Annotated in this window: 59 protein-coding genes and 1 pseudogene (1 of these 60 running past the window's edge); 28 read left to right on the forward strand and 32 right to left on the reverse strand. The window is 63.2% G+C overall.

What is annotated here, in order from left to right; translation table 11 throughout:
• Positions 1-324 precede the first annotated feature (324 nt).
• The 3 genes from AC4FWB_RS13160 (at position 325) to AC4FWB_RS13170 (ending at position 3329) form a co-directional block, all read left to right on the forward strand.
• Positions 325-1431 carry a KamA family radical SAM protein gene (locus AC4FWB_RS13160; RefSeq protein ID WP_491026505.1) on the forward strand — a complete coding sequence of 369 codons (1107 nt, stop codon included), beginning with the start codon at positions 325-327 and terminating at the stop codon, positions 1429-1431.
• Positions 1432-1670: 239 nt separating this feature from the next.
• Positions 1671-2522 (forward strand): BA14K family protein, encoded by an 852-nt coding sequence (locus AC4FWB_RS13165; protein WP_491026507.1) that lies wholly within the window; start codon positions 1671-1673, stop codon positions 2520-2522.
• A gap of 381 nt (positions 2523-2903) precedes the next feature.
• On the forward strand, positions 2904-3329 hold the full coding sequence (locus AC4FWB_RS13170) for a globin family protein (protein WP_491026508.1): 426 nt from the start codon (positions 2904-2906) through the stop codon (positions 3327-3329).
• Between the two features lie 215 nt (positions 3330-3544).
• Here AC4FWB_RS13170 and AC4FWB_RS13175 read toward each other — a convergent pair whose 3' ends face one another.
• Both AC4FWB_RS13175 and AC4FWB_RS13180 read right to left on the reverse strand, forming a co-directional pair.
• The gene (locus AC4FWB_RS13175) at positions 3545-3733 is read right to left on the reverse strand and encodes a hypothetical protein (protein WP_491026509.1); all 189 of its coding nucleotides are present in this window, start codon (positions 3731-3733) and stop codon (positions 3545-3547) included.
• Positions 3734-3845: 112 nt separating this feature from the next.
• On the reverse strand, positions 3846-4055 hold the full coding sequence (locus AC4FWB_RS13180; protein WP_491026511.1) for a cold-shock protein: 210 nt from the start codon (positions 4053-4055) through the stop codon (positions 3846-3848).
• An 882-nt stretch (positions 4056-4937) separates the two neighbouring features.
• Here AC4FWB_RS13180 and AC4FWB_RS13185 point away from each other — a divergent pair.
• Together AC4FWB_RS13185 and AC4FWB_RS13190 are read left to right on the forward strand one after the other, a co-directional pair.
• Positions 4938-5735, forward strand: coding sequence for an FRG domain-containing protein (locus tag AC4FWB_RS13185; RefSeq protein ID WP_491026512.1), 798 nt, complete (start codon positions 4938-4940; stop codon positions 5733-5735).
• Positions 5735-6844, forward strand: coding sequence for a DUF262 domain-containing protein (locus AC4FWB_RS13190; protein ID WP_491026513.1), 1110 nt, complete (start codon positions 5735-5737; stop codon positions 6842-6844). The genes AC4FWB_RS13185 and AC4FWB_RS13190 overlap by 1 nt, the downstream gene beginning before the upstream one ends.
• 308 nt (positions 6845-7152) lie before the next feature.
• Here the strand turns inward: AC4FWB_RS13190 and AC4FWB_RS13195 are convergent, their stop codons facing one another.
• On the reverse strand, positions 7153-7590 hold the full coding sequence (locus AC4FWB_RS13195; RefSeq protein WP_491026515.1) for a hypothetical protein: 438 nt from the start codon (positions 7588-7590) through the stop codon (positions 7153-7155).
• A 267-nt stretch (positions 7591-7857) separates the two neighbouring features.
• Between AC4FWB_RS13195 and minC the strand changes: the two genes are divergently transcribed.
• The 3 genes from minC (at position 7858) to minE (ending at position 9895) form a co-directional block, all read left to right on the forward strand.
• A complete protein-coding gene (minC, locus tag AC4FWB_RS13200) occupies positions 7858-8712 on the forward strand; it encodes a septum site-determining protein MinC (protein ID WP_491026517.1) in 855 nt (284 codons plus the stop codon).
• Between the two features lie 98 nt (positions 8713-8810).
• Complete coding sequence (gene minD, locus AC4FWB_RS13205; protein ID WP_126084806.1) at positions 8811-9626, forward strand: septum site-determining protein MinD; 816 nt, start codon at positions 8811-8813, stop codon at positions 9624-9626.
• Positions 9623-9895: a cell division topological specificity factor MinE gene (gene minE / locus AC4FWB_RS13210; RefSeq protein WP_040973218.1), complete on the forward strand. Its 273-nt coding sequence runs from the start codon at positions 9623-9625 to the stop codon at positions 9893-9895. The genes minD and minE overlap by 4 nt, the downstream gene beginning before the upstream one ends.
• Before the next feature lie 174 nt (positions 9896-10069).
• Here the strand turns inward: minE and AC4FWB_RS13215 are convergent, their stop codons facing one another.
• From AC4FWB_RS13215 to AC4FWB_RS13230, 4 genes are all read right to left on the reverse strand, one after another.
• Positions 10070-11842, reverse strand: a complete 1773-nt coding sequence (locus AC4FWB_RS13215) for an ABC transporter ATP-binding protein (protein ID WP_491026518.1) — start codon at positions 11840-11842, stop codon at positions 10070-10072.
• The gene (locus AC4FWB_RS13220; protein WP_491026519.1) at positions 11839-12867 is read right to left on the reverse strand and encodes a glycosyltransferase family 2 protein; all 1029 of its coding nucleotides are present in this window, start codon (positions 12865-12867) and stop codon (positions 11839-11841) included. The genes AC4FWB_RS13215 and AC4FWB_RS13220 overlap by 4 nt, the downstream gene beginning before the upstream one ends.
• A gap of 226 nt (positions 12868-13093) precedes the next feature.
• On the reverse strand, positions 13094-14203 hold the full coding sequence (locus AC4FWB_RS13225) for a glycosyltransferase family 2 protein (protein WP_491026521.1): 1110 nt from the start codon (positions 14201-14203) through the stop codon (positions 13094-13096).
• Entirely contained in the window at positions 14203-15354 is a 1152-nt protein-coding gene (locus AC4FWB_RS13230) for an acyltransferase family protein (protein ID WP_491026522.1), read from the reverse strand. The genes AC4FWB_RS13225 and AC4FWB_RS13230 overlap by 1 nt, the downstream gene beginning before the upstream one ends.
• 656 nt (positions 15355-16010) lie before the next feature.
• Here AC4FWB_RS13230 and AC4FWB_RS13235 point away from each other — a divergent pair.
• The 3 genes from AC4FWB_RS13235 (at position 16011) to AC4FWB_RS13245 (ending at position 18884) form a co-directional block, all read left to right on the forward strand.
• Positions 16011-16895: an EamA family transporter gene (locus AC4FWB_RS13235; RefSeq protein ID WP_491026523.1), complete on the forward strand. Its 885-nt coding sequence runs from the start codon at positions 16011-16013 to the stop codon at positions 16893-16895.
• A 328-nt stretch (positions 16896-17223) separates the two neighbouring features.
• Positions 17224-17796: a hypothetical protein gene (locus AC4FWB_RS13240; protein ID WP_491026524.1), complete on the forward strand. Its 573-nt coding sequence runs from the start codon at positions 17224-17226 to the stop codon at positions 17794-17796.
• A gap of 599 nt (positions 17797-18395) precedes the next feature.
• A complete protein-coding gene (locus tag AC4FWB_RS13245) occupies positions 18396-18884 on the forward strand; it encodes a hypothetical protein (RefSeq protein WP_491026525.1) in 489 nt (162 codons plus the stop codon).
• Between the two features lie 187 nt (positions 18885-19071).
• Here the strand turns inward: AC4FWB_RS13245 and AC4FWB_RS13250 are convergent, their stop codons facing one another.
• The 4 genes from AC4FWB_RS13250 to AC4FWB_RS13265 all read right to left on the reverse strand — a co-directional run bounded on the left by AC4FWB_RS13250 (position 19072) and on the right by AC4FWB_RS13265 (position 22765).
• Complete coding sequence (locus AC4FWB_RS13250) at positions 19072-19716, reverse strand: LuxR C-terminal-related transcriptional regulator (RefSeq protein WP_491026526.1); 645 nt, start codon at positions 19714-19716, stop codon at positions 19072-19074.
• Positions 19713-21113, reverse strand: coding sequence for a sensor histidine kinase (locus AC4FWB_RS13255; RefSeq protein ID WP_491026781.1), 1401 nt, complete (start codon positions 21111-21113; stop codon positions 19713-19715). The genes AC4FWB_RS13250 and AC4FWB_RS13255 overlap by 4 nt, the downstream gene beginning before the upstream one ends.
• A 145-nt stretch (positions 21114-21258) precedes the next feature.
• The gene (locus AC4FWB_RS13260; RefSeq protein WP_491026527.1) at positions 21259-21549 is read right to left on the reverse strand and encodes a hypothetical protein; all 291 of its coding nucleotides are present in this window, start codon (positions 21547-21549) and stop codon (positions 21259-21261) included.
• Positions 21550-22228: 679 nt separating this feature from the next.
• Positions 22229-22765 (reverse strand): DUF6428 family protein, encoded by a 537-nt coding sequence (locus AC4FWB_RS13265; protein ID WP_491026528.1) that lies wholly within the window; start codon positions 22763-22765, stop codon positions 22229-22231.
• Between the two features lie 42 nt (positions 22766-22807).
• Here AC4FWB_RS13265 and AC4FWB_RS13270 point away from each other — a divergent pair, with 42 nt between their 5' ends.
• Genes AC4FWB_RS13270 through arsC form a run of 3 tightly spaced genes read left to right on the forward strand, consistent with a single transcriptional unit; the run spans position 22808 to position 24278 of the window.
• A complete protein-coding gene (locus tag AC4FWB_RS13270) occupies positions 22808-23158 on the forward strand; it encodes an ArsR/SmtB family transcription factor (protein WP_491026529.1) in 351 nt (116 codons plus the stop codon).
• Entirely contained in the window at positions 23155-23868 is a 714-nt protein-coding gene (locus AC4FWB_RS13275; protein ID WP_491026530.1) for an aquaporin, read from the forward strand. The genes AC4FWB_RS13270 and AC4FWB_RS13275 overlap by 4 nt, the downstream gene beginning before the upstream one ends.
• Positions 23865-24278 carry an arsenate reductase (glutaredoxin) gene (arsC, locus tag AC4FWB_RS13280; protein WP_491026531.1) on the forward strand — a complete coding sequence of 138 codons (414 nt, stop codon included), beginning with the start codon at positions 23865-23867 and terminating at the stop codon, positions 24276-24278. The genes AC4FWB_RS13275 and arsC overlap by 4 nt, the downstream gene beginning before the upstream one ends.
• A gap of 54 nt (positions 24279-24332) precedes the next feature.
• Here the strand turns inward: arsC and AC4FWB_RS13285 are convergent.
• A pseudogene (locus AC4FWB_RS13285) lies at positions 24333-24518 on the reverse strand (outer membrane protein); the annotation flags it as partial.
• A gap of 159 nt (positions 24519-24677) precedes the next feature.
• A complete protein-coding gene (locus AC4FWB_RS13290) occupies positions 24678-24860 on the reverse strand; it encodes a hypothetical protein (RefSeq protein WP_210324999.1) in 183 nt (60 codons plus the stop codon).
• A gap of 206 nt (positions 24861-25066) precedes the next feature.
• Here AC4FWB_RS13290 and AC4FWB_RS13295 point away from each other — a divergent pair, with 206 nt between their 5' ends.
• The 3 genes from AC4FWB_RS13295 (at position 25067) to AC4FWB_RS13305 (ending at position 26985) form a co-directional block, all read left to right on the forward strand.
• On the forward strand, positions 25067-25216 hold the full coding sequence (locus AC4FWB_RS13295) for a hypothetical protein (protein WP_095770090.1): 150 nt from the start codon (positions 25067-25069) through the stop codon (positions 25214-25216).
• A 174-nt stretch (positions 25217-25390) separates the two neighbouring features.
• A complete protein-coding gene (locus AC4FWB_RS13300) occupies positions 25391-25654 on the forward strand; it encodes a metal-sensing transcriptional repressor (RefSeq protein WP_491026532.1) in 264 nt (87 codons plus the stop codon).
• An 8-nt stretch (positions 25655-25662) separates the two neighbouring features.
• Positions 25663-26985: a cation diffusion facilitator family transporter gene (locus AC4FWB_RS13305; RefSeq protein ID WP_491026533.1), complete on the forward strand. Its 1323-nt coding sequence runs from the start codon at positions 25663-25665 to the stop codon at positions 26983-26985.
• 88 nt (positions 26986-27073) lie between these two features.
• Here the strand turns inward: AC4FWB_RS13305 and AC4FWB_RS13310 are convergent, their stop codons facing one another.
• On the reverse strand, positions 27074-28282 hold the full coding sequence (locus AC4FWB_RS13310) for an MFS transporter (RefSeq protein ID WP_491026534.1): 1209 nt from the start codon (positions 28280-28282) through the stop codon (positions 27074-27076).
• Between the two features lie 256 nt (positions 28283-28538).
• Between AC4FWB_RS13310 and AC4FWB_RS13315 the strand changes: the two genes are divergently transcribed.
• Complete coding sequence (locus AC4FWB_RS13315) at positions 28539-28811, forward strand: PilZ domain-containing protein (protein WP_491026535.1); 273 nt, start codon at positions 28539-28541, stop codon at positions 28809-28811.
• Between the two features lie 52 nt (positions 28812-28863).
• Here AC4FWB_RS13315 and AC4FWB_RS13320 read toward each other — a convergent pair whose 3' ends face one another.
• The 10 genes from AC4FWB_RS13320 to AC4FWB_RS13365 form a co-directional block, all read right to left on the reverse strand.
• Positions 28864-29331: a methyltransferase family protein gene (locus AC4FWB_RS13320; protein WP_491026536.1), complete on the reverse strand. Its 468-nt coding sequence runs from the start codon at positions 29329-29331 to the stop codon at positions 28864-28866.
• A gap of 80 nt (positions 29332-29411) precedes the next feature.
• Complete coding sequence (locus tag AC4FWB_RS13325) at positions 29412-30362, reverse strand: S1/P1 nuclease (protein WP_491026537.1); 951 nt, start codon at positions 30360-30362, stop codon at positions 29412-29414.
• Between the two features lie 83 nt (positions 30363-30445).
• Entirely contained in the window at positions 30446-30859 is a 414-nt protein-coding gene (locus tag AC4FWB_RS13330) for an MAPEG family protein (RefSeq protein WP_491026538.1), read from the reverse strand.
• A gap of 46 nt (positions 30860-30905) precedes the next feature.
• A complete protein-coding gene (locus tag AC4FWB_RS13335) occupies positions 30906-31394 on the reverse strand; it encodes an SRPBCC family protein (RefSeq protein WP_491026539.1) in 489 nt (162 codons plus the stop codon).
• A complete protein-coding gene (locus AC4FWB_RS13340) occupies positions 31391-31708 on the reverse strand; it encodes an ArsR/SmtB family transcription factor (protein ID WP_491026541.1) in 318 nt (105 codons plus the stop codon). Before AC4FWB_RS13340 ends, AC4FWB_RS13335 begins: the two co-directional genes overlap by 4 nt.
• A 78-nt stretch (positions 31709-31786) precedes the next feature.
• On the reverse strand, positions 31787-32170 hold the full coding sequence (locus AC4FWB_RS13345; protein ID WP_491026542.1) for a VOC family protein: 384 nt from the start codon (positions 32168-32170) through the stop codon (positions 31787-31789).
• A 211-nt stretch (positions 32171-32381) separates the two neighbouring features.
• Positions 32382-32705, reverse strand: a complete 324-nt coding sequence (locus AC4FWB_RS13350) for a DUF2934 domain-containing protein (RefSeq protein ID WP_491026543.1) — start codon at positions 32703-32705, stop codon at positions 32382-32384.
• Positions 32706-32800: 95 nt separating this feature from the next.
• Entirely contained in the window at positions 32801-35239 is a 2439-nt protein-coding gene (locus AC4FWB_RS13355; RefSeq protein WP_491026545.1) for a GcvT family protein, read from the reverse strand.
• 135 nt (positions 35240-35374) lie between these two features.
• On the reverse strand, positions 35375-36373 hold the full coding sequence (locus AC4FWB_RS13360; protein WP_491026546.1) for a L,D-transpeptidase: 999 nt from the start codon (positions 36371-36373) through the stop codon (positions 35375-35377).
• 509 nt (positions 36374-36882) lie between these two features.
• Positions 36883-37452, reverse strand: coding sequence for a TetR/AcrR family transcriptional regulator (locus AC4FWB_RS13365; RefSeq protein ID WP_491026547.1), 570 nt, complete (start codon positions 37450-37452; stop codon positions 36883-36885).
• A 99-nt stretch (positions 37453-37551) separates the two neighbouring features.
• Between AC4FWB_RS13365 and AC4FWB_RS13370 the strand changes: the two genes are divergently transcribed.
• Both AC4FWB_RS13370 and AC4FWB_RS13375 read left to right on the forward strand, forming a co-directional pair.
• A complete protein-coding gene (locus AC4FWB_RS13370; RefSeq protein ID WP_491026549.1) occupies positions 37552-38367 on the forward strand; it encodes an oxidoreductase in 816 nt (271 codons plus the stop codon).
• Between the two features lie 81 nt (positions 38368-38448).
• Positions 38449-39450, forward strand: a complete 1002-nt coding sequence (locus AC4FWB_RS13375; protein ID WP_491026782.1) for an NADP-dependent oxidoreductase — start codon at positions 38449-38451, stop codon at positions 39448-39450.
• Between the two features lie 43 nt (positions 39451-39493).
• On the opposite strand, the gene AC4FWB_RS13380 is transcribed toward AC4FWB_RS13375, so the two are convergent.
• Positions 39494-40381 carry a transcriptional regulator GcvA gene (locus tag AC4FWB_RS13380; protein WP_491026551.1) on the reverse strand — a complete coding sequence of 296 codons (888 nt, stop codon included), beginning with the start codon at positions 40379-40381 and terminating at the stop codon, positions 39494-39496.
• 119 nt (positions 40382-40500) lie between these two features.
• Here AC4FWB_RS13380 and AC4FWB_RS13385 point away from each other — a divergent pair, with 119 nt between their 5' ends.
• From AC4FWB_RS13385 to AC4FWB_RS13395, 3 genes are all read left to right on the forward strand, one after another.
• On the forward strand, positions 40501-40986 hold the full coding sequence (locus AC4FWB_RS13385; RefSeq protein ID WP_491026553.1) for a VOC family protein: 486 nt from the start codon (positions 40501-40503) through the stop codon (positions 40984-40986).
• A gap of 34 nt (positions 40987-41020) precedes the next feature.
• Positions 41021-41752 carry an SDR family oxidoreductase gene (locus AC4FWB_RS13390; RefSeq protein ID WP_491026554.1) on the forward strand — a complete coding sequence of 244 codons (732 nt, stop codon included), beginning with the start codon at positions 41021-41023 and terminating at the stop codon, positions 41750-41752.
• A gap of 241 nt (positions 41753-41993) precedes the next feature.
• Entirely contained in the window at positions 41994-43199 is a 1206-nt protein-coding gene (locus AC4FWB_RS13395) for an integrase core domain-containing protein (RefSeq protein WP_491026555.1), read from the forward strand.
• A 58-nt stretch (positions 43200-43257) separates the two neighbouring features.
• On the opposite strand, the gene AC4FWB_RS13400 is transcribed toward AC4FWB_RS13395, so the two are convergent.
• Positions 43258-43443, reverse strand: coding sequence for a hypothetical protein (locus AC4FWB_RS13400; protein ID WP_491026556.1), 186 nt, complete (start codon positions 43441-43443; stop codon positions 43258-43260).
• 191 nt (positions 43444-43634) lie between these two features.
• Between AC4FWB_RS13400 and AC4FWB_RS13405 the strand changes: the two genes are divergently transcribed.
• On the forward strand, positions 43635-45080 hold the full coding sequence (locus tag AC4FWB_RS13405) for a CYTH and CHAD domain-containing protein (protein WP_491026557.1): 1446 nt from the start codon (positions 43635-43637) through the stop codon (positions 45078-45080).
• A 225-nt stretch (positions 45081-45305) separates the two neighbouring features.
• On the opposite strand, the gene AC4FWB_RS13410 is transcribed toward AC4FWB_RS13405, so the two are convergent.
• Positions 45306-45767: a phasin gene (locus AC4FWB_RS13410; protein WP_491026559.1), complete on the reverse strand. Its 462-nt coding sequence runs from the start codon at positions 45765-45767 to the stop codon at positions 45306-45308.
• 143 nt (positions 45768-45910) lie between these two features.
• Between AC4FWB_RS13410 and AC4FWB_RS13415 the strand changes: the two genes are divergently transcribed.
• A complete protein-coding gene (locus tag AC4FWB_RS13415) occupies positions 45911-46057 on the forward strand; it encodes a hypothetical protein (RefSeq protein ID WP_491026560.1) in 147 nt (48 codons plus the stop codon).
• A gap of 242 nt (positions 46058-46299) precedes the next feature.
• Complete coding sequence (locus AC4FWB_RS13420; RefSeq protein ID WP_491026561.1) at positions 46300-48135, forward strand: phospholipase D-like domain-containing protein; 1836 nt, start codon at positions 46300-46302, stop codon at positions 48133-48135.
• 68 nt (positions 48136-48203) lie between these two features.
• Here the strand turns inward: AC4FWB_RS13420 and AC4FWB_RS13425 are convergent, their stop codons facing one another.
• Positions 48204-49079 (reverse strand): DMT family transporter, encoded by an 876-nt coding sequence (locus AC4FWB_RS13425; RefSeq protein WP_491026783.1) that lies wholly within the window; start codon positions 49077-49079, stop codon positions 48204-48206.
• A 207-nt stretch (positions 49080-49286) separates the two neighbouring features.
• Here AC4FWB_RS13425 and gcvA (AC4FWB_RS13430) point away from each other — a divergent pair, with 207 nt between their 5' ends.
• Positions 49287-50198, forward strand: a complete 912-nt coding sequence (gene gcvA, locus AC4FWB_RS13430; RefSeq protein WP_491026562.1) for a transcriptional regulator GcvA — start codon at positions 49287-49289, stop codon at positions 50196-50198.
• A gap of 128 nt (positions 50199-50326) precedes the next feature.
• Here the strand turns inward: gcvA (AC4FWB_RS13430) and AC4FWB_RS13435 are convergent, their stop codons facing one another.
• From AC4FWB_RS13435 to gcvA (AC4FWB_RS13445), 3 genes are all read right to left on the reverse strand, one after another.
• Complete coding sequence (locus tag AC4FWB_RS13435) at positions 50327-51010, reverse strand: cupin domain-containing protein (protein ID WP_491026563.1); 684 nt, start codon at positions 51008-51010, stop codon at positions 50327-50329.
• A 72-nt stretch (positions 51011-51082) separates the two neighbouring features.
• Positions 51083-52186 (reverse strand): flavin monoamine oxidase family protein, encoded by a 1104-nt coding sequence (locus AC4FWB_RS13440; protein WP_491026564.1) that lies wholly within the window; start codon positions 52184-52186, stop codon positions 51083-51085.
• A gap of 102 nt (positions 52187-52288) precedes the next feature.
• A complete protein-coding gene (gcvA, locus tag AC4FWB_RS13445) occupies positions 52289-53209 on the reverse strand; it encodes a transcriptional regulator GcvA (RefSeq protein WP_491026565.1) in 921 nt (306 codons plus the stop codon).
• Positions 53210-53378: 169 nt separating this feature from the next.
• Between gcvA (AC4FWB_RS13445) and AC4FWB_RS13450 the strand changes: the two genes are divergently transcribed.
• The gene (locus tag AC4FWB_RS13450) at positions 53379-53711 is read left to right on the forward strand and encodes a hypothetical protein (protein ID WP_491026566.1); all 333 of its coding nucleotides are present in this window, start codon (positions 53379-53381) and stop codon (positions 53709-53711) included.
• A 133-nt stretch (positions 53712-53844) separates the two neighbouring features.
• On the opposite strand, the gene AC4FWB_RS13455 is transcribed toward AC4FWB_RS13450, so the two are convergent.
• Positions 53845-54029: the 3' portion of a DUF1127 domain-containing protein gene (locus AC4FWB_RS13455; protein ID WP_491026567.1), read on the reverse strand. Its footprint extends 64 nt past the window's final position; 185 of the gene's 249 nt are visible here — the last part of the coding sequence; its start codon lies beyond the right edge, outside the window — the gene reads right to left on this strand; it ends in the stop codon at positions 53845-53847.

Below are 54029 nucleotides of genomic sequence, written 5' to 3' on the forward strand. Positions count from 1 at the left end.
CATGCCGACCTCCGATCATCCAGAGGTCCCTCAGAATCCATTTCGATAACCGCCGCAAGAGTCCAATTCTACTCATGTGCGATTCCCCTGCCCGCTTGGGGGGAGATTGGCAGTTCGCGCGCCGGCTCTCTTCCTGCGACACTGGAGATTGGCGAAAACCGGCATGACATCAATCTCCCCCCTGGTGGGGGAGATGTCCGGCAGGACAGAGGGGGGCGCGAAGGAATGAGGCGTCTCGGAGAACCTGGCGACCCGCGACCACGCCAACCATTGACCCCGCCCGCCATCCAGCCGATATCCCGCGCAAAGCCGCCCGAGCCTCCAATGACCTCAGACGCCAATCTCAAACAACCTGCTACTGCGCTCGACGCCACCTGGCAGGCCGACATCCGCGCCGGCGTGCGCCATGTGCGCGATCTTGCATCGCTCCCGCTGTCGCCCGCCGAGCAGGCGGCCGCGCAGGAAGCCGCAGCCAACCACAAGGTGCGCGTGCCAAAACCCTATCTCGACCTGATCGACTGGAACGATCCCGCCGACCCGATCCGCGCCCAGGTGATCCCGTCGCCGGAAGAGCTTATCGCCACCGAGGGCGAGCTCGACGACCCGATCGGCGACCACGCCTACAGCCCGGTGCCGCGGCTGACGCATCGCCATGCCGACCGCGTGCTTTTGTTTCCGACCTATCAATGCGCGGTGTATTGCCGCTTCTGTTTTCGCAAGGAGTCGCTGACGTCGATCGGCCGTGGCTATACGGGCGAAGCCTTGGAGCCGGCGCTGGCCTATATCGCCGGGCACGAGGAGATCCGCGAGGTGATCCTGACCGGCGGCGATCCGCTCTCGTTGCCCGACAAGGCGCTCAGCGAAATCCGCGCCCGCATCGAGGCGATCCCGCATGTGCGGCTCTTGCGCGTCCACACCCGCGTGCCGGTGGCGCTGCCGTCGCGCATCACACCTGGTCTGGTGGCGGCGCTGAAGGGCCGGCTGATGGTGACGGTGGTCACCCACTTCAACCACCCGCGGGAAATTACGCCGGCCACTGAAGCAGCCTGCCGGACGATGCGGCAGGCGGGTTTTGTCCTGCTCAACCAGAGCGTTTTGCTCAAGGGCGTCAACGACAAGGTCGAAGTGCTGGAGGAGCTCTGCCGCGAATTGATGTATCGCCTTGGCGTGAAACCCTATTACCTCCACCATGGCGACCTGGCGCCCGGTATGGCGCACCGCCGCACCACGATTGCCGAAGGCCAGGCGCTGGCCGCCGAACTGCGCCAGCGCCTCTCCGGCATCTGCAATCCGACCTATGTCATCGATTTGCCCGAAGGCGGCGGCAAGGTGCCGCTGGCGGCGAGCCACATCGAGGGCCGCGATGGCGAGACCTGGCGCATTCGCGGGCAGGACGGGCAGGTGAGGGAGTATCGCGAGGTGGTCGGGTAGATCCTTTCCTCGCCCCCACGAAGTGGGGGAGAGGTGGCCGCGAAGCGGCCGGAGCGGGGGCCTTCGTAGGGCGATGACCTTTCTCCATGCACTCTTCGCCCAGGTCCGCGTCCTCTCCGTCTCGGCTTCGCCGAGCCACCTCTACCCATTTCATAGGGGCGAGGAATTTCCATTCGCGGCGGCAAGGAACTTCCATCCTGCGCCCCGCATTCTATGAGCGGAGGCTGAAGGAGCACGGCGTGAAGGCTTTGTTGGGAATTGTCGGCGGCTTCGTGCTGACCTTGGCCGTGTTCGCCAGCGGGCTTGCCTTCGCCACCTGGCTGCTGGCCGCCAAGCCGGTGCGCCAGGCGACGCCGGCGATCGGCGTTTCCGAGCTGTGGACCAAGGACGCCCAGCCGGTCGATCCGGCGAAGCAGGATCTCGAGCGCATTCCTGCCCAGCAGGCGGCCGGCGCACCCGCCAAGGCGGGCGAGACGGCCAAGGCGAATACGGACACGCAGACCACGGCCCTTGCAACGCCGCCGCCCGCGCCGCCGCGGCAATTGCAACCATTGCCCGATGTCTCCCGGCTCAATGTTCCCCAGAGGGGCCAACCCGACGCCAATGCGGCCGGCCAGCCTTCCGAGCAGACCCCTTCCGAGCAGGCGCCGGCTGAGCAGGCGCAATTGCCCGCCGCCCATCTCGAATGGTGCGCCAACCGCTATCGCAGCTACCGTCCGGAGGAAAACAGCTACCGCTCCTACAGCGGCGAGCTGCGCCCCTGCATCTCGCCCTATTTCGATCCGGGCGCCGCCGCCTCGACCGAGGCGCGCCAAAACGGTCAGGCAGAGGATCAGGGCGCAATAACCGACCAAAGCGAGGTGACCGACGACCAGGCCGAGATGGAAGGCTACGCCACCACGCGGGACGGCTATGCGACCACCTATGGCGGCCCGCCGGAAGAGATCACGCCCGAGCAGGAACGAGCCTGGAGCGGCCGTCAGTTTTCCAGCGACCACATCGACTCCTGCTTTAGCCGCTACCGCTCCTACAATCCGCAGGACAACACCTACCAGCCCTACGACGGCGGCCCGCGCCGGCAGTGCGAGTAGGCGCTTCCTCGCCCCATTCCCGGGTGAGGTACAAGCTGGAATAACCCTCATTCCTTCGCGCCCCCTCTGGTCTGCCGGACATCTCCCCCACAAGGGGGAGATTGGCAGCTTTCACGCCCCGCTCGTCCTGCACTTTGGAGATTGGCGAAGGTCGACGCGACATCCAATCTCCCCCAAGTGGGGGAGATGCCCGGCAGGGCAGAGGGGGGCGCTGTCCCGCCGGCGTCTCAGTAGTTCCTCGCGCCAAGATCGAGGAACCCGCTTCCGCAACCTGATACCCGGCAGACACAAGCCTGAAACACACCGCTCCCACAACCGGCATGCCCGCGAAACGCCACGGCGCGATCTTGGCGCAGGCCAAAAACGCGGAGGAGCGCGCCGATGACACCCGACCAGATCAAGCTTGTGCAGGATAGTTTTCGTGAGGTCGTCCCGATCAAGGTGGCGGCCGCCGCGCTGTTTTACGACCGCCTGTTCGCCATCGACGGCAGCCTTAAGGCGCTGTTTCACGCCACCGACATGGGCAAGCAGGGTGCCAAGCTGATGGCGGCGCTGGGCTTCGTCGTGCACGGGCTTTCCCGCGCCGAGGCCATCCTGCCCACCGTCCAGGATCTCGCCAGGCGCCATGTCGGCTATGGCGTCGAGGAGCATCATTATCCGATCGTCGGCCAGGCGCTGATCGAAACGCTCGACATCGGCCTCGGCGAGGCCTTCACGCAGGAGGTCCGCGAAGCTTGGCAAGCCGCTTACGGCCTGCTCGCCGGCGTCATGATCGCGGCGGCGCGCGAGGTGCAGATGGCGGCTTGAGAGGGCTTTGGTCCCTCGCCGCTGGAGCGGGGGCCAAGCGTAGCGAGGCGGAGAGGGGCTTTCGTACCACAGTTCCCCCCTCCGCCTCGGCTTCGCCGAGCGGGCGAATAGGGAAGAACTCTATCAGCGCCGCGTTCCTTCACACCCCCTCTGTCCTGCCGGGCTGTCCGGCAGGCCAGAGGGGGGCTGTCCCGCCAGCCTCTCCGCCTCTGTCGCTATTTTTTCTTCGCCGGCTTTTTCTTTGGCGGCGCCTCAACCGACCCGCGGGCGAGCCTGGCAGCGCGAAGCCGTTCTGTCTTTGCTTGCCGGGCCGCCGCTTCTCCCTCGATTATCCTGCGCGCGGTCATCGCGGTGGCCTCGCTCTTGGCGTCGCCCTTCGGCTTGAATAAATTCGTTTCAGCCATTTTCTACCTCGCTATCTGAAACGAAGAAGGCCGGGGCAAGCCCCGACCTCCTCCATGTGCTCCAAGGCCAGATGCCAGTACATCCGTGGTCAAGGGCCATGGACGCACGGCGTCAGGCCGCCTGGATGTTCTCGGCGGAACTCTTGCCGTTGCGAGCGTCCTTCACGATGTCGAAGCTCACCTTCTGGCCCTCCGCAAGAGAACGCATTCCGGCGCGCTCGACGGCGGAAATATGGACGAACACGTCCGGCTGCCCATTGCCCTGCTCGATGAAGCCGAAGCCTTTGGTGGTGTTGAAAAACTTCACGGTTCCAGTAGTCATACGATTTTCCTTTCAAATCGACACAAATCATCGCCGCCTGGATTTACGCCAAACGCCGCAGTCTTCGAAATTGAGAGGGAAGATCGTCAGGGCGCCAAGGCGCGGAAACAACATTCGTTCAACAAGATCGATTTGAAAAACATAGCGCTTGACCGAGGCAGCGGCAAGGCGCAGACGAATAATATTATCAATGGCCTTTGTCCTAGGCGGCTTTAGATCATGGGAACGCTCGCCCTGTCGGCGGCGAGGCGATCTCATGGGCCCTGTTCATGGCACCAAGGTCGCGGTGGCCGGCCACCGTCGGCACCCGCCCGCAAGTCCGGTGCGCCCGCCCTGGGCGACGACACTCAAGCCATTCGCCGCGCAGAACCCGACCAGCGCCGAGACGCCTGCCGTATCCCGTGGCCGCGCCAGTGCCAAAGAGCCGAAATTGCGGGCATCGAAGCCGGGATCGCGGGTGGCGAGTTCGGCGGCGTCCAAGACGGTGGCGTTGGAGAGGGTGGCACGGAGGGCGGGGAGGAGGGGTTGTTGTCGCTCGCGCTTGCATCTCCGTCTCGGATTCCGCGGCGCAGAGGCGACGCCGAACACGGAAGGCGAGCAAGGCGCCACGAGGCGCAGTATAGTGACAGCTAGTAGATTCAGGAGTGGTGGAGTAGCCGTCGAAAGGTTGCGTCGCTGCAGTTTGCGGCTATTCGATATGTTACCCTAACACGATCTCGCTGTGCTTCGGCAATGCTGTTGCCTCAAACTTCGACTGCCTATCGCCATCGAGCGCCGCCTCTTTACCTCTCAGCGCTTACGGGCCATGCTTTCTAGTCACCCAGGATTGCTTGCGTTTCTGGAAATTGGCATAACTAGAGCGCGGGCGATTTGGGGGGGCGATTGACGAACATAACTGAGTATAGTCCAGATTCCTTCGGTGCGATCCTTAAGCACGTCGAATCATTTCAAAATAGCCGTGATGTGTCCTGGTATCGTGGCTCAGGCGATGCCAGCTATCCATTAATTCCAACGCTTGCTCGAAGGACGCCTACTCCGACTCCGGAGGAGCTGAGCAAAGTCGAAAAAGGGATCGCGAATAGTTTCGCTCAGCGCTCTCCTCCCTTTGTGCGCACGGATTTCGCCAGCGACTGGAGAATGCTGTTCTATATGCAGCACTACGGAATACCGACCCGGCTGTTGGATTGGAGCGAAAGTCCATTCGTGGGTCTGTATTTTGCACTCACGTCTGTCGCGCGAGATAAAGATGGTCAGCCCACGAGCGACGTGGCTCTTTGGCTGTGCGATCCCGTCGCTTGGAACAGGACGGCGCTCGCACATATTTCATTTTCAGGTGGCGTATTAGATGAAAATTGTGAGGAAATAAAGGCCTATAGCCCCTCCTCAGAGGTTGAGCAACGCGCAACAATTCCGGTCATGATTTATGGAACCCACAATAGCCCAAGGATAGTTGCTCAAAGAGGAGTCTTTGCGTTGTTTGGAAAAGGTGTAGATGGGATGGAAAAGACTTTTTCAGATGGACTTTTTCCCAACGGATCATTGAAGAAGATTATTATAAAGAAGAACATTGTTGATGCGATACTGTCGTCTCTTCACAGAAAAGGATTTGCAGAATCGACAATATATCCTGACTTATTTGGCTTATCGCTAGAAATCAAAAGAAGCTTTGGGTATTATTGATGGGAAAATTGCACATTACACCGCACCAAACCCGCACGCTTGTGTGGTGGTACAGCAGAAGGGAAAGCATTGACTTCTCCCCACCTTATCAAAGGAAAGGTCGACTCTGGTCTCCGCAGGACAAAGGGTTTCTCATCGATTCAATCATTAACGGGTTTGATATTCCAAAGCTTTATTTGGCAGATTTTCAGTATGGAAACTCGACATTGAACGAGAAGCGTCTGCCGTATGCAATAATTGACGGAAAGCAGAGGATGGAAACTGTTTTTGAATTTTTCGATAACGAACTTGTTCTCAATGCAGATTTCGTACTGAGAAGCGACCCATCTTTGAAGCTCGGCGGTTTAGGGTTACGAGACCTGCGTCGAAACTATCGGCAAGTTGCTGAAGAGTTCGAAAATTTCTCGTTCGATATAATGAGTGTCGTGGCTGATGACGAAAGAGATGTCAACGAGCTATTCGTTCGACTGAACCGGAGCAAGCCACTGACAGGCGCCGAGGTTCGAAATGCGATCGCCGGCCCTGTTACAGACGTCATCCGGAGCCTCACGGAACATTCGATGTTCCAGGAAGCGATACGCTTTAGCACCAAGCGTGCCGGCGACCAAAATGCCGCGGCCAAGGCCTTGATCTTCGAATACGAAGAACGGCCCGTAACTACAAAAAAGACGACGTTGGATGAATTTGCGCGGGGAATGCAGGTCGACAAAAGGCCAATCGATAAGAACAAGTTAGAACTTGCCGCGCGACGTGCTGTTGATACCTTCGACGCGATGGACGAGGTATTCTTGCCGCACGACGAACTGCTAGCATCGGCAGGCGTTTTTCCGGTGTATTACTGGTTTGTTAGGAGCGTGTCTCAGGAATATAGAGATGACATACGGCCATTCTTGCTTTTCTTTGAAAAAGAGAGAAAAGAGCACAGGGAAGCGCAGAAAGACCTCGGCTTGTCTGGCAACATAGATCAGCAGTACGCAAGGTACGATACACTTAACCGGAGCACAAACGACGCGATCAGCCATCGAGGTCGTTTTGATATATTGCAGATGGCTTTCGTGAATTACCTTGATGCTATATACGATAAGCCAAGTGGCGACCCTTTTTTGTGATCGTTCCGACTGGCTTTATATTGGGCCGGAGACCCAGCTGCGATAGCTTTCGTACAAAAGCGGATGGACAAAAACCGTCGGCCGATACTAGTCGGCCGGCTCTACGAAAACCGCATGCACGATCTGTCAAAGCCCGCGGTCTGAACACACAGACTTGCCGATGTTCTTGGTAGGCCAGATATGTTCGCATGAAGCCGGCCGGTGTTGTCATCTGCTCTCCACCACTGGATCGCCAGTTCTCGCGCCATTGCGCGGGCTGCGACGCCTCTACCCATCGCAGCCCCGTCCTACTCCGCCCACGCCACCCCCTAACCCGCCCAGATCGAGCACCCAACCTTCTGCCCGGTCGTCGGATTCCGCACGCCCTTCGCGAACACCCGCCGCAACCCAACCCTGTTGGCTTTGACTTCCTTGCTTGTGAGGTAGGTCGGGTCGCCGATTTCCCAATGGTAGCGCGTGTTTGCAGGTGCGCGCTTCCAGGTGAATTTCGACAGGTACGCCACTTGGCCCGGCCTGTTGTCCGCGAAGCGGCAGTCGATGGTCGCCGGCATCATTCCCTTCGCCGCCATCGCCTTGACAACCGCGTCGGCATTTTCCGTCGTCAGCCATTGGTCTATGCCGCTGGTCTGGTCCCTGCCGCTCATGCTCATGCATCCGCCAAGCAGCAACAGCGCGCCGATCGTTGCGCCTGTCCAGCCTGCCCGCCTGCTGCCTGCCCACTTGCTGCTTGCTTGATTGATGCGCATGCCCCGTCCCCTGTTCTGGAGGAAATGGAAAATTAACCGTGCCGGATGGTGCGGGCGCGGCCTCTCTTCGTATATTAGGAACTTCACATGCCCGGCTCGTCAGGGCCTGGCTCTTTGGCGGGGCCGCGGCGCGAGGGCAGGCATTGTGACCGCCCCGCCACACAAGTTAGCCGCGCTAGTTCCTTAACGGTCCCGACCTGCAAAATTAACCTTTTGTTAACCATTAGCCCGGCACCCTTTAACCATTGAGTAAGGATTCGCCTGGTCGTGACCTTCGCCGCCCCTTTGCACAACAAATCCATCCGCTTCCGCGCCCGCTCATTCGTCGCTTTCACGCTCACCCCGGAAGCTCCCATCGACGAGTGGCTGGAGGGGCTTGATCACTGGATCGGCAACTCGCCCGGCTACTTTGCTGGCCGCCCGGTGGTGCTGGATCTGAACACCTTGAAGCCGGGGCCGGAGGAGATCGCAGCACTTGTCGGCGTGCTTGGCTCGCGCGGCATCCGCGTCTACGCCATCGAGCTCGAAGGCGCCGAGCTCGGGCCCGAACTGCCGCCGCTGCTTGGCGGCGCCAAGGAAGCCACCGCCGAAGGCTTGCTGGGCAGGGCCGCGCGCAAGGCGAAGGCCGAGGAGATCACCGTTGAGACGGCCGCTGTCGAGGACGTGCAGCCGGGGCAGGTGAGGGCGCCGGAAGAAGAATTGGCAAACACCGAGCTGGTGAAGCTGGATGAGGCAAAGCCGGAAGCGAAGCAGCCGGAACCGGACAAGGTGGCCGAGAGGCACGAGCCTTCCGCCGGCACGCTGATGATCAAGGCGCCGATCCGCTCGGGGCAGTCGGTCTTCCACCCGCATGGCGACGTCATCGTGCTGGGCTCGGTCGCGTCCGGCTCGGAAATCGTCGCCGGCGGCTCGATCCATGTCTATGGCACGCTGCGCGGCCGCGCGATCGCCGGCTCGGAAGGCAATATTTCGGCGCGCATCTTCTGCCGCAAGAACGAGGCCGAGCTGCTCGCCGTCGACGGCTGGTACACCACGGCCGAGGAGATGGAAGGCGTGTCGCGCGGCAAGGCCGTACAGGCTTTCCTCGACAATGATGCGCTGTGCGTGGTGCCGCTCGGGTAAGGCGCAAGCTTCGGACCGGTTTCGCGTGCGAAGCTTTTAGAGAATCCGCCGTGCCCGGCACGGCCAGAGAATAAAGAACGCCAATGGAGGCTGGATATATGGGCAAGGTAGTCGTGGTCACCTCGGGCAAGGGGGGCGTCGGCAAGACGACCTCGACGGCCGCGCTCGGCGCCGCCGTGGCCAAGACCGGCAAAAAGGTGGCGCTGGTCGATTTCGACGTGGGCCTGAGGAATCTCGACCTCATCATGGGCGCCGAGCGCCGCGTGGTGTTCGACCTCGTCAACGTCATCCAGGGCACGGCAAAACTGTCGCAGGCGCTGATCCGCGACAAGCGGCTGGAGACGCTCTATCTGCTGCCGGCATCGCAGACGCGCGACAAGGACGCGCTGACCGAGGAGGGCGTGGCCGAAGTCATCGCTAGGCTGCGCTCGGTGTTCGACTATGTCTTCTGCGACAGCCCGGCCGGCATCGAGCGCGGCGCCCAGCTTGCCATGCGCTTCGCCGACGAGGCGGTCATCGTCACCAACCCGGAAGTGTCGTCGGTGCGCGACTCCGACCGCATCATCGGCCTGCTCGATGCCCGCACCATGAAGGCCGAGCAGGGCGAGCTGATCCAGAAGCACGTGCTGGTCACGCGCTACGACGCGGCGCGCGCCTCGCGCGGCGAGATGCTGTCGATCGACGACGTGCTGGAGATCCTGTCGACGCCGCTGCTCGGCATCATCCCGGAAAGCCAGGATGTGCTGAGGGCCTCGAACCTCGGCGCGCCGGTGACGCTGTCGGAACCGACCAATTCAGCCGCAAAAGCCTATCTCGAAGCGGCAAGACGCCTTGAAGGCGAGGACCTGCCGGTGGTCGTCCCCTTCGAACGCAAGGGCTTCCTCGACCGGCTTCTCGGAAGGAGGGCGGCATGAGCATCCTCGACCTCTTCAAGCGGCGCACCAGCGCCCCGGTGGCGCGCGAGCGGCTGCAGCTGCTGCTCGCCTACGAGCGCCAGAGCCGCGGCCAGCCCGACCTCGTCTCTATCCTGCGCGAGGAGATCATGGCGGTCATCGCCAAGCACGTGCAGATCGACCAGGACTATCTCCAGGTCTCGATGGACCGCGGCGCGACCATGTCGACGCTGGAGATCGACATCCAGATCCCCAACAAGAGCGCCGTGCCGCTGGCGATGGCGGGGTGAGCTTTACCCTCCCCCTTGAGGGGAGGGTCGATCCGCATAGCGGATCGGGGTAGGGTCGTCTCACGTAGATCGCCGACCTCATCTCCGGGCGCGCAGGGCGCTGGCGCTTCACGCGAAGCGACCCCTCTGTCGCCTTTGGCGACATCTCCCCCTCAAGGGGGTAGATTCCAGCGCTCACTCCGGCTGATACAGCTCATCCATGCTGCGCGCCGCCAATTCGGCAAACGGCGCCTGCTTCTTCACCCGGCCATGCTCCAAAATCACCAGGTCGTCGCAGAACGAGATCGTCGAGTGGTGGTGGCTGATGACGATGGTCGTGCGGCGGCCGGCGCGCGATTTCAGCGTTTCGACGATCGCCGCTTCCGAAAGCCCGTCGACCGCGTTGGTGGCCTCGTCGAGGATCAATATGTCGGGATCGCGAACCAGCGCGCGGGCGAGCGCGATGCGCTGCCGCTGCCCGGCCGACAGGTTGACGCCGCGATAGCCGACGACGGTTTCGTAACCCTGCGGCAGGCGCTCGATGAATTCATGCGCCTCGGCAAGCGTGGCCGCGCGGCGCGCCTCTTCGGCGCTCGCCGTGTCCTTGCCGTAGGTGATGTTGTCGAGGATGGTGCCGTCGACCAGCTCCAGTTCCTGGCTGGCCAAGGCGATGTGCGACCGCCATGCGGCCGGGTCGATGTCGCCGAGCTCCGTCCCGTCGACGAGGATGCGACCGCCGTCAGGCTCGACGAAGCGGCAGAGCAGATTGACGATGGTCGTCTTGCCAGCGCCGGAGCGGCCGATCAGCGCCGTCGAGCGGCCGCTCACGATATCGAAGCTTGCCGCATGCAGCACCGCCGCGCGCTGCTCCTCATTGGCGTAGCTGAAGCTCACGCCCTCGAAGGCGATTTTTTCACCCAAGCCCGTGAACGGCTGGCTGCCCTGAGGCGGCGCGGACTTGCCAGTCGGGTCGAGCAGCCAGGTCACCTCCTCCAGCGAGCCGGAAAGTCCCTGCAGTTGGCTCCAGGTCATCTGCAGCGCTCTCACATGCGGCTGCAGGCGGTAGAGCAGGATGAGGAAGGCGGCGACCAGCGGGAAGCTCAAGCCGGCAAGCCAGGCGCCGATCACCACCGCCAGGAACAGCATCGCGTGCAGCACTTCCGTCAGCGGCGCCAGCGCGCCCTGGCGGTTGGCGAGCAGGAAGGCCGCGCGGCGCACGCCGTCGGAGGCCTTGTCGAACGCCGCCTTCTCGCGCGCCTCCTGGCCGAAGATGCGGATCAGCCGGCCGGCATGCACCAGATGCAGCATCCGCGAGGCTAAAGCGCTGTTGCGCGCCGCCACGCCGCGGCTCGGCGCCCTCAGATGCGCCGACAGGGCCATATGCGCCGCTTGCACGAGCGCCAGCCCGAGCATCACCAAGAGCGTCATCTGCCAGGAGAGCAGCAGCAGGAAGGCAAGCAGGATGATAGCTGCCGAGGCGCTGACGATGGCGCCGAGCATCCCCTGGATGGCGTCCGATGCCCGCCAGGATTCGTTGGAGATGATGTTGAGCAGCCGGCCCGGGCTCTCCTTCAGGAAGAACGGATAGCCCACTCCAAGCAGCTGCCCGGCCAGCGCGCCGCGGATCGCCTGACTGGCCTTGCCGTAGATATGCGCGGTCAGCACCGAATTGGCGTAGGCGAGCAGGTTCTTGAGCAGGATCGAGCCGAGGATCGCGGCCGAAATCGCGATCAGCCGCTCGCGCTCGCCAAGCCCGGCGCCGACCTTCTGCAGTAGGGCCGAGAGGCCGGCCATGCCGGTCGCCTCGCCATGCCCCATGATGATGCCGAGCAGCGGGATGATGAGCCCGATGCCGAACCCTTCGAGCGCGGCACTTGCAAGCCCGAGCGCGACGACGGCGGGCAGCAGGGCGATCTGCCGGCGGCCGAGCGCCTGGTGCAGCATCGACAGCGTCGGAGACCCGGTCATCGCGCGCCGGCCTCCGCGCTGGCCTCAGCGGTTTCCTGGGCCGGCTGCGCCTGCCGGTCTGGCCGTCCGGCAAGCACAAGAGCCAAGAATTTCGCCGCGCCCGCGAGGTTCATCAACACGATCGGCCAGTGCGACAGCCTGAGATCCTGATCGAATCGCGGCCCACCTATCAGTTCGCGCATGGCGGCCCGCGCCGCCCAGTAGAAATGGCGCAGCAGCCAGGGCGCGCGGCGGATGTGCTTCAGGCACAGCGCGCCATTGCCGAAATGATAGTCGCGATGCAGCCGGTCGACCGCCTTGCGGCCGCGCCGCCCGTGATGGTGGAAGATCGTCATGTCGGGCACATATTCCACCGCCATGCCGGCGAGCATGGCGCGCACCAGATAGTCCGTGTCCTCGGCCGAGCGCAGCGCTCCGCCGGCGCCGAAGCGTTCGTCGAAGGGGCCGATGCGGGCGGCGACGTCGCGATGCATGGTCATGTTGCAGCCGAGCACGAAGCCGCCCGGATGAACGGCCGGCGTCAGCCGCTCGCGCTTGTCGCAGCGCTTGATGGTGAAGGGCAGATCGCGCGCGTCGCCGATCTCGACGCGGCCGCCGCGGATCAGCCATTTCTCGCCGCTCGCATAATGGCGCTGAAGGTCGTCGAGATAGTTGCGGTCGAGCCGGCAGTCGTCGTCGACGAAGACGAGCACGCGTCCGCGCGCCCGCGCCAGCCCGGCATTGCGCGCCGCCGCCAGTCCGGGCCGCGGCTCCGAGATCGCGGTCAGCGCGATGTCGGACATCGCGGCGATCCGTGAAAGATATTCGGCCGTGCCGTCGCGCGAGCCGTTGTCCACAACCACCAGCTCGGCGGCAAAGCCGGGGTGCGCTCGGCAGGCGGCGCGGATGGACTGGATGCAAGCTTTCAGCACCGCGACACGGTCGCGCGTGCAGACGATGAAGGAGACCTGTGGCCGCTGCCGGGGCCAGGGAGGCGCTGGCAGGGCAGGGCGGAAGTGCGGAAGCGGGTGGCGCGCGTCGTTCATGCGGAGGCCTCGGCGAAGCTGCCGATCTCCCCCCTTGTGGGGGAGATGGCCGGCAGGCCAGAGGGGGGCGCGAAGGAATGCGGCCTATCAGAAAACTTGCAATCGTCAAAAGCTATCGGAAAAAGTCCATTGGAACCTGTCGAGAGGCCGGCGGGACAGCGCCCCCCTCTGCCCTGCCGGGCATCTCCCCCACAAGGGGGGAGATTAGCAGCTTCGACGCCTCGCCTCATGCCGCCCCCATCCGGTAAGGCGCAAGCACCGACGCCGCCGGTGCGGATTTGAGGCGATAGGCCAGCCCGTCCGCGCGTTTGCCCGCCCACATCGAGGCCTGGCTGAGCCACGGCGCCCAGGCGCCGGGGCTGAGCGCGTATTTCTCGCGGCGGCGGATGGCGTTCCATTTCGTCGTCAGCGTCAACAATTCATGCGTCAGCGCCGGGCGCTCCTCGTCATTGACGAGCTGGTAGAGGAAATAGAAGAGGTTCAGCGCGCCGGCTTCGAAGCTCGGCCGCGTCGTGTCGGGCAGGGTGGCGATCCGCTCCTCCAGCGCGCGGATGAAGGCGGCCGCCCGGGCCACCGTGTCGAAGGAGACGCTATCGCCGATGGCGCGCAGGTCCCGGGTGTCCTCAGCTAGGCCCTCGCGCTCGAGATTCTCGCCGACGATCCTGAGATGCGTGCGCCGCATCTCCTTCACATGCCGGCTCGTCACGCTGCCCGCATGGACGCGATAGACCAGCAGGCTCTCTTCCATCATCGCCGCCGGATAGCGGCCGGCAAGCCGCCGGAAGAGGTCGAAATCCTCAGCATGCCGGTAAGCGCCGTCGTAATGGAGGTCGGCCTCGCCGATGATCCTGCGATTGTAGACCACCGTCGGGTGCATGAAGATGGTGAAGAACTGCGACAGCACGGGGAGTTCGAGGCGGAACACCGGATCGAGCCTGCTCCGGGCGATGCGGCCGTGCAGCAGGAGATCGACGACAGAGCCGCAGAAGCCGAGCTCGGGCTGTGCCGCAAACAGCGCCGCCTGGCGCGACAGCCGCCAGGGATAGGCGAAGTCGTCGGCATCCATGCGCGCGACGAGCTCGCCCCGGGCGACCGCCAGACCCTCGTTGAGGCTGGCGACGAGGCCGCGGTTGGCGCGCGAGATAATCGATACGCGGCTGTCATCCCGGCGGCAGCGCTCGAGGATCTCCAGCGACCGGTCGGTCGATCCGTCGTCGATGGCGATGACTTCGAGCCGGTCGTAATCCTGCCGCAGGATCGAGCCGAGAGCGGCCGCGATGTAAGGCTCGGCATTGTAGACCGGCAGCAGCACGGAGATGAGCGGAGCGCTCGCCATTATCGCCTCGCCTCTGTTCGCTGCAGGTCGAGCGCGGGCCCACCGCCGGTCGCGCCGCTCCAAATGGCCTCGCCCGGCGTCCGAGCAACTGGCCGCGCCACATAGGGGAAATAGCGCTTCAGCCCATTGAGCGGCTTCTCGAAAAACGCCCAGGAGAGCGAGGCGACGACCAGCGTGGCGGCGCCGGCTACCAGGAACCGGCCCGGCCCCTGTTCCGAAACGTTGAGCGGGATCCATGGCTGCGCCTTGACGGCATAGGCCAGAAGGATCGGGTGGTAGAGATAGACGCCGTAGCTGATGCGGCCGAGGGAGAGCAGGGGAGGCAATTCGGCCAGCCTGCCGAGCGTGCCGCCAAGGCCGTTCGAGCAGGCGGCGACGATCGCCGTCAACGGCACCAGCGGCAGCACCTGCACCAGCAGCCAGCGCGGCCACTCCCAAGTCGAGCTCGCCGGCCCCGGATCGGACCAGACGACGAGGAGGAAGAGCGCCGCGAGCGCCGGCCAGCCGAGCCGCATCCATCGCGGCACATCGGCGCCCCTGGCACGGCGGACGGCGAGCAGGGCGCCGCAGGCAAGCGCATCCATCGAGGCCGGCGGCAACAGGTCCCGCGCCAGCGCCGGGTCGGCGGCGATCGGCCAATAGAAGCGGTAGGCGAGCGAGAAGGCGATGACACCGATGGCGATCGCCTCGATACGCTTGCGCGGCGCCAGAAGCACGATCAGCGGCCAGGCGAGATAGAACTGCTCCTCGATGCTGAGGCTCCAGAAATGGCAGAGCAGCCAGGGGTTCCAATCGTTGCGCAGCGCATACCAGAAGTTCGAGAGGTAGAGCGCATGCCAGGCGAGAGAGGCCCTGGACTGTTCCAGGTCGGTGAGCCAGACCAGCCCCAGCACCGCGAAATAGGGCGGGAAGATCCGGATTATGCGTCTGGCATAGAAGGAACGCAGCGCCGGTCCGGCCTCGAATGCGGCGGCGTCCCGGGCGTCCAGCAAAAGCCGGGTGATCAGGAAGCCGGAGAGCACGAAGAACAGTCTGACTCCGAGATGGCCGAGGAAGGAGGTGCCGTTTGGCGCCAGGAAATGCGCGTAAAGCACCAGCGTCACGGCGACCGCCCGCAGCGCGTCCAACTGGATGTCGCGCGCCTTCGCCATCAGCGGCTTCCACAGGCCGGATGTCTCCCACGATGCGAAGGAGGGATGACACCGAGTCCTGCTGGTGAGCCTCGCTTGCCGCGCCGAACGGGCGGACTGTCGGCGGCGGTCGGCGGAATGCCCATTGTCGCGGGTATGACGGAATCCTCCACTGTGCGTACCGCGCAACGATTGTCGCCGCGATGTTGCAGCGCAACACACAATGCTTACGTGATTGAAACAAAATCGTGACTAACGCGCGGAACGATATGAATTCCCTCACTTTTTAATGAATGGAGCCTGTGGTCCTAAAAGTATGTGGGACTTTAGTCCCGTGTCCTTCAGAGAAAATTATTGATGGGCGTGTTCAAGAAATATCTGCAACTTTCGATAGTGTATTGGAAGTAACCGTCGGAAAACGTGGAAAATACATTTAACGATACTGCGATATTCCTAGGTGAAATCGCTTTAATTTCAAGATCTTGTGCACTGCAGCGGCGTTGTCGCAGTGCGTCCAGGCCCGCCGGCGCCCGCGACAGGGGCGGCCTATATGCCTGGCAACCAATCCCTTGTCCCAGCCGACCGTCTCCCGCTGCCTCACGACAGGCGGCGCGCTTCGCACTAGGCCCTGTCGATCCCGTCGCGCCGGGCGCGAGACGGGTATGGGAGAAGAATGCATGTCATCGCCGGCCGTCAGCTCAGCTCCCGCGGTGGGCGCCTTGCCCGTCCTCGGCCTGCTCGGCGCCATTCTGTCGGTGCAGGTGGGCGCCGCTTTCGCCAAGGGCCTGTTCCCGATTCTGGGCGCGGAGGGCACGACAATGCTCAGGCTCGCCATCGGCGCGCTGATGCTGGCGGCGGTGCTCAGGCCCTGGAAAATGCTGCCGACACGAAGGGGGCTGCCCTGGCTCGCCGCCTATGGCGTCACCGTTTCGGTCATGAACCTGCTCTTTTATGCCGCGCTCGAGCGCATTCCGCTGGGCATCTGCGTGGCGCTCGAGTTCACCGGCCCGCTCTTTGTTGCGACGCTGGGCTCCAGGCGCCTGCTCGACCTCGTCTGGGTGGGGCTGGCGGTCGCCGGCATCGTGCTGCTCTCGCCGTTTGCCGATATCAGCCGGGGACTCGATCCGGCGGGCGTGCTGCTTGCGCTTGCCGCAGGCGGCTGCTGGGGGCTCTACATCATCTTCGCGCAGAAGGCGGGCGCCGAGCTCGGCGCCCGCACCTCGGCCTATGGCATGGCGATCGCGGCGCTGGTTGCGCTGCCTTTCGGCTTCGCCGCGGCGGAGCCCTATCTCACCGATCCGCATGTCATGGCCGGCGCGGTCGTCGTCGGGCTGTTCTCCAGCGCGCTGCCCTTCTGGCTGGAGATGATGGTGCTGGCCAGGATGCCGGCCAAGGTCTACGGCATGATCGTCTGTCTGGAACCGGCGGGCGGCGCCTTGACAGGCTTCCTGTTCCTGCATGAGAGCCTGAGCGCCTTGCAGTCAGCCGGCATCGCCGCCGTGATCGCCGCCGCCTTCGGCGCGGCCGTGACGGCGAGAGCGCCGGTTCCGTCGCCAGGCTGACGCATGTCGCCCAAAAGTGCACAGCGGTTTTGAGAAAACGACATGCGTAAAAGTGAAACTGAGAGCGTGCCGCCTGAATCCGTTTCGGCGCGACCTGCTTTAAACCGCTGGCCGCGCTGAAAAAAACTGTGCGCGCAGCCATGCCGGACCACATCTGGTGGTTGAGATAAGACTTTGGTCCGATATCGTCACCAAAAAGGTCCGAGCAGACAAGACAAGGGTCGTGGGCCACTTCCCCACGAGGCGCTGATTGGGGATGCTGATGCTGCGACATTGCCGGTGGGGTAGTTTGGCCGAAGGGCCGGATGGCTGGCATGGGGAGAATGGGATGCGCGTATCGCGCATGGGCTGCAGGCTTGTCTTGCGAGCGCTCACTGCGCTGGCGCTTGTTGTCGCGCCTTTTCATCTCTCCGTCGAAGGGTTTGTTGTGGCCAAGGCCTATGCCGGTAAAGGCGGCAATGGCAATGGCGGCGGGAACAGTGGCGGCGGGAACGGGAACGGCAACTCGGGCGGCAATAACGGCAACAGCGGCGGAAACAGCGGCAACAGCGGCGGAAATAGTGGCGGGAACAGCGGTAATAGCGGCGGAAACAACGGTAACGGGAACAGCAATTCTGGGGGCAACAGCAACAGTGGCGGAAACAGCGGCAACAGCAAGGGCGCAACGAACAGCGCCTCCAACAGTGCCGCAAGCAGCAGCACCGCCGATGTCGATGATCACGTGAACGCGCTGACCGGCGACAAGGTCGAGGTAAGCAACAACAGCATCCAGGTCACGCACCGGAATGGAATGAAGGAGACGATCGAGAACGGCAGGTTCAGGATGGAGGACAAGTTTGGTCGCACCATCGTCGAGCGCAGGGCCACAATGGCCGATCTCAATCGCCTGAAGAGTTTGTGAGAGCGAGGTTCTATCTGGATTAGATCTTTAAGGGACCAAAGGCCAGCGCTGCAAAATCAGGTTGCCACCTTTTGCTTCGTCTCTTCGGTCCTGATCGTCTTATGACAGAACTCCCGCTGCTCACCTTGCCCCCGCCTTTTGGCGGGGGTACTTTTTTGGGCCCTAAGGACGGCTGCCGGGTAAGGCGGGCTCTTGGCGGATGGCCCCGCAGATCGGGGAAACAATCCATCCGCAAATCAAAGTGTTACGGTGCTTTTCGCGTCCAAGTAGAGACACCTGCGCCGTAGCATGCCGCGGCTCGTTGGGCGTCCGCGCGGTTCTCGCGGGCCACAGTCATAAAGAATTGCCGGACAATTTCCAAGCGATTTGGTTAACGCAGGGGCAGCAACCGCTTCGAGCCGTTTCTCCCCTTGGTTGCGACGATGGTCCCCAAGCGGCGGCAAAAAGGTCCGACCGGGCATGGCATGGGTCGTGGGCCGCTTCCGCAGCCTTACCAAACCGTGAATCTTTTCCGGGTCAAGACACCGGTTCCGCCTTGGCCGGGCTGAGAGCGGAACTTCGGCAGGGCCGAGGCGGAACCGGCATGAACCAAGGACAGCATGCTCGAACCCGCCTCCAAAAGGTTTGTCCGCCTTATGCTGCGCGCCGCGGTCGCGCTGGCGCTTGTTGTCGCGACCTATCATTTCACGCCCGATGGCGCCGCCAAGCTCCTCGTGACCACCGCTTATGCTGGCGGCAATGGCAATGGCGGCGGCGGTAATGGCGGTGGCGGCAACGGCGGCGGCGGCAACGGCGGCAACAGCGGCGGCAATTCGGGCAACAGCAATGCCGGCGGCGGCAATGCCAATGCCGGCCCTGGCAACAACAACGGCAAAGGCAACACCAGTCCGGGCAGCAAGGCCAGTCATGTCAACGCCACGACCGGCGATACGGTCGAGGTCGACGGCAACAAGATCACTGTCGTCCACCGCAACGGCATGAAGGAGGAAATCGAGAACGGCCGCTTCGAGATGACGGATGCGCAAGGCCGCACCATCGTCGAGCGAGTTGCGACACAGGCGGATCTGGCCCGCCTGCTAAGCTTGTGAGGGTTGAGAGAAGCTACCCCCTTTTCCCGCACCCTCGCATGTCACCCCCGCCTTCCGGAGGCGGGGGTGATTGCTTTTGGGGAATGGGAATTGAGGAATTGAAGAAATGAAGAACTGAAGAACTGAAGAACTGAAGAAATAAACGAGCCGAGTTCCCTGTTCCTCGTTCTCCAATTCCTCAGTTCCCCTAGTTCCTCTCCTTCGCCTCATGCATCAGCAGCGCCGCTTCCGTCCGGTTGCGCACGTTGAGCTTGGCCAGCACCCTGGTCATGTGGTGCTTGACGGTCTTTTCCTGCAGCGACAGCCGGGCGGCGACTTCCTTGTTGCTCAGGCCCTCGGCGACCAGCCTCAGGATCTCGGCCTCGCGGCTGGTGAGCTGGCTGAGCGGGTCTGGCTTGCGGCTGGTGGGCTGCAACAGGTCGGACAGCAGCCTGGCCGAGAGCGTCGGCGAGACATAGCTCTGGCCGTTGGCGACATCGCGCAGGATCTCGGCCAGCGACTTGGAGCCGACCCCCTTCAGCACATAGCCTCGTGCGCCGGCCTTCAGCGCCTGGGCCACGTCGGCATTGGTCTCGGACACGGTGAGCATGACGATCTTCTGCTCAGGCACCACCGAAAGGATGCTGGTCAGCGCATTGAGGCCGCCGCCCGGCATGCTGATGTCGAGCATCAGGATATCCGGAGCGCTGGCGCGCGCCAGCCTTTCGGCGTCCTCGGCGCTGGCGCCTTCGCCCACAAGCTCGAAGCCGCCGATCTCGCCGAGGCTGCGCGCCACGCCCTCGCGAAACAGTGGATGGTCGTCGACAATGGCGATGCGGATCGGTGCGGTCACGGCTGCTCCTCGACAGACAATGTAATTACCAGTCTCGTTCCTCCTGGACCCGAGAGCGTCTCGAACTGCCCGCCGATGCTTTCGATGCGCTCCCTGAGTCCGGCAAGTCCGAGGCCTTCGCTCCTTGCCGGGTCGAAGCCCGGACCGGCGTCCTGCACCTCGACCAACAGCTTGCCGCCCTTCATCGTGGCTCTCACCTGCTGGCCCTTGCCCTTGCCGTGCCGGTAGGCGTTGTTCAGCCCTTCCTGCACGAAACGATAGATGCTGATCTTCTCCGAGGTGCCGAGTTCCGGCAAGCGCTCCGGCAGCGTCAGCAACACCTTGGTGTCGGTGCGGCGCTCATGCTCGACCACAGCCAGCCGCAAATTGTCGGCCACAGCCTGGGTCTCGATCTGCGGCAGCACCAGGCCGTTGCAGATACCGCGTATCTCGCGCATCGCCTCGCCGAGTGTCTTGTGGATGCCGGCGATCTCGGCCTCGCGTCGCGGTTTCGGGGTGGCCGGGTCGACGAGCACCGGGCTGTCCATTCTGAGCGCGGCAAGCGCCACCAGCTGCGCAGGCCCATCATGCAGGTCGGCGCCGATGCGCCTCAGATAGCGTTCGTTGATGGCGGTGGCGCGGCGCGAGGCGCGCTGCACGCGCTGGCGCAGCGACGAGTTCTGCGCCAGCGCCGCCTGCAGCTCGGTGACCTTGGCCTCGAGCGCGGCGCGCTGTGTCTGGATGGTGCGGCTGCCGCGAAACACGATTCCCGACAGAAGCGCCAGCGAAGCCGCCGTGGCGGCGGCCACCACCAGCCAGGTCCACCTCAGCGCCGAGTTCAGCGTCTCCTGGAAATCGTCGGCGATTTCGTAGAATTCCGACACTGCCACCACCTGGCCCGACCACGGCTCGCGCACCGGATTGTAGATCTCGAACAGCGGCGCGTTCACGGCTTTCTCCTCGGCGGCTTCGGGGTCGTCGTAGAGGTCGTTGTATTCGGCCACGACATTGCCGGCAAAGGCGGAAACGAGATTGGGGTTCGGCGTAAAGGTTTTGCCGATCAGCGACGAGTCGTCGGCATAAAGCACAGTGCCGTCGCGCCGCCACAGTTTGAACGACACCAGCCTCTTGCCGAGCGCGCCCTGGCCGAGCGTCTCGTCCAACGCCCGCTTGACCGTATCGTCGAGCTCCCGGCTTTTGCGCAGGTCCGGCAGCAGCGGTGCAATCACGCTGTCGACATAGAGCGCTGTCGTGGTGGCGGAGTTGTGCATCACCCCTTCGCGGATCTGCGACGTTACCCAAAGGCCAACCACCAGCATCACGGCCAAGAGTCCGATGCCGCCGGCAATCACGAACTGCCAGGCCAACGAAAACCCGCTCCAGATTTGCACAAGTCGCTTCAAGATCCCCCTGAGCATACGCATGATTCACCCCGCCGCCTGCAAAGATTATAGGCCAGTCGTGGCAATTGCGACACCGACCTTGGTCCGGGCTCTAAGCGAAGGTTAATCGCGAGGCTGTCGAGCCGGCTGGCGGCCTGAATCCGTTCCTTCGCGACGCGCTTTAGACTGGACGGCTCGGTCTCCAAGTACCTGCGCCACCATCCGCCGTGGGTATTGTTGCCGTCGGATCGTCGCGTTTGTCGACGCTCTCCTCTTTTCGCTTTTCGATCTCGTAGGAGAGCCACCGGCAAAACATGCCGGCAACCGATATCGCGGCGCCTGCAAGAAGGCACGCTGTCAACAACAGGTCTTTCGATGCGTTCGACCAGCTGACGATCGCCAGAAGAACGACGCTGACCGTCGAGATCAGGTAACCGGTTCCTTTCAGGAGATGACGCGACGCCCTTTTCATGTTCGCACCCGATCGGGAACTGTTCCGGCCGATGGAAAGTTCCTTGTCGGCGTTCCGCTCAATCGAGAAAAAGGACGGGTTGGCCCTGATGCATCGACCGCTCCACTTGCGACGGAACGCAAGAGAGGGCGACCGCGTTTTGTGTCGCTATGTCGAAGGGCTCTCACCCTCACGGGGCCGAAAAGGCTTCCCTGGCCTCACTCGCCGAGGCGGAGCGTCAGGCGCGCACGGAAATGAACGCCAGGCTGAGGAGCCCTCCGACGCAGACGTCGTTGCTGGTGCTTGATCCCGACGCGCTTTTCCGCGACGAGATCGACTGCTTGGCGCTGTTCGGGGAAGCCCCCCGGAAGGTCCCGCGCTCAGGCTAGAAACGGATCTTCAAGCCTCTACGCGGCTTGAGGCTGAGCTGTGCCATTCGCGCGCGATATCGCTATCAGCCGCGCAATGGCCAATGGCGCCATGAGCATGAAAAACGCCGTGATGTCGAGGAAGATCGACCAAGCCAGATCGATCCCACTGTGATCATAGCAGACTGCATATCCCATGACGCCTTACCCTTTTATACCCACCCATTGCGCATCAGGTTGCCACACACTGAGCTGAGCATGATCCTCATTTGCAAGAAATACAAGGGATCGCTAATTTTCCTGCGTCGGAAAAACTCGTGCCGACAACTCGGTCAGCTGCAACAAGCCTTGCCGCTCGCGGGCGAACGACATGATGCGCTCGCCTTCTGCCCTTCCAGCCAACGGTCGCGCGGCTTGCAGCTTGCCGGTCGTGGCGACAGTTCGACTTCGACGGCGCCGCCAACCAATGCCGGTTGGCCTGCCCGGTGAAGCTCCATGGGCCGAACGCCGTCGCTGACTTCGAAGGTCAACCTGGCCGACTGATCGAGAGCCACGTGATCGGCGACCTTGCGGATGATCGCTGTGAACCTGCCGGCCGGCATGTGGACCGGTCCGCCTTCGTCGACGTCCCACAGCTGCACGAAGATTTCCGACCAGGATTCCGGGTTGGCGCCGCAATCCAGCCCCGAGAACTGCCCGGCCTTGACCTCGGTCACATGGTAGCCCGGCTTTACCGGCCGGCCGTCATAGCGGAACACCAGCGGCTTGTCCTGGTAGGCGGCCAGCGCGTCGAGCAGGTCGCCGATGGTGAGATCCGACGGGTCGATGGCGAGGGCAGGGGTGATTTTCCGGTTGTCAGGAGAAAGCATGTCGGCTATTCCTCATTTCAACATTTCAAGGATTATTGAAACGTGGATGAACGTCAAGCCCTGATCGCTTTCGGTGCGCTGTCGCAGGACACACGGCTGCGGCTGCTGCGATTGCTGGTGGTTGCCGGGCCGGACGGCATCGCCGCCGGTTCGCTTGCCGAACAGGTCGAGGTCTCGCCGTCCAATGTCAGCTTCCATCTCAAGGAGCTGGAGCGCGCCGGCCTCGTGAGCGCGCGGCGCGACGCGCGCTCGATCGTCTACAGCGCGGAGTACGATGCGCTTTCCGGCCTGATCCGGTTCCTGATGGAGGATTGCTGCTCTGGCCGTCCGGAAATCTGCGTGCCGGCGCTGGCGGTGCCGTGCTGCGCGCCGGGCGAGGGGAGCCGGCAATGACCGCTTACGATCTTCCGCGACGCGCCGTTGCCGAAGCTCTGGGCACCGGCCTTTTGGTGGCGACTGTCGTCGGCTCCGGCATCATGGCCGAGACGCTGACGCATGATGTGGCGCTGGCGCTGCTCGGCAACACGCTGGCGACCGGCGCCATGCTGGTGGTGCTGATCACCATGCTGGGGCCGATCTCCGGCGCCCATTTCAATCCGGCCGTCTCGCTGGTCTTCTGTCTCAACCGGACGCTGCCGGCCCGCGATCTGCCGGTCTATCTCGCCGCGCAGGTCGCTGGCGGCATCGCCGGCACGATTGCCGCGCATCTGATGTTCGCGCTCCCGGTGCTGGAGGTCGCGACGAAGCTACGTGCCGGACCCGCACAATGGTTCTCCGAGGTTGTCGCGACGTTCGGGCTTGTCGCCGTCATTCTCGCCGGCCTCCGCTTCGAGCGACGCGCCGTGCCCTGGCTGGTCGGCCTCTACATCACCGCCGCCTACTGGTTCACCGCCTCCACCTCTTTCGCCAATCCGGCGGTCGCGGTGGCGCGTTCGCTCACCGACACGTTTTCCGGCATCAGGCCGGTCGATCTGCCGGGCTTCATTGCCGCCGAACTGCTTGGCGCCTTGGTCGCGCTGGCGCTGATGGGCTGGCTGTTGCGGCCCGAAACCATCGAGCAATCCCAAGCATTGAAAGCCCAGCCATTCAAAGGCAAGCCATGACGGTCACGATCTATCACAACCCCGCCTGCGGCACCTCGCGCAACACGCTCGCCATGATCCGCGCCAGCGGCGAGGAGCCGGTGGTGATCGAATATCTGAAGACGCCGCCCACCCGCGACCGGCTGCTCGAGTTGATCGCGGCGATGGACATCACTCCGCGCGAGTTGCTGAGAGAGAAGGGAACGCCTTACGCCGAGCTTGGCCTCGCCGATCCGAAATGGAGCGACGGCGAGCTTGTCGATTTCATGCTCGCCCACCCGATCCTCATCAACCGGCCGATCGTCGAGACGCCGAAAGGCACCAGGCTCTGTCGGCCCTCGGAGGCGGTGCTGCCGGTACTCGACTATCCGGTGCGCGACTTCGTCAAGGAAGATGGCGAGAAAATCGTCTACGCGCCGGGGCAAGCCTGATTGGAAGTTCCGGACGGAAAACCGCCGCGCACTCTCCTGGGATTGTGCTGGCAACTAGAAACGGAAATTCACGAAGGCCTTCAGCGTGTGGAAAGCCACGTCGTCCTTGACTGTCAGCCCTTCGCCATTGTCGAGTATCTGCTTCGAGCCCAGGTCCACATAGGCATATTCGGTGCCGAAGGAGAGGCGATCGGCAATGGCGTGCTCGATGCCTGCGCCTGCGGTCCAGCCGGCTCGTGTCTGCTTCTCGTTGAAAACAGTCGCGCCGCCAACGGTGAGCGTCTGCTCCGGACGGCAACGGCTGAACTGTCGATAGGGTGGTTCGTTTCGAACATTTTCATCCGATGCCGGCGCATCGGCCTGGTTTTCAGCGGCCTGTCGGAATTTGACGTTCCATCACTATGCGCAGTCCTTCAGCTCGACCACCTCGACGCCGAGGCGGAAGGCCTGCCCATCGGCATAGGAGCGCGCATATTGCTCGGCTTCGAAGGGGAAGGTCAGCGTGGTGCCGTAGGCGGTGACGCGCACCGTCCACTTCTGGCCTTTGACGAGTTCAACACCGTGAAGCTTCGCCGTCACCATCTCACCCTCCTCCATTCCGGCATGCACGCAACGCACCCATAACGTTGCGGAAGTCATTTGAGTACAAATAATCCGACCGAATTATGTCACTGACACGTCGATTCCGACATTCGGCCCGGCGCTTCCGTGAAATGGATCACGTTCGGCCTGCCGGAACCCGGAGGGCTGCAGCGGGTTAGAGCTATGAAAGCGCACAGGAGGCCGCCATGATCCGCAAGCTGAAATCCGGCGAATACCGCCTCTATTCGCGCAAGGTCGATCCCAGGACCGGCAAGCGCCGGAACCTCGGCACCTTCAAGTCGCGCGAGGCGGCCGAGAAGCACGAACGCGAGGTGCAGTACTTCAAGCGGCATTAGAGCAATTCCAGGAAAAGTGTGAAACGGTTTTCCGTCCGGAATTGCGTAAAAAGAAAGAGATAGAGCGTTCGCCGTTTCCGTGAAACGCTCTAGCGCCGTTCTGACGGCCACGTAAGTCCGATCTGCAAGGTGGCCTGTCATTTGTTGCCAATATCCTACCCTGGAGGATAGGATATGGTCATGACGATACACAGCTCCCATCCCGACATCATCGCCCGGCTCAAGCGCGCGCACGGCCATCTGGCTGCCGTGCTCACCATGTTCGAGCAGGGCCGCTCCTGCCTCGATCTGGCGCAACAGCTCCACGCTGTCGAAAGCGCGGTTGGCAATGCCAAGCGAGAATTGATCCACGACCATATGGAGCATTGCCTGGTCGAAGGCGGCGAACCGACCAGGGACACGCTCAAGGAGCTGAAGCAGCTCACCAAGTATCTGTGAGGCCCGAGATGCGGGAAAAGATTCTGGACTGGTTCGGCTTTGGCTCGCACGATCATGGCCATGGTGGGCACGGTCATGATCATCATGGCCCGCACGGTCACACCCATGGCGTGATCGACGCCACGATCGCGACCACTGATCGCGGCATCTGGGCGATCAAGTGGTCGTTTGTGATCCTCGCGGTCACCGCCGCATTGCAGATCGTCGTCGTGATGTTTTCCGGCAGCGTGGCGCTGCTTGCCGACACCATCCACAACATCGCTGACGCGACCACCGCGATTCCGCTCTGGATCGCCTTCGCGCTGGTGCGCCGCAAACCGACCAGGACATTCACCTATGGCCTGGGTCGGGTCGAGGACCTGGCCGGCATCGCTATCGTGCTCATCATCCTGGCGAGTGCGATTGTCGCCGGCTACGAGGCGATCGACCGCCTGCTCAATCCCCAGCCGGTGCGGTTCCTCGGCTGGCTTGCGGCGGCCGGCGTCATCGGCTTCCTCGGCAACGAGGCGGTGGCGGTATTCCGCATCCGCGTCGGTCGCCAGATCAACAGCGCCGCGCTGATCGCCGACGGCTATCATGCGCGCACCGACGGTCTCACCAGCCTCGCCGTGGTTGCCGGCGCGCTCGGCGTCTGGCTCGGCTTTCCGCTCGCCGACCCGATCATCGGCCTGCTCATCACCGTCGCCATCTTCGGCATCGTCTGGCAATCGGCGCGCTCGGTGCTGACCCGCACGCTCGACGGTATCGAACCGGGCATCATCGACGAGATTCATCATTCGGCAGCGCATGTCGCCGGAATCGAGAAGGTGGTCGAGGCCAAGGCCCGCTGGCTCGGCCATAAGCTTCATGTCGATGTGGCGATCGCGGTCAATGACGGGTTGCTGCTCGCCGCCGCCAACAACATCGCAGCCTCGCTGAAAGTCGAGCTTTTCGCTCATGTTCCGGCCCTCGACGTCGCCACGATCCGCTTCGCCGAAGTGCAGGCGGACGGTGGGCATCACCACGCGCCCGATCCGTTCCTGGTGTCGGCCAGGCTCGCCAGCGGGCTCTTGGAAATCGTCGACACGCCGCAGGGCGAGCGCATGCGCCTGCGCCTGTCGCGCCATGCCGAAGGCTTGCGGGCGAATGTCGCTATCGAACGGTCGGGCGGGATGGTCGAGCAACTGCCGCTGTCGCCGGTCGGCGGCGACCACCACTATCTGCAGAGCTTGGTCGCGCCGGCCGAGCCGCACGAGTTCAGCGCCAGGCTGCACCTTGCGGCCGGCGCCGACAGCGAGGACTTGCAGTTCGCCATGGCCGGGCCGGAGGAGCATCACCACGAGCACGGATGAAGGCGGTGCTGTGTGACCACCAGCGCGAAACCTGGCAGGCGGTACTTCAAATCCACGGTTGCCGCCCTCCTTGCGAATAGATGCTGCTTCATCTTTCTTCAGGCGGCTTGATATGGCGGAAAGCCCAAAGCAAGGCCAGGTCGTAGAGGATCTTGAGGGCACCGCAGATCACGAGGGGCCACGCTTCAAAGCCCGCGGCGAACAGGGCGCCGGCGATCGCCGGGCTCGCCGCCGCAGCAAGGCTTCGTGGAACCGACGTAACGCTCGCCGCCGCGGGCCGCTCTGGTGGCGTGACGACGGCCATCACGTAAGAAGAGCGTGTCGGTACGTCCATCTGGGACAGCGCCGCGCGTATGAGCAAAAACGCGAGGGCCGCGTCACGGCTCGGTATGACAGCCGCCAGAATGAGGCACACGCTCGACGGAATGTGGGTGAACACCATCGTGTTCACGAGGCCGATGCGGTTCGACAGCCACGCGGCGATTGGAAATGAAACCGCCGACAAAACACCCGACCAGAAAAAGAACACCCCGGCAGTCGACAGCGAAAGACCGAACTTGCTGAATAGCCACAAGGCAACGAGCGACTGCACGGCAAAACCACCGGCGAACGCATCGATGCTGAACAGGGCCGCCAGCTTGTAGACAATGGCACGCGATGGCCCAAGCGCCGCGACGGGCCGGTCCTGAGGAGAGGTTTTCGGACCAGCGGGAATGCGCGCGTAGGTAAGCCCTCCGGCTACGCCCAGAACTCCGTAAAGGACAAACATTGCTTTAAGCGCGGTCAGACGCGACATGCCAGTCGTGACCAGTAAGTCTGGACTGGTTGCGGCGAGTGCGCCGACGGATGCCGCCAGTGCGCCTAGCAAACTATAGCGTGCGAACGCCTTCGTGCGGTCCGCATCGGCGACCAACCGCGACAATACGGCGTGCTCCAGTGGGACAAAGATGCTGACGCTGCCGGAAGAAGGATTGATCGTGCCGAGGAAGGCCACGAGCAGAACAAGCGCATAGGTGCTTGACTGCGTATAGGCCAGCCCAGTTGCGATCATCAGGCCGGATGCGGCCAAAAGCAGGGTGAGCCGGTCTGCTCGCACGGCAAGAAACCCGATGCCTAGCGTCAATAGCGCCGAACCCAGGAGCGCGGCGGTGGCGACAACGCCAATCTCCAGCGGGCCAAGGCCGATCGCTGCCAGGTATACCGGCAGGAGCACTGCGGCAAAGCCATCGCCAAAATCTCGAAAGGCCCGCGCCACGTAGATATCCGCGGCACGGCCGCCTTTCTTCGCGCCGGACAACTCGTTGGCATCAATTGGTCGACGCAAAGCAAGCTACCTTTGGTCAAACACCGTTTCTGAGATGCACTTTAGCGAGTTGAGAGCGCTGTCCGCTATCGAGTCCTCACGATCAGCCGGCGAATGCGTACGAAAACGGGACCGCCCGGCCGGTCGCGTTTAGCGGTCGCTAACGGAACGGAAACGCCTCGCTGCTATGGTGGAGCGTCGGGCGAGGGGAGGCTGAACCCCACCGCGGAAATTTCGGGATGAGTGCACCATGGCCACCTTTCCCCACACCGAGCGCCGTCTTCATGCGCGAGAATTCGTGCTGAAGGAGGCCACCATCGTCACTGCTGACGCCAGGATCAGATGTTTCATCCGAAACCAGCACGAGCATGGCGCCGAGCTGCGCGTCGGTGCGCAGGTTGACCTACCGGACCGCTTCACGCTGATTGTTCCCGACGACGATGCCGTCTATCGCGCCGTGATGCGCTGGCGGCGCAACGAACGCGTCGGTGTGCAGGTCTACAGCAATTCGCTGAAGGGCTGACGTCCAACCTGCCGTCGCCTGCCGATCGCATCGATCGGGGCGCGGCGCCGTCTCAAAGATAGCGGCGCACGCCCGCCTTATAGGCGCGGTAAGGCTCGCCGAACTTGCGCTCCAGATACGCTTCCTCGCGCAGCACCACGCCGGAATGCAGGATGAGGAAGACGGGGACGAGAGCGAGCACGCCCCACCAGGTGTCGAAGATGAGCCCGATGCCGAGCAGCAGGCCCATCAGGCCGACATAGAGCGGGTTGCGCGAGAAGCCGAACGGGCCGCCGGTGACGATCGCCAATGTCGGCTTCGTCGGGTCGATATTGGTGCCGCCGCGCTGCATCGTCATGCGTCCCCAGGCGATGATGGCAATCGCAACGGCCGCAAGCAGGATACCCAGCACCATAGTCAGCGGCCGGGCGCCAATCGCCAACGGCCAGACATAGCGCAAGGCCAGCATCAGGATCACCGCCACAAGGAACAACAGCGGCGGGAACACCGCGACACCGGGATTATCCTTCTCTCCGTTCATGGCCATTTCCCCGGGAGAACCAGGTGCCACCTGCCGTGCCGCCACTATGCATCCGCCGGGGCCGCGCGGCAATCCACCGCCTACTTGTCAACCGCCAGCGTCTCGTTGAGCACGGCGGCCAGATGCAGGCCGCCGAGCGCGAGCTGCTGGATGGCAGCCGGCGAGAATTGATCGAAATAGGCCTGGTCGAGGATCACCGCATGCGGGTTGTCTGCCTTGATCGACGTGCCCTTGGGCAGCGCGCGATAGGCGTCCTCCGCTATTGCGTGGCACGCGGCCAGCCATTTTCCCGGCGTCTGGTCCGCGACTGGCATCGGCGCGAGATTGGGAATGACGTCGGTCTCGAGGTCGAGCGCGACTTTGCCCCAGTCATAATATTTGAACAGGATCAGGCTGGAATCCCACACCGCGTGGAAGGTGGTGAGGTCGCGATAGGTCGAGCCGTCCGGCTTCGGCCGCGAGACGTTGAAGGTCACCGTCAGCGTGTTGCCGCCCTGGTCGCCCTGGTTGCCGTCGAGGCGCTCGACGCAGTGCAGCGGCTGCGAGAGATCCCCCACCAGATGGATGACGAAGGCGAGCGCCTTCCAGCGCTCCTCGTCGCTCTTCTTCGGATCGGCTAGGATCTTTTCCTGCGCCGGCAGCGCCTTCATCAGGCAGAAGCCGAAGGTCGCGTCGTCCTTGCAGTCGCGCGCCGGATCGTAGGCGGTGGTGGCGGTCGGCGCGTCGCCGGGCCTGGAGGCGAGGGGGATGTCGACGAAATGCCAGTTCGACGTCTCCTTGTGGTTCTCGGCGCGATAGTCGTCGGGCCAGCTCGCGACCGAGGCCAGCGACACGGTCGCCGGTGGCTCGAGCTTGAGATGCGCGCGCAGGAGCTGCTCGATCACGTCATAGGCGTTTTGGCTCAGCCTGTGCTGCGCGATCTCGGCGATCACCGCATGGCCTTCCTGGCCCCAGGCAAGCGCCTGGCCGCACATCGCCCCACCGATCAACATCGTCGCTAGACAGGAAACCGCCGCCGCTTTCCAGTTCATCGCCCTGCCTCCTCAAGGTTCGACCCTGGAAAGTACAATGCAGGCGGGTGTCACAAACAAGTGCCAGTCGAAGAGCCGCGGCGTCAGGCTGCGGCGGCCCACCCGGTCACGACGATGAGGGCAAGCGTGACCAGTGCTCCGGAGACGTAAAGGATCGTCCTGACGTTGCCTCCCTTGGCGGCGTTTCCGCCACGCAGGTAGATCGCCAAATGAACGAGGCGTATCGCCAGGTGAAGCCAGACGAGCGTCGCCAAGGTGGCCGGCCCGACGCCGACCATCATCGCCAGCATCGCCGGCACGACAAAAGGCGCCAGCGCTTCGACCGAATTCATGTGGACGCGGTCGATCCTGTAAAGCCTGTTGTCGTCGTCCGCCGGGATCACCGGCCCTGAAAGCATTCCGGCGAACCCTTTGGATGAGCCCGAATAGACCGCAAGCAGCACGGACAGGAGGCAGAGCGCGGCCACGCCGAGGATGCTGAACCAATAGGCTTCCATCTTGTCTTGGCTCCGTGATGCGATGCCTTGAATCGCTGCGCGACGGTCAGGCTGCCTTGCCGGGAAAAAGATCGTGGAAGCGCTGCAGGTACAGCGGCCAGCCCTGATCGCTGTCGACGCCGCCGCGCACGCCTTCCCAGCCTTCGCCATGCCGTTCGAGATTCCGGTGCTCGATCTCGACCCGGGTTCGGTTCTCCGTCTCGGCCGTGAACCGGACTTCCCATTCGCTGGTCTTGTTCGGGTCGGTCTCGATCTGCCATCGCGGGCTGATGTCCCAGCTCAGAACCAGCCGGTCGGGCGGGTCGTAAGCCAGCACCCGGGCCCAGCGGCATTCGCTGCCGTCCGCGCCGCGGTCGTACACGTGACCTCCGACCCGAGGCTCGAAGATCGTCTCCGCGATCGGCACGGCGAGAAGATTGTGCTCGCGGGGTTTGAAGCTGCCGAAGCCCTCGGTGAAGACCTTGAAGGCGCGCGCAATCGGTGCCTCGACAACGACGGAGTGTCTTACTGGCGCGGGTGCAGGTTGCTTGCTCATGCCTGGTCCTTCGTTGGTTGCTCGACGGCCAGTTTGTAGCCGGCCAGGGTCTTGCTCCAGAACCGGTCGATTTCCGCACGCAGGCTTGCCAGCCCGTCCGGATCGATCCGGTAGATGCGTTCCTTGCCGGAGCGTGTGTCGGCCACGAGCCCGGCGTCCTTCAGGACCTTCAAGTGCTGTGAGACCGCCGGCCGGGTTACAGGCAGCGCACGAGCGAGTCCGCTGACCGAACAAGGCTGTTCGACCAGCAGTTCGAAGATCGTGCGCCTCGTCGGATCTCCGAGCGCTGTCCAATAGTTCGCGTTAGTCGCCACTAACGCGAACTTAGGGTGATGTGCCCGCCCTGTCAACTTGGAGTGGCCAACGCTCCGCAATCTTGGCCGGTCCGGACCCTATTTGGCCGGCGGCTCGAACAGCTCGATCGGGTTGCCGGCAGGGTCGTCGAGCAGGATCTGCTTGCCGCCTATCCCGGCCACGATGTCGTTGCGAAACTTGGCGCCAAAGGTCTTCAGACGAGTGACTTCGTCCTCGATCTTCGCAACTTCGATCTGGATCCGGTTCCAGCCGCCGGGTTCCGGTTTGCGGCCATCCGGCATCGGCTGCGATGCGCCGCCCGGTCCTGTCGTTGCGTTGATGAGCAGCCGAAGGTCGCCCTTGTCCAGCATCGCGAAACTCGGCGCCGGGTGCATGGCGACGGAGAAACCGAGAGCCTGGGTGTAGAACGCGATTGCCGCGTCCACATCATCGACGATGTAGCGAACATTCACTGTTGCCATGGCATTGCTCCTTTCAAAAAAGGATCGCGCTCGCCACCGCCAGCGAAACGACCACGATCCACGGGGGTGCCTTCCAGACGGTGAGCAGGAGAAAGCCCGCAAGCGCCAGCGGATCACCTGCGCGCCGATATCCTCAAAGTGGATGAACCCCGCGGATAAATTGCCGCTTGCGTCAGGGCCGGCCCCGACCGATCGCGTCGCGGCTCCGAACCTACAGCCCCTTCCGCGCCTTAAGACTGCGCGCCGCCTGCTCGATCGCGGCGCGGTCGTTACCCAGCCTGTCGAGCAGTTCCTGCGCCTCTTCGCCCGATATGCCGGTGCGCATCGCGAGTGCCTCGACCGTCAGCACGTCCGCGCTGTCGATCTCGCGTGTTTCAGGCAGCGCATCGTTTGCCGTCAAGGGGGGAGCCGCCTCGCGGTCGATTTCCATCTCGGCCTGATGCCAGTGCCGCTCGTGGTCGCCATGGATGCTGCCCTCGCGCTGCCAGATCTCATAGGCGCGCTGCCTGATCTTCTCGATCCGATCGTCGTCCATTGCCGATTCCTCCTCGCGTGTCCTTCAACGCAGGGCAGGGCGGAACGATCCGTGACAGTGCGAAGATGATCGGGCTGACTGCGCTCGACCGCCGGCTACATCCGTGGCCTTTCGTTTCCGGGATCGTAAGGCGAGTCCGCGATGACCTCGGCGGTCTTCCATTCTCCCAGGATCGCGACGTCGAGCTTCGTGCCGGGCTTGGCCAGACGCTCCGGCAACAGCGCCAGCGCCACGTCGTGCCCGAGCGCATAGCCATAGCCGCCCGACGTTATGCGCCCGACCAGCGCGCCGTCGATGTAGAGCCCCTCGGAGGCAAGCGTGCTCGCGCCGTCGGTTTCGATCTTGAGCGTGACCGACCGACGCTGGTCGTTCCTTGCCTTATATTTCAGAACCGCGTCGCGCCCGACGAAATCGCCCTTGTCGAGGCGGATGAATCGCTCCAGCCCGCTCTCCAGCGCGTTGAGCTCCAGGTTCATGTCGCGATACATGGCGCGATAGGATTTTTCGAGCCGCAGCGACTCCAGAGCATGCAGCCCGACAAGCCGCATGCCGTGCTTTTCGCCTTCCTTGAGGACCGCATCCAGCAATTGCCGCTGGTAGGCGAGGGGATGGTAGAGCTCCCATCCGAGCTCGCCTTCGTAATTCACGCGCAGAAGCCGAACGTCGCTGGCCAAAGCGACGCCGCCGGTCTTGACGCTGAACCACGGGAATTGAGCATTCGAAAGGTTGATCTCAGTGAGGGGTTGCAGCACCTCGCGCGCGTTCGGTCCGACGATCGTGAAGCAGCCGCGCTCATTGGTGACGTTCCTCAGGCTCACGCTGCCGTCGGCGGGAAGCAGTCTCGAGAGATCGTCGAGGTTCCAGCGCTCCGCGCGCGGCGTCGAGATCAGGTAGAACAAGTCTTCCTGAAGGCGAGCCACCATATACTCCGCCTGCACGCCGCCTTGCGCCGTAAGGTGATGCGCCAGCGTCACCTTGCCGACCGCGGGCAGGCGATTGGCCAGTATCTTGTCGAGCCAGGCCACCGCGTTTGCCCCCGACACCTGGAACTTGGTCATCGGCGTCATCTCGACCAGCCCGACGGCGTTGCGCACCGCCAGCACTTCCTCGGCGACGAAGTTCCCCTTGGGAGTCCAGCGCCAGCTATACTGGTCTTTGGCCTCGACGCCCTTCGGCGCGAACCAGTTGGGCATCTCCCAGCCGTTGAGCACGCCCCAGACCGCGCCAAGTTCGGTCAGCCTGTCATAGGAGGGCGCGGTCTTTTGCGGGCGGGCAGCGGGCATGTCCTGCCCCGGATATTTCTGCTCCGCATGCGTGCCCCACGCCTCGCGGACCTTTTCGTGTGTCCAGGCCTTGTTGGCGTAGTCGCCGAAGCGGCGCGGGTCGAGGTCGGAAGTGTCGAGGCTATTGCCGCCCTCGACGATCCGCTCCGACAGATAGTAGCCGATCGTGCCGCCCCACAGGATGCCGCCCGGCACGCCCTCGGCCAGCCAGACATTGGGCAGGCCCCAGGCGGGTCCCATCAAGGGAAGCTCGTCCGCCGTCATCTGGAACGGGCCGCGCACATTGGCCTTGATGCCGACCCGTCCCAGTGCCGGGACCAGCTGCAGGGCCTGCTCCCAGTTCCACGACACCGCCTCGAAATCCTCTTCGACCAGATCGGCGCCGAACCAGGCTGGAACGCCGTCCTCGGCGAACAGTTTCAGGTTCGCGGTGCGCTCGTAGGGCCCGAACATCAGGCCGTCGCCTTCCTCGCGCAGATAGCCCTCGAAACCTTCGTCGCGCAGGATCGGCATTTCGGGCCGTCCCTGCCTTTTCCGCTCGACGATCTCCGGCACGGCTTCGGTGATCCAGTACTGGTGCAGGATCGGGATCGCCGGGATGTCGAGGCCGAGCAGCGCGCCGGTCTGGCGCGCGTAATTGCCGGTGGCTGAGATCACATGCTCGCAGGTGATGTCGCCCTTGTTCGTCTGCACCAGCCACTCGCCACTGGGCGTCCGCTTGAACCCGGTCACCTCGGTGTTGAGATAGACCTTGGCGCCCAGATCCCGCGCGCCTTTGGCCATGGCATGCGTCACGTCGGCCGGCGCGATGTGCCCGTCATCCGGATGGTAGAGGGCGCCGAGCATATGATCGTTGTCGAGCAGCGGGCAGAGCTCCCTGGCCTCCGCCGGCGTCAGCAAATGCGCCCGCATGCCCTGCACGTCGGCGACGCTCATATAGCTCTTGAACTCGTCGAGCCGGTCCCTGGAATTGGCGATGCGCAGCTGGCCGCATTTGTGCCATCCGACCGGCTGCCCGGTTTCGGCCTCGAGACCTTCATAGATCTCGATGGTCTTGTTGATCATGCGCCCGACATTGATGTTGCGGGCATAGGACGGGATCAGGCCGGCGGCATGCCAGGTCGAGCCTGCGGTCAGCTGCGTGCGCTCGAGCAGCGCCACGTCGGTCCAGCCGCGCTTGGCCAGGCCATACAGGATGCCGGCCCCGACGCAGCCTCCGCCGACGATCACCACTCTCGCATATGCTTGCATCGAACCACCAATTCCAGACCGTTTTCAAAAGCGTGCCGTCGAAAGCTACAGGCGGTAAAACGCCGTGTAACGTCTTCAAAAACTAGGGATGATAATAAATTGGGCTTATGCAGCGGTTTCGCCGGCTGCCGCCTTTCACTGAATTTGTCCGCCCTGCGCGGTCTCGTCCTTGAAGTTGACCTTCGTGCCCGGTTTGACCATGGCGGCGAGGTCTTCGGCGTCCCAGTTGGTCAGCCGGATGCAGCCATGCGAGAAGGTCGTGCCGATCTTACCGGGCTCGGGCGCCCCGTGGATGCCGTAGCTTTCGATCGAGAGGTCGATCCAGACCGATCCCACCGGATTGTTCGGCCCTTTGGCGATGGTGAAGGGCCGCTTGCTTCTGACCCCCTTGAAGGCGAATTTCGGATTGTAGTGATAGGTCGGATTGTGGACGACGCGCTTCACCTCCGCCGCGCCGCTCGGCGCCGGCTTCTCCTTGCTGCCGATCGAGGCGGGATAGACCGCGAGCGCTTTGCCTGACGGATCGAGCGCGCGCACCTGGCGAGATGCCTTGTCGATCTCGACGCTCCCGATGGCCGCGAGAGGATCGCCGCGGCCGACATTGGGCACCACCAGGCTCGTGTCTGCCTTCCTGAAACCGGTTTTGGGATTGAGCATTCGCAGCACTTGTTCGCTGACATGGAAACGCTCCGCCAGTTTTTCCCGGGCATTGCGGTAGCCGAGCCGCCTCAGATGCGCCATCCGCTCCATGCGGGCCGGGATGTGTTTGGTGAAGGGACCGCGCACATCCTTGGCCGTGACCTCGTAGTTAGTCAGCACCGGGCCGGCGAAGGTCGCCGCGAGCTTGTCCCAGGTCTCGCGCGTCAACTTGCCGTCGGAGGGCAAGCCGTTCGCCGCCTGGAAGGCAGCGACCGCCTTGGCAAAATTATCGGAAAGGCGGCCGTCGATCAGGCCAGGCGAGAAGCGGGCGCGATCCAGCAGGATCTGCGCCTTGAGCAGCATCGGGTCGACGCCCTTCGGCTCGCCTTCGCTGAACTGGGCCTGATTGACCGCGTCCATGTCCAGCCTGGCTGCCCCGCTTGCGCCGCATGCGAGCGCGAGCGCCATCGCAACGACAAGAAGCAGCCTGACCATCGACGCCACTCCGGGACCGCGACAAACAACCTGTCTCTATGACGCAGCACGGCCGATGTGGTTCCTGTCGCGGGCAGCCGCGTGAAGGTCATCGTAAATGTGCGCTCCTTCCCATATACGTTTGAATTTTAAGCTGGAAACCAGTTCCCAAGAACGCGGATAACTGGCATTATTGCATAAGGGCCTATGCATTTTTTCTGATTCTATGGCCCCTCGTCCTGGTAACCGGCGGCCCCCCAAAGCCCCCCGCCCATGCCGTCGGTTGCCTCATTTGAGGACCACAAAAGCCCGAGACGGCGCGCAGGATTGCTGTTGGGCGGTGTAAGCCAAGTCTTGAAGGCGGCACACACGCGAGGCGGTGTGTAGGCGGGCGCTGAACTCAGCCCGGTTCGAAAACACAGCGTCCGGCCAAGCACCACGCCCTCGCCCTGCATGGCCGATCGCCTTCGACGTGACGTTCGAGCCCCGGCGGAACGATCCGTCTGGATTCCGATCGTCTACCTCGCGTTTCAATGCGATTGGATCATCGTCCGCGCCGCGTCTGCTCCCGCCGCGAGAATGCGATCCGACAATTCGGTGCCGTCCACGGCGCGGGCCAGTTGCAGGGCGCCGATCAGGGTCGCAAAAATGCCGAGCGCAACGCCCTCCGGATCCTTGGTCCGCGGCGGAATAGCCGCCGACACCTGGCGCACCAGAGCCATGAAGCGCTCGGTGTAGAGTTGCCGCGTTTCATGTGGCTCGCGCGCGATTTCCGGCAAAAGCGCGGCTGAGGTGCAGCCCTTCTCCGGATTGTCCCGATGAACGGCCGACAGATACGCATCGATGGCCGTCGTCAGGCCACCGGAGGCCAAGGCCTCCGCAATCTGGCCTGACTGCCCCTCCAGAGCCGCCGCCACACATTCCCGCACAAGCGCCGCCTTGGATTGAAAGTGCGGATAGAACGCCCCGTTCGTCAGCCCTGCGTCGCTCATGATGCTTGCGAGTCCGGACGCGGCGATGCCGTCACTCCGAAAACGATCGACGGCAACCTCCATGATCCGGCTGCGGGATGCGTCTTTGCGGCCCTTTTCGTAGCGCATGATTTCTCCTTTCAGACTTGGTATTGCATTATGATCGTACTATGATAGTATGATCATAATCCAATTAGCGGAAGAAAGCTAGCCGAGTTGGAACATCAAGTGAACGCACATTCTGGAAAGACCGCTATCGTGACCGGCGCCTCGTCGGGCATCGGTCGCGCCAGCGCCGATGCACTGGCCCGCGCGGGATACACCGTCTTCGGAACAAGCCGTCGAGCGCCCAGCACCGGCCCAGGCCAGGTAACCATGTTGGCCTGCGATGTGACTGATGGTGAGTCCGTCAAAGCGCTTGTTTCAACCGTGTTTGCAAAAACCGGCCGGATCGACCTGCTGGTCAACAATGCCGGTATCGGGCTGCAGGCGGGCGCAGAGGAGTCGTCGGTCGAGCAGGTTCAAGCCCTGTTCGACGTAAACCTGTTCGGGGTCGTGCGGGTGACAAACGCTGTGTTGCCGGCGATGCGGCGACAAGGTGGAGGGCGCATCATCAACATCGGCTCGATCCTGGGGGTCATCCCCGCGCCGTATGCCGCCCACTACTCGGCCGCCAAGCACGCTGTCTCGGGCTATTCGGAATCGCTCGACCACGAAGTCCGTGCCTTCAACATCCGTGTCTCGGTCATCGAACCGGCATTCGTCCGCACGGTCTTCGACCAGAACGGCATCGAGCCAGATTTGACGATGAAGGAATACGATCGGGCCAGAGCCGGCGTCGACGCGCTCCTGCGTGATGTGATGCCCAAAGCCGACCCTCCGGAAGTCGTGGCGAAGGTCGTCCTCAAGGCGGCGACCGACAAGCATCCGCGACGACGCTACACGGCCGGCAAAGCCGCGCGGCAGGTGAGCCTGCTGCGCCGCTTTGTGCCTGCCGAAGTGTTCGACAAGGCCTTGCGCAAGCAGTTCCGCCTGCCGGTCTGAACAGCCAGGCGGCACGGCACATTCAGCACCCGACCGAGTGGCTCGGCCGGGCATCAAGAGCCATTTCAGAAAGTAAGCATGATGAAAGCCTTTGTTGTCGACAAATATGGAAAGAAGGCCGCTCTGCGGCTTGCCGACATGCCGATGCCCGGCCTGCGGGACGACGATGTCCTGGTCGAAATCCATGCGGCCGGCGTGAACCTTCTGGATGCCAAAATCCGGGACGGCGAGTTCAAACCCTTCCTGCGCTATCGCCCGCCCTTCATCCTGGGGCACGACGTTGCCGGGGTCGTCGTCCGGACCGGATCGAAAGTCCGCAAGTTCAAACCCGGCGACGAGGTCTATGCACGGCCGCGCGACGGCCGAATTGGGACATTCGCCGAGTTCATCGTGATCAATGAGGCTGACTTGGCGTTGAAGCCGAAGAATCTCAGCATGGAGGAAGCCGCCTCGATACCACTCGTTGGCTTGACCGCGTGGCAGGTGCTGGTCGAAAGGGCCAATCTAAGGAAGGGCCAGAAAGTCTTCATCCAGGCCGGGTCCGGCGGGGTGGGCACATTCGCCATCCAACTGGCGAAGCACCTCGGCGCAACGGTTGCGACAACAGCAGGCGCGTCGAGCGAGGATATGGTCAAGAGCCTCGGCGCTGACATCGTGGTCGACTACCGGAAAGACAACTTCGAGAACCTGCTCAAAGGTTATGATGTCGTCGTGAACAGCCAGGATGCCAAAACGCTTGAAAAATCCCTGGGCGTGCTGAAAGCCGGTGGCAAGCTCATCTCCATCTCCGGTCCGCCAGACGCCGAATTTGCCCGGAAGCAAGGCTTGAACATGGTGCTCAAGCTGGTGATGCTCGCCTTGAGCCGCGGCATCCGCAAGAAGGCCGAACGCGCCGGCGTCGAATATTCGTTTCTGTTCATGTGGGCGCAGGGCGATCAGCTGGGCAGGATCACGCGCCTTATCGAATCCGGAACGATCCACCCCGTGATCGATCGGATCTTCCCGTTCGAGGAAACCAACGAGGCATTGGCCTTCGTCCAGGCGGGACGCGCGAAAGGCAAAGTCGTCGTCAAGGTGAAGTAGCCGTCGCGCTGGAACATGGCATTGATGGCGGCCGCGTTCGCCGTCAGCCCGGCTCGATCTCCGAAAACAACCAGTCTCGAAACGCCTTCACCTTGCGCTGGCGGATCGCCTCCGGCGGGTAGACGAGGTAGAAACTGGAGACGGCTTTCAGCGCATGGTCGAAAGGCCGGACCAGCCTGCCGGTGGCGAGGTCAGCTGAAACGAGCATGGTGCGGCCGAGCACGACGCCTTCGCCCTGCACGGCGGATTCCACCGCGAAGGTGGCGGAATCGAAGGTGAGCCCGCTGTTCGGGTCGACGCCTTCCACGCCGGCACTCGCCAGCCAGGCCGCCCAGTCGATGCGGTAGCCGTCGCGGATCAGTGTGTGATGCTTGAGGTCCTCGGGGGTCTTGAGCGGGTGCGGCCCCTCCAGCAGCTTCGGGCTGCAGACGGGAAACACCTCCTCGCCGGTCAGAAACTCCGAGGTCAGTCCATGATAGTTCCCGGCGCCGTAGCGGATGGCGACGTCGATGCCGTCGCCGCGAAAATTGGTGAGCTTGCCGGTCGTCGAGACGCGTACGTCGATGTCGCCATGCGCGCGGTGGAAGCGGTAGAGCCTGGGCACCAGCCATTTCCCGGCAAACCCGTCGGACGTGCTGACATTCAAAGTCGCGTCCGAGAGGCGGGAGGTCGCCGTCTGTGTCGCCACCGCGAGCTGGTCGAGCGCCTCGCGCACCGCCCGCGCATAGGGCTCGCCGACAGGAGTGAGCCGCACCGAGCGCGTCGCGCGCTCGAAAAGCTGCACGCCGAGCTGGTCCTCGAGATGCTTGATCGCCCGGCTGATGGCGCCATGCGTGACGTTGAGCTCGTCCGCTGCCCTGGAGAAATTCAGATGCCGGGCGGCGGCCTCGAAGGCCGGCAATGCGTTCAAAGGCGGCAGTCTGCGGGTCATGGCGAAAAGCTATTTGTGAGCTTTGGTAACAAATACTTGCCAAATTTTGGTTTGTCCATAATGCGTTTTCTGGCCAAAAATCCTCACAGGATTTGTGATCAAAGCTCAACGAGGACGCCATGGCTACCATCCACCCCTTCCTCTGGTTCAACCTCAACGCCGAAGAGGCGCGAGACTTCTATCTGTCGGTGTTCAGGAACGGCCGCGCGCTCGGGTCGATCGAGTTCACCGATTTCGTCGGCGGCACCAACAAAACGGTTCCGCACTCGATCTTCGACTTCGAGCTCGAAGGCCAGCGCTTCACCGCGCTCAACGCCGGCTCGATGCCGCCCTTCAACGAAAGGATCTCGCTCTACATCGAGACGAAGGACCAGGCCGAGACCGACTATTACTGGAACGCGCTGACGGCAGGCGGCGGCTCGGAAAAGCCCTGCGGCTGGCTGACGGACAAGTTCGGCGTCTACTGGCAGGTCATCCCTGAGCCGGCGTTGCGCCTGATGAGCGACCCGGACCGCGAGAAGGCGGACCGGGCGCGGCAGGCGATGTACAGGATGAGCAAGATCATCCTCGCCGATCTCGAAGCGGCCCACGCCGGCCGCGCGTAATTTTCAACCCATTGCTGGAAGACGGAGGACACCCATGGCTAGGCTCGCGGGAAGCAAGATCATTGTCGTCGGAGGCAGCTCCGGCATCGGTTTCGGCGTGGCGGCGGCCGCGCTCGAAAGCGGCGCGGAAGTTACGATCGTCGGGCGCTCGGCGGAGAAGCTGAAAGCCGCCGGGAAAAAGCTCACGGGGGCAGGGCGGGTGAAAAGCGTTGCCGCGGACATGGCCAACGAGACAGATGTCGTTCGCCTGTTCGAGGAGGTCGGCGCCTTCGATCATCTGGTCGCGACCGCCGGCACGCCGCCGCCCAATTATCCGATCGGCGAGACCGACATGGATTTCGTGCGCCAGTTCGTCGACAGCAAGCTGATCGGCGCGGTGGTGCTGGCCAAGCACGCGGTGCGCACGCTGAAGGCCGGCGGCTCGATGACCTTCACCTCCGGCATCAACAAGGATCGGCCGCCGGTCCCCGGCGGCTCGGTCGTCGCGGCGATCGCCGGCTCCTTCACCTATTTCGCCCGCGCGCTGGCGCTCGAGCTTGCCCCGACGCGCGTCAACATCGTCTCGCCCGGCTGGGTCGACACCGAGATGTGGGACGAGATCGTCGGCGCGGCCAAGGGAGGTTATTTCGACCAGATGGGCGCCAGCATTCCGGCGAAGCGTATCGCGACCCCGGCCGACGTGGCGCCGGCCTATCTCTATCTGATGCAGAGCGAATTCATGACCGGCGAGACGATCCATATCGATGGCGGGCAGAGGTTGGTCTGATGGGACAAAACAGGGAGACTTGAAGTCCGATTTTGGCTGGCCACGCAGCTTGTCGAGATCTGCCGGCCGGCTGCCTCGTGCCCGACATCGGCCTTCGCCGGAAGACGTTAACCAGTGATCGGGCAGTGCCGCTCCGCAATAGAGACGGAGAGAAGAAGCCGTTGTCCGAACCGGATAGATAGGTAACGGAATGGACCGATTGGATGGGTGACAGTTTTCTCGTTAGCCGGGAGGACCGGCGATGGTTTGGCGAGAGACTGGCATCATGGATGAGCGGCTTCGTTTTGTGGTGGAATGCCTTTCTGGCGAGGAGACGATGACGCAGCTTTGCGCGGCCTTCGAGATCTCGCGCAAGACCGGCTACAAATGGCTTGGCCGCTACCGCGAGCTCGGCCCGGAAGGCCTGCACGACCGGCCGCGGGCGCCGCTCAATCATGGCCGGGCGACGGCAGCGGAGCTGGTGGAGCGGATCGTGGCGGAGAAGGAGGCGCATCCGCTATGGGGGCCGAAGAAGATCATGGCGCGGCTGAAGCGGGCCGAGCCTTCATGGAGTTGGCCGGCGGTCTCGACGGCCGGTGACATCCTGAAGCGGCACGGCCTTGTGGGAGGCCGGCGCGCGCGCTGGAAGGCGGCGGGCAACGGTCCATGGCCGGAGCCTGAGGGACCGAATGCGCTGTGGACGGGAGACCACAAGGGCTGGTTCCGGACCGGCGATGGCTGGCGCTGCGAGCCGCTGACGGTGATGGATGGGTCGTGCCGCTACCTGTTGGCGCTCGCGGCGACCGGCTCGAGCTGCGAGAAGGAAGCCTGGCCGGTGTTTGAGCGGACATTCGAGGAGAATGGCCTGCCGGATCGGTTCAGAAGTGACAATGGCTCGCCGTTTGCGTCGGCCGGCATCAGTGGACTGACGCCGCTTGCGGTGCGCTTCATCAAGCTCGGCATCGTCCTGGAGCGCATCCAGCCGGGCAAGCCGCAGCAGAACGGATGCCATGAGCGCTTCCACCTGACCATGCTGCCGCTGGCCAAGGCGCCGGAGGCCGACAGGGCGGCCCAGGCCAGGGCTTTCGAGGCCTTCCGTCGTGAGTACAACGAGCAGCGCCCGCATGAGGCGCTGGGCATGGACACCCCGGCACAGCATTACCGTCCTTCGACCCGCGCCATGCCAAAGACGACGCCCGAGCCGGACTATCCGGCCGAAGCGGCGGTGCGGCGCGTGCGGCAAAATGGCGAGATCAGGTGGAACGGCGACTTCATCTATGTCTCGAAGACGCTGGCCGGCGAAGCGGTCGCCGCGACCGAGACCGAGGACGGGCAATGGGCGCTCCGCTTCTATGCCCACCCGCTCGGCATCATCGACGGCAGACACAAGAAACTGGTCCGCCGCAGCCCCATCCAACCCCGACCAGATGGCGCCGCGGCGGACACAAACTCAGGGGGAAAACTGTAACCCATGTATCCGGTTCAAAGTGTTACCCATCTATCGGCTGGACACCGTGCCGGGAATTTCAGCCTTCCTTCAAGTCTTCGGCTTCGTCCCTGAGCTTCGTCCAGTCGGCACCATGCTTACGCAACAAAGCGCGCGCCTGTTTCGGCGAGACGTCAGCAATTTCCGTCAGGTGCTCCACCTCCAGCTCCTGCCCCTTGACCACGCGGCTCGCCTCCTTCTTTTCTTTCTTTTCTTTGGTAGCCATCTCTGTGTCCTTGTCTTGCACCATCGGATGAACGAGGACTGAGAAGTGTTGGTTCCGGTTCGATCATTGTCGTTCGCAGGCTTGAGGTCCGGCTGCTTGGTTGAGGCGGGCGGTTGTTTGTGACAGTCATATGACGCACCATGCGGATGGTCGCTCCGACTGCTGTGAAGCGGTGCTGTGCCGAGGCCATCATGCAGGAAACGGAACTGAAGCTCGAGCTGTCGCGGTCGGGTGCGGGGTCACTCCTGAAGAAAAATCCGTTCGGAGCCTCACCCATCATTCTCCAGCAAAGATCGATCTATTTCGACACCCCGGGATGGGACCTGTCCAAGCGCGGCCTGTCGCTTCGCATTCGGCAATCGGGAAATGAACGGATTCAAACCGTCAAAGCCAGCGATGACGCCGCGGCCGGATCGTTCGCACGCGAGGAATGGGAGCAACCGGTCGCCGGCGACATACCGATGCTCGACGATCCGCAGATCCGAGACCTGCTTGCCGGGGCTGGCCCAAAGCTGGCGCCCTTGTTCGAGGTTCATGTCAAACGGCACCGTTGGAATGTGACGGACGGCGACGCCACGGTCGAAGTCGCTTTGGATCTTGGCAAGGTCGTTGCCGCCGATCGCGAGTCGCCGGTCTGCGAGATCGAGTTTGAAAAAAAGGCCGGCTCGCAGACAGCGCTTTTTGCGCTCGCCCGGAAGGTCGACCTGATCACGCCTGCGCATCTCGGCGTGCTGAGCAAAGCGGAACGGGGCTACCGTCTGCTTGGATCGGCGCCTGGTGCTGTGAAAGCGGCTTCGACCCTGCTCTCGTCCGAAATGAGCGCGGCAACAGCTTTCGCGCGCATCGCCGCGGCCTGCCTCAAACAGTTTCGCCTCAATGAAACGGCGCTGGGCTGGTCCCGCGATGCCGAGGCCCTGCACCAGGCTCGCGTGTCGCTGCGACGGCTGCGCTCCCTATTTTCGATCTGCAAGTCCCTGTTCGACGACAGCCGTTTCGACCACCTGCGAGAAGAATTCAAATGGCTCACCTCGGAATTTGGCGATGCGCGCAATATTGACGTGATGATCGACCGCGCTTCGAGCGAGGCTCTTTCAAGCCGTCTTCAAGACGCGCGCGACGACGCCTATGTGGCGGTCGAAGCATCGCTCTCCTCGACGCGCGCCCGCTCGTTGATGATCGACGCCGCCGAGTGGATTTCCATCGGGGACTGGCGAACCCAATCGGAGGAAATGTACGAGCAGCCGTCAACGGATTTCGCCTCGGGTGTATTTGATAAACTTTGGAAAAAGGTGGCGAAGGGCGGCAACAGCCTCATCGATGCCGACGACGAGACCCGCCATAAAGTGCGCATCGCCGCAAAGAAACTGCGCTACGCAGCGGAGTTCTTCGAACCGCTTTACAGCAGCAAGGCGGAAGTCAAACGCTATCGGCGATTCATCGAGGCGATGAAGGGCCTGCAGGATCAGCTCGGCAGCCTCAACGATATCGCCACCGCCCCCGATACGCTGGCAGCACTGGAGCTTTCGGACGTGGCTGGGGCGGAGGATCTCTTCAGCGCCGAAGACAAGTCCAAGCTTCTCGATGACGCAGCGGAAGCGCACCGCGCCTTTGTCGACACGAGGCGCTTCTGGCGTTGAGGCGGCATCAGAACCATCGCCACTGGCCGCCAAGGATCAGTGCGGCACACCGCCTGCCAGAAATATTTTTGGCCATTCGTCATCCAGCGCGCACGGGGAGGATGCATCTCCCATGCTCGGAACGCCAGAAGCGGTCGGGCAGCATAAGCCGTCCGACCAAATAGGAAGACCGACGCTGGGATGCCTTATCGGCCGAAGGACCTTCGGTCTCGACTACTTTGGCAATCAGGCGGCCTTACGTTCCTTCAAAGCCTTCTCAAAGGCATCCTTGATCGGCCTGGAAACGTCCTCGGTAGCTCTCAACATCACGGCCTGCAAGGTCTTGGCCTGCTCGATGGAGATTTCGAACTGCTTGTTCAGGAAAGCGGACTGCAGTTCGAAGAACTCGGACGGCGACTTCACGGCAACCAGTGCTTCGAGGTGTGTGAAGGCGGCTTCGGCATTGGCTCGCAGAGCGGCAATCGTCTTCAAGGACACCTCGCTGCGAGTTGTCTTGGCCATCTCAAAGGTCGACTCAAAAGCCTTTTGAGTGATTTCCGCGTCCGATTGCAATTTCGAAAAAGCTTCCTTCGCCTGCTCAACACCCTGCTCGGCGACGGCGCGAACCTGCTCGGCAGCCTTGGACGACTCAAAGGGAGCGGATTCCGCATTTTCGATGGTTTCGATCTTGCCGGGGATCTTGGACATTTTTCCATCCTTTTCCAGAGAGTTGCGTCAAAACAAAGCCCCCCTCTTTCATCTACGAAACCGTCGCAACGGATTTGTGAAGCCCACATGAATTTTGCGCGCTAATAGCGAGGGCGCGACGACGCTTCAGCCGGTCCGGCATCTTGGGTCAGCACGGCGTTCCGCCACGCCTGCCGGCGCGGCGGATCGCCAAGCCGCCGGACGTGGCGCCGGCCTATCTCTATCTGATGCAAAACGCGTTCATGACCGGCGAGACTATCCACATCGATGGCGGACAGAGGCTGGTCTGACTGGCGGGACGACCAGCAGCGTCCTCATGCGGGCGAAGGCGCGCATCGTGCCTCTGCGCCTCGAGGCGGGCAGTTTGAGCGGTTCTTCCCAATACCAACAATCGTGAAGTAATTATTGGATTGATGTATGATTTACACAATGAGATTCATCAGATAAACTTCGTTATCGCAGCGCCAGATAGTTTAGATGGCAAATTACGATTGGGGACTCGTTAGCGGGCAAGTGGTCAAGGGGGGCAGCCATGACAAAGGTGCGCAAATCTAAGGGTGCGATGACTGTCGTCGCCTACAGGGGCGATGCCAAGACTTTGCTCGCATTCGATCTTACGACAGACGCGTCGCGAAAACGCCTCGCCGGCTTCACGATCGCGGTCAAGCCGCCGGGTAAGGAGCCTTACTATCTTTGGAATCGCCTTCAGTTCAGGAAGCCGGAAGATCATGCGCAGGACCCCGACGAGCCGGCACGCTCGACGATCAACGCGCCTTTGCACAAGTTTCGATGGGTGCATGTGCCCGGTCTTGAGCATCAAGGGCCCAAGCCGGCAATGGGCGACTACATTTACACGGTCACGCCGCGCTATTTCGATGGCCAGCAGCATCTTCTCCCGATTGATCCGGATCTTTCGGTGGATGTTACCATCGCCGTGGAACCGTTCTCGAAGGGATCGCTCAAGCTCGCGTTCACGCGTGGCTTCACTCAGAGCCAAGCCTTCGTCGAGCACTTTGGACTCAAGACGAAGTTCAAGCCCGCCAAGGCGCCACTCCAGTTTGACACGTCGACCATCGCGGGAACCAATCCAGCCGGAGAGACCTTCACATATGCGCAGCAATATGAGTGGTCGGGCTTTACCGCGCGCGACCGGGTCTTCGAGATACTGCGCGCGGTCGACGCCGACGCTACGCTCACGATGGACCTCTTTGCGTACGACCTGAGCGAGCCGGATGTGTTGACGCTCCTGTTGGCGATCGGGCCACGCGCCCGCGTCATTCTTGACGACGCGGGACTGCATCACAGTGCCAAGAAGCCTCCGGAAGACCGCTTTGCGGAGCTTTTCGCAAATGCCGCCGGCGCGCAGCGCATTAAGCGCGGCAACTTCGATCGGTACGCGCACGACAAGGTGATCGTGGTCTACAAGAATGGCGAGCCGGTTCGCGTGCTGACGGGCTCAACCAATCTTTCCGTCACCGGCATCTACGTGAACTCGAACCACGTGCTCGTTTATGAAGACGCCGACGTCGCCAAATTGTATGCGGAACTTTTTCAGGCCGTTTGGGACCAGGACGTCGCCGCGAGGCCGTTTAGGATCAGCAAGCTCGCGACCAAGGCATACCCATTCGCGAGCGCCGCGGTGCCGAGAACCAGTATCGCCTTCGCGCCTCACAGTGAGGCGGACGCACGCTCTGGACTGGTCGAGATTGTGGCGCGCGCGAACAAAGAGGCGGGTGAGGCCGACAAGCTTGGCAGCGTGCTGTTCGCGGTCATGGAGCTGCAGGGCGCCGCCGACAATCCGATCTATACCGCGTTGAGCGCGCTGCACGACAGCCAGAGCGTTTTCAGCTACGGGATTTCCGACAATCCTGCGGGCATCGCTTTGTACCCGGTTGGCAAGAAGGGCGGCGTCCTCGTCACCGGCAAGCCACAGAAGACCCGCCTGCCGCCACCCTTCAACCAGGTCCCGAACATTGGCCTTGGGCATCAAGTTCATCACAAATTTGTCGTCTGCGGCTTTAATGGACCCGATCCGACGGTATTCTGTGGTTCATCGAACCTGTCGCTTCTGGGTGAGCAGGAAAATGGCGACAACCTGCTGACGATCCGGGATGCCGATGTTGCCGCGTGCTTTGCGATCGAGGCATTGGCGCTCGTCGATCATTTCAACTTTCTCGACAGCACGGCCACCGAGGCGGCGAAAAATACCGGCCAAAACAAGGAAGCGATGCTGGCGGCGCCGCCGGCAAACAAGTCCTCGGCGGCAATCGAGGCGGGGTGGTTTCTTGGCACGACCGATACTTGGGCGGCGAAGTATTTCATTGCCGACGATCTTCACGAACAGGATCGTAGGCTCTTCGTCCGCTGAAACCAAGCCTTGGCACCTGCAGGGGCGCCATTCCTGTCGTCGGTAACGGTTTTCGAAATTCTACGTCCTTATTCGTGCGGCACCGCCACTTCGGGGGCGGGCCGCTTGTTGGCGACGGCCAAAGCGAGGCCACCCAGGATCAGAACGACGCCGATCGCGAACATCAGGCCGAGTCGATCGCCAAAGAGGACCGAGGCGGCGGCGATCCCGAAAACCGGCTGAATATACTGGACGCTCGCCGCGACCCGGGCCGGGACGGCGCGCAGAAGATAGAGCCACAAAAGCAGGCCCGCGACGGTCACCATGACGCCGAGATACACGACAACCCATATTGCCTGCATCGTGATCTGCACGGGCGTGTGCGCCATCTCCCAACCGGACAGCGGCAGGATCGCGACCAGACCTGCCAGGGCGTTCCATGCGGCCACCGGCAAGGTGCCGTACTTCTTCGTGAGTTCCGCGCTCCAGATGTAATAGAACGCGATGGCGACGGCCGAAACGAGCATCCAGGCGACGCCGGCGACGGTGGTCTTCGACAGGTCGCCGACTCCCGATCCGCTTCCGACGGCCACCAGCGCGATACCGGCGAAGGCCGCGAGCAGCCCAAACCATTGCCGGCCCGTCACAGGCTGGTTCAGTCGGATCGCCGCGAAGATCACGATGAAAATGGGGATCGTCGCCGAAATGATCGTGCCGGCGGAGGCCGACGTGCCCTGCACGCCGAACGATTGCGCGACGTTGCCCAAGGTGATGCCCATCACGCCGAGCGCGACAATGCTGGGAACCGCTTGCCGCGGCACGCGAAGCCGGCCTGCCGCCAGGGTCAGAAACAGCGGCACCGCAACAAGGAAGCGCATGGCGGTCAGCGTCAAAGGCGGGATCGTTTCAAGGCCGAGCTTCGTGAACGGGATCGAAAGACCCCACATGATTGCGAGCAGCAGCATTGCGCCGAGGCTCCTCATGGACAAGGAGCGGGCCGACATGTCGATGGGGGAGAGGACCGCGGAGTTGGTGTTCTGCGTCATGAGCGGCTTCGCTTGATGCGGTTGGCAGGTGTGTGCGTCTGTGTCATGTCTACAAGCCGTCGAACACCGCCGACAAACCATTTGTCCTCACAGGATGCGTGAGAATTCATCACGCGTACGAGTCATATGCCTGAGCAACTTCCCCCGCTGCAGACCCTTCGCGCCTTCGAGGCGACCGGGAGACGGCTGAGCATGACGCTGGCGGCGCAGGAGCTGCATCTGACCCACGGCGCGGTGAGCCGTCAGATCAAGGCGCTGGAAGACCATCTGGGGGTTCAGCTCTTTCGCCGCATGACCCGCAGGATAGAACTGACCGACGCGGGCGCCTCCTTCTTCAGTGCCGTCACCCGTCTGCTTTCCGAGCTCACGCGCGAGGCGGAAAGCATTCGCCGCAAGAACGACGACGCGCGGCTTGTCGTCAGCTCTGGCGTCTCCTTCGCCAGCAAATGGCTGACATCACGCCTGCACAAATTGATGGCGCGCTATCCGGATTTCGAGGTCCATCTCGAAGTGACCGACGCCGTGGTGGATTTCGCGAACGGTCACGTCGACGTCGCCCTGCGCTATGGAAATGGCCAGTATCCGGTTGCGGCGGCCGAGCGCATCATGCACGAAACGGTCTCCCCGGTCTGCACGCCGGACTATCGCGACCGCATGGGCGGGCTTCGATCTCCCGGCGAGTTGTCCAAGTGCCAGCTGATCCACGAGATCGGCATGAACACGACCTGGGAACGCTGGTTCTCGATGATGGAATTGCCTTATCCAAGGACGCGCGGTTCCGGCTACAGCCTCGGCAGCATGTCCATCGAGGCCGCGATCCGTGGTGAAGGCGTGGCGCTTGGGCGCAGCGTCTTGGTCGCCGAAGACCTCGCGGCGGGCCGCCTCGTGGCGCTGTTTCCGCAAGCCAGACTGGAAGTCGAATGGGGATACGACCTTGTCTACCGGATAGGCAATCAGGATCACCCGAAGGTCCGCGCATTCAGAAATTGGATCGCTGACGAGGTGCGTGAATTCACGAGCGCCAATTTTTCGCGTTGAAGTTATATGTGACAAGCCATTGGCGCATTGACCGGCGAGACCATCCACATCGACGGCGGGCAGAGACTGGTGTGATCGCGTCCCTCTCGGCTGGCCGGCATCACGCCGCCGGCCGGCGGCAGCTATATTCAGGACTCGGGGAGGGAGAGAACGTCAGAGTGCAGCAGCGGCGCGTCCTTGATCCAGAGTCCTGTGCCCTGCGAACCGACCTTGGCGTCTAGCTTCGTCCCCGCCGGCAGGCGTCCCCAGCTCTGCGGCCCCAGCCGCTCGCCTCTGATGCCAAGCTCTCCCGCAAGAACGAGGAATTCGAGCCCGCGGCCGTTCTCGACCGTGACCCGCTCGCCCGCTCGCCACTCTTCCAGGCGGACCTCTTCATGGCCGTCGTCGAACAGCACCGTAGCCGAAACAGCACCCGTGCGGGGTGCGGCGCTGCGGCCTTCTCCGGGCTGACGGACGACCTGCGCGGCATCGCCCGCGCGGAACTGCCAGAGGCGCACGAAGATGGTGCAGCCATCCCGCGATGCGGGAACGTGCGAGGTTCCTGGCGGGTTGCGAAAATAGCTGCCGGCGGGATAGTCGCCGTGCTCGTCCTGAAAGACGCCGTCGAGGACGACGATCTCCTCGCCGCCGCCATGGGTGTGCCGCGGAAAGGCGCTGCCAGGCGCGTAGCGCACGATGGAAGTGGCGCGCGCCACCTCGCCGCCGATCCTGAACAGCATGCGCCGGTCGACGCCCGCCGCCGGGCTCGGCACCCAATCCTGCCGTGCGGCGTGAACGATTGTAGGGCGGGAGAAATCGTCATTGATGCGCATGTGCCGTGTCCTTCATCGAGAGCACCATCCGGAACTTCACGTCGCCCGACCGCATCCGCCGCACGGTCGCCTTCATGGCGCAGCCCTCTTGTCCAGCAGGGAGGACACCGCGCGCTCTGCCGCGTCGACCGCGCCGGCGAGGTAGCCGGGCTCACGCTCGGCGGTTTCGCTGCCCGCCAGCGTCAGGCGGTCGCGCCAGGTATCGTCGATCCAGTCCTGGCCGCTGGCGATCGGCGGACCGCCGCCGATTTGATCCGCAGGGGTGGCCGTCAGCGGGTCCGCGGCCCAGTCCTTGAACAGGGTGCCGCTCGGCGTGGCCGCCTGCGGCCCGAACAGGCGTACGAACTGCTGGATCGATGCGGCAACCAGCGCCTGCTCTCCGACGATGGCGCGTCGCTCCGCGGGAACGCCGAGGAAGCCGAACAGCGCCGCCTGCCCGGACGCCGTCGTGGCGTCGTGGATTTCGACCAGCGGCCCCGCCATGCTCTGTGCCGTGCCCGAAAGCCCGGCGTCGCGCCAGAACGGCCTGTCATAGAGGGCGAAGACCTTGGCATGCGGCGCCATCCAGGTCGGCGTCGCCCGCCAGCGCTCAGCCGTTGCCGGATCGAGCCTGGGCGTGAAGGTCACCGTCGCCTCAAGCAGCCTCGGCGGCACGGCCAGGATGACGTGCGAGGTCCGCATCGTTTCTTGCGAGCCCTGCTTCGTGGCGAAACGAACCTCCACATCTTGGCCATCACCGGTGATGTGAGTGACGTGCACACCGAGCTGAATGCTGTCGGCCGGCAGGTCGGCGGCAAGCGCGGCAATCAGCGCTCCGGTGCCGCCTTTGAGCCGCATGGACTGGGGCATCTGATGTGCGGCCAGTCGATAGCGCTGCGGCTCCTCGCGCGACATCCGGTGGATGACGATGTCGCCCTCGCTGTTCTGCGGGAACACCGAAAGGCCGAGCTCATCGACCAGCGCGCCGAGGCCCGGCTGCGTACCGGGCCAGAACCAGGATGGGCCGAGGTCGAAGCCGTCCACCGAAGGATTGCTCGCCGCGTCGACGGAGAGGATCCGGCCTCCGAGCCGGTCACGCGCCTCGATCAGCCGGACGTCGAGGCCCGCGCGGTGCAGGCGGCGTGCCGCGGTCAGCCCGGCAAGGCCGCCGCCGACAATGACAATGGGATTGGACATAAGGCATCCACGTTTTCAGTGACGCCTCTATTGTCGGCCGACAGCCGCTTCCCGGCAAACGGGAAGATCTTTCGGTATCGCGAAGAAAAACTTCGTCGCCTGCTATGCGCCAGACGCTTCCTCGTGAAGCCAGCGCCGAAACGGCTCGGCCTTGGGCGCAAGCGGGCGGTCGGCCCTGTAGACGACGTAATAGGCGAGCATGGAGGGGACTTCGATGTCCGGGAAAAGCCGCACCAACCGCCCCGCGGCGATGTCCTCCTGCGCCATGATGTTGCGCGCCAGCGCGATGCCTTGTCCCTCCGCCGCGGCCTGCAGCACGGCCGCGGAATTGTTGATCCTGAGGCGCGGCCGCGCGGCAACTGCCTCAACGCCGGCGCTGCGCAGCCACATCTCCCAGGTGGTAAAGCCTATGCCGGGATCGACGGAAAGGTCGTGGATCAGCGTGTGGCGACTGAGGTCGGCAGGCTCGTTCAGGCCGAGCCTGTCTCGCAGGGCAGGCGAGCAGACGGGGAAGACCTCCTCGTCCATCAGCTTTTCCGGCGTATATCCATCCCACCGGCCCGCTCCGTAGCGCACGCCGATGTCGATGCCGTGCGCGGCATAGTCGACCAGCCTCAGGCCGGTATCGAGCCGAACGTCCGTATCGGGCCACCGGGCGTGAAAGCGATCGATGCGGGGCAGCAGCCACTTGGCGGCGAATGCCGGGCTGACGGCGACGGTGAGCACGCCGCTCGTCGTAGCCTCGCGCAGACGCTCGAGGCCGAGGCTCAGCCGATCGAGGCCGTCCTTGATTTCGGGAAGCGCGCGGAGCGCCGCCTCGGTCGGCACGAGGCGCGATCTGCCGGACGCGCTGCGGCGGAACAGCGGCACGCCAAGCCAGTCCTCCAGCCCCCGCACCAGCTGCCCGACGGCGGCGGCGGTGACGTTGAGCTCGCCGGCCGCGCCGGAAAAGCTCCCATGCCTGGCGCTCGCTTCAAAGGCCCTGAGAGCGTTGAGGTAGGCTGGAGACTTCGAAGCGCTCAAGATTTTCTTCCTAGCCGAGCACAGCGAAGACGATTGCCTGGGCCGCAGGAGCTGTCAACAGCGTGCCTCTCTCACGTTTGTCATTCTCAGCCCGGTGGCATTCTTAGCGGAACGCTAATATACATTGACGCTCGAACGAGCAGCGCCTTCCGTATTTTCGAGGGATGCCATGCGAAGGTTCATCGTCATAGCCATGTGCATTGCCGCCGCAACGGGCGCCAACGCCCATGATTGGTACACGGACAAGATTGACCCGGTGACGAAGTTCAAGTGTTGCGGCGGTTCTGATTGCCGCGCCATACCTCAGTCTTCGGTGCGGTCCAGGGCCGACGGCGGCTATACTTATTTGCCCGATGGTTTCAATATCCCGCGAGACCGGGTGCAGGAATCGCCGGACGGCCAATACCATATCTGCGAGAACAGATACGTCATAACCAATCAGCCCTACTTGCGCTGCTTTTTCGCGCCGCGGGTCGAGATTTCTCGACTGCTCCCGCGTTGAGGAAGTATCGCGCGGCGCGGCAAGATCACCTCAGGGATCATCTCGTGGCGTGGACGCCAGGACAGGCGCGCGCCGGGCGGCCGATCGGCTCACTCAGGCAGTCGCGCCGGCGGTCATTCCAACCTTTGCCGGCCTACCTCATCGACATCAGATCGGTCATGAGGCCGACGCCGACGCTGAGGAAGAACGTTGGCGAAGGCGGCTGCGGGCAGCCGATGTCCTTCAACTGATCGGGCGTCATGTCCCTTATCGCCCTGCGCCCTGCGATGGTCCGCCGCCACGCCATGAAGGCAGCGGCCGCTGTGGCCATGCCCTTCG

Source organism: Mesorhizobium sp. LEGMi-168a (genome assembly GCF_058312955.1).

Bases quoted from the DNA above. Each gene is read 5' to 3' on its own strand.
- AC4FWB_RS13365 (WP_491026547.1), bottom strand. From the start codon at position 37,452: ATGCGCTACGAAAAGGGCCGCAAAGACGCATCCCGCAGCCGGATCATG.
- AC4FWB_RS13315 (WP_491026535.1), top strand. From the start codon at position 28,539: ATGGCCACCTTTCCCCACACCGAGCGCCGTCTTCATGCGCGAGAATTC.
- AC4FWB_RS13195 (WP_491026515.1), bottom strand. From the start codon at position 7,590: ATGCGCATCAATCAAGCAAGCAGCAAGTGGGCAGGCAGCAGGCGGGCA.
- AC4FWB_RS13385 (WP_491026553.1), top strand. From the start codon at position 40,501: ATGGCTACCATCCACCCCTTCCTCTGGTTCAACCTCAACGCCGAAGAG.
- AC4FWB_RS13380 (WP_491026551.1), bottom strand. From the start codon at position 40,381: ATGACCCGCAGACTGCCGCCTTTGAACGCATTGCCGGCCTTCGAGGCC.
- AC4FWB_RS13235 (WP_491026523.1), top strand. From the start codon at position 16,011: ATGTCATCGCCGGCCGTCAGCTCAGCTCCCGCGGTGGGCGCCTTGCCC.
- AC4FWB_RS13265 (WP_491026528.1), bottom strand. From the start codon at position 22,765: ATGCTTTCTCCTGACAACCGGAAAATCACCCCTGCCCTCGCCATCGAC.
- AC4FWB_RS13230 (WP_491026522.1), bottom strand. From the start codon at position 15,354: ATGGCGAAGGCGCGCGACATCCAGTTGGACGCGCTGCGGGCGGTCGCC.
- AC4FWB_RS13305 (WP_491026533.1), top strand. From the start codon at position 25,663: ATGCGGGAAAAGATTCTGGACTGGTTCGGCTTTGGCTCGCACGATCAT.
- AC4FWB_RS13360 (WP_491026546.1), bottom strand. From the start codon at position 36,373: ATGGTCAGGCTGCTTCTTGTCGTTGCGATGGCGCTCGCGCTCGCATGC.
- AC4FWB_RS13330 (WP_491026538.1), bottom strand. From the start codon at position 30,859: ATGGAAGCCTATTGGTTCAGCATCCTCGGCGTGGCCGCGCTCTGCCTC.
- AC4FWB_RS13355 (WP_491026545.1), bottom strand. From the start codon at position 35,239: ATGCAAGCATATGCGAGAGTGGTGATCGTCGGCGGAGGCTGCGTCGGG.
- AC4FWB_RS13225 (WP_491026521.1), bottom strand. From the start codon at position 14,203: ATGGCGAGCGCTCCGCTCATCTCCGTGCTGCTGCCGGTCTACAATGCC.
- AC4FWB_RS13245 (WP_491026525.1), top strand. From the start codon at position 18,396: ATGCTCGAACCCGCCTCCAAAAGGTTTGTCCGCCTTATGCTGCGCGCC.
- AC4FWB_RS13350 (WP_491026543.1), bottom strand. From the start codon at position 32,705: ATGGACGACGATCGGATCGAGAAGATCAGGCAGCGCGCCTATGAGATC.
- AC4FWB_RS13420 (WP_491026561.1), top strand. From the start codon at position 46,300: ATGACAAAGGTGCGCAAATCTAAGGGTGCGATGACTGTCGTCGCCTAC.
- AC4FWB_RS13180 (WP_491026511.1), bottom strand. From the start codon at position 4,055: ATGACTACTGGAACCGTGAAGTTTTTCAACACCACCAAAGGCTTCGGC.
- arsC (WP_491026531.1), top strand. From the start codon at position 23,865: ATGACGGTCACGATCTATCACAACCCCGCCTGCGGCACCTCGCGCAAC.
- AC4FWB_RS13450 (WP_491026566.1), top strand. From the start codon at position 53,379: ATGCGAAGGTTCATCGTCATAGCCATGTGCATTGCCGCCGCAACGGGC.
- AC4FWB_RS13240 (WP_491026524.1), top strand. From the start codon at position 17,224: ATGCGCGTATCGCGCATGGGCTGCAGGCTTGTCTTGCGAGCGCTCACT.
- AC4FWB_RS13220 (WP_491026519.1), bottom strand. From the start codon at position 12,867: ATGAACGACGCGCGCCACCCGCTTCCGCACTTCCGCCCTGCCCTGCCA.
- AC4FWB_RS13295 (WP_095770090.1), top strand. From the start codon at position 25,067: ATGATCCGCAAGCTGAAATCCGGCGAATACCGCCTCTATTCGCGCAAG.
- AC4FWB_RS13160 (WP_491026505.1), top strand. From the start codon at position 325: ATGACCTCAGACGCCAATCTCAAACAACCTGCTACTGCGCTCGACGCC.
- AC4FWB_RS13395 (WP_491026555.1), top strand. From the start codon at position 41,994: ATGGTTTGGCGAGAGACTGGCATCATGGATGAGCGGCTTCGTTTTGTG.
- AC4FWB_RS13215 (WP_491026518.1), bottom strand. From the start codon at position 11,842: ATGACCGGGTCTCCGACGCTGTCGATGCTGCACCAGGCGCTCGGCCGC.
- AC4FWB_RS13435 (WP_491026563.1), bottom strand. From the start codon at position 51,010: ATGCGCATCAATGACGATTTCTCCCGCCCTACAATCGTTCACGCCGCA.
- AC4FWB_RS13400 (WP_491026556.1), bottom strand. From the start codon at position 43,443: ATGGCTACCAAAGAAAAGAAAGAAAAGAAGGAGGCGAGCCGCGTGGTC.
- AC4FWB_RS13335 (WP_491026539.1), bottom strand. From the start codon at position 31,394: ATGAGCAAGCAACCTGCACCCGCGCCAGTAAGACACTCCGTCGTTGTC.
- AC4FWB_RS13425 (WP_491026783.1), bottom strand. From the start codon at position 49,079: ATGCTGCTGCTCGCAATCATGTGGGGTCTTTCGATCCCGTTCACGAAG.
- AC4FWB_RS13320 (WP_491026536.1), bottom strand. From the start codon at position 29,331: ATGAACGGAGAGAAGGATAATCCCGGTGTCGCGGTGTTCCCGCCGCTG.
- AC4FWB_RS13255 (WP_491026781.1), bottom strand. From the start codon at position 21,113: ATGCTCAGGGGGATCTTGAAGCGACTTGTGCAAATCTGGAGCGGGTTT.
- AC4FWB_RS13440 (WP_491026564.1), bottom strand. From the start codon at position 52,186: ATGTCCAATCCCATTGTCATTGTCGGCGGCGGCCTTGCCGGGCTGACC.
- gcvA (WP_491026562.1), top strand. From the start codon at position 49,287: ATGCCTGAGCAACTTCCCCCGCTGCAGACCCTTCGCGCCTTCGAGGCG.
- minE (WP_040973218.1), top strand. From the start codon at position 9,623: ATGAGCATCCTCGACCTCTTCAAGCGGCGCACCAGCGCCCCGGTGGCG.
- AC4FWB_RS13275 (WP_491026530.1), top strand. From the start codon at position 23,155: ATGACCGCTTACGATCTTCCGCGACGCGCCGTTGCCGAAGCTCTGGGC.
- AC4FWB_RS13325 (WP_491026537.1), bottom strand. From the start codon at position 30,362: ATGAACTGGAAAGCGGCGGCGGTTTCCTGTCTAGCGACGATGTTGATC.
- AC4FWB_RS13375 (WP_491026782.1), top strand. From the start codon at position 38,449: ATGAAAGCCTTTGTTGTCGACAAATATGGAAAGAAGGCCGCTCTGCGG.
- AC4FWB_RS13290 (WP_210324999.1), bottom strand. From the start codon at position 24,860: ATGGTGACGGCGAAGCTTCACGGTGTTGAACTCGTCAAAGGCCAGAAG.
- AC4FWB_RS13190 (WP_491026513.1), top strand. From the start codon at position 5,735: ATGGGAAAATTGCACATTACACCGCACCAAACCCGCACGCTTGTGTGG.
- AC4FWB_RS13170 (WP_491026508.1), top strand. From the start codon at position 2,904: ATGACACCCGACCAGATCAAGCTTGTGCAGGATAGTTTTCGTGAGGTC.
- AC4FWB_RS13405 (WP_491026557.1), top strand. From the start codon at position 43,635: ATGCAGGAAACGGAACTGAAGCTCGAGCTGTCGCGGTCGGGTGCGGGG.
- AC4FWB_RS13175 (WP_491026509.1), bottom strand. From the start codon at position 3,733: ATGGCTGAAACGAATTTATTCAAGCCGAAGGGCGACGCCAAGAGCGAG.
- AC4FWB_RS13260 (WP_491026527.1), bottom strand. From the start codon at position 21,549: ATGAAAAGGGCGTCGCGTCATCTCCTGAAAGGAACCGGTTACCTGATC.
- AC4FWB_RS13390 (WP_491026554.1), top strand. From the start codon at position 41,021: ATGGCTAGGCTCGCGGGAAGCAAGATCATTGTCGTCGGAGGCAGCTCC.
- AC4FWB_RS13345 (WP_491026542.1), bottom strand. From the start codon at position 32,170: ATGGCAACAGTGAATGTTCGCTACATCGTCGATGATGTGGACGCGGCA.
- minD (WP_126084806.1), top strand. From the start codon at position 8,811: ATGGGCAAGGTAGTCGTGGTCACCTCGGGCAAGGGGGGCGTCGGCAAG.
- AC4FWB_RS13300 (WP_491026532.1), top strand. From the start codon at position 25,391: ATGGTCATGACGATACACAGCTCCCATCCCGACATCATCGCCCGGCTC.
- AC4FWB_RS13410 (WP_491026559.1), bottom strand. From the start codon at position 45,767: ATGTCCAAGATCCCCGGCAAGATCGAAACCATCGAAAATGCGGAATCC.